Below are 55,471 nucleotides of genomic sequence, written 5' to 3'. Positions count from 1 at the left end.
CGACGGCGCGCAGATCCCGCTCGGGCGCACCAACCGCAACCCGGAGGTCGAGGAGGTGCTCGGCGCGCTTTCCCTGCTGCTCAACGGCGGCGGCGTCGAGCAGATCCAGAAGATCAGCCACGAGCTCAACGACGCGCTGTCGGGCAACGAGCCGGAGATCCGCGCGCTCCTGTCCCGTGTGGACGAACTGGCCACCCAGCTGGACGGGCACAAGACCGAGATCCTCCGCGCCATCGACGGGCTCGGCAAGCTGTCGAAGACCCTGACCGGCCAGACCCAGAACCTGACGAACGCGCTCGACAACCTCGCGCCGGGCCTGAAGATCGTCACCGACCAGCGCGACCAGCTCGTGAGCATGCTCAACGCGTTGAACACCCTGTCCGGCGTCGCGGTGGACACCGTGACGAAGAGCCGCGACCAGCTCGTCGCGAACCTCAAGGCGCTGCAGCCGACGCTGACGAAGCTCGGCGAGGCGGGGCAGAACCTGCCGAACGCGCTGCAGATCCTGCTCACCTACCCGTTCCCGGACTACGCGGGCAACGTGATCAAGGGCGACTACGCGAACGTCGAGGCGAACGTGAACCTCGACCTGGACACGCTGATCCAGAACTTCACGAACTCTTCGCAGCCGCCGATCGCGCTGCCGCAGGGCATCGGTGGCCAGCAGGCGCCCGTCGCGCCACCGCTGCCCCTGCCCGACCTCGGTTCGGTCCCGCAGGCCGCGGGCCCGAACCTGCTGGGCGGGCTGCTCGGGCTGATCGGGGGCGGCCGGTGACCCGCAAGATCCGCATCCAGCTGTTCGCCTTCGTCGTCATCGCGGTGGTTTCGGTCGTCTACGCGGGCGGCCGGTACGCCGGGCTGGACCGGCTCTTCGGCAACCGCGGCTACGTCGTCACCGCGCAGCTGACCGACTCCGGCGGCGTCTTCGTCAATTCCGAGGTCGCCTACCGCGGTGTCACGGTCGGGCGGGTGACGTCGATGACGCTCACCGAGCACGGCGTCGACGTCGCCCTCGACATCGACGCCGGCGCGCCGGACATCCCGGCCGACGCGCACGCGCAGGTGGCGAACCGCTCGGCGGTGGGGGAGCAGTTCGTCGACCTGCTCCCGCAGCACGACGGCGGCCCGTTCCTGCACGACGGGTCGGTGATCACGGCCGACAAGACGTCGCTGCCGCCGTCGCCGGACACCGTGCTCAGCCACCTCGACGACCTCGTCGCGAGCGTGCACCCGGACTCGCTGCGGACGGTCGTCGACGAGACGTACGACGCGTTCGCGGGGTCCGGCCCGGAACTGCAGCAGCTGCTCGACAGCACCGGCTCGCTGACCGCCGTCGCCGCGCAGTACGTCCCGCAGACGCAGGGGCTGCTCGCGAACTCGCGGATCGTGCTCGGCACGCAGGAGCGGCAGGCGGCGAACATCACCGACTTCGCTTCGGGGCTTCGCACGATCGCCGGTCAGCTCAAGAAGTCCGATCCGGACCTGCGGCGGGTCGTCGCGGAAGCGCCGAAGCTGAGCCGCCAGATCAGTGACGTGCTGGCCGCGTCCGGCACCGACCTCGGCGTGCTGTTCGCCAACCTGCTGACCACCGCGCAGATCACGACGTCCCGCAAGGACTCGATCGAGGAACTGCTGGTCGCGTACCCGATCATTTCGGCGTTTTCGCCGTCGACGTCCCCGGACGGCACGGGGCACCTGGGCGTGGTGTTCAACTTCTTCGACCCGGCTTCGTGCACGAAGGGCTACGAAGGCACGAAGCAGCGTCCGGCGAACGACGAGACCGAGGCGCCGGTGAACATGAACGCCTACTGCGCCGAGCCGCCGGGCAGCCCGACCGGGGTGCGGGGGGCGCAGAACGCGCCTTACGCGGGGAAGCCGCCGGCCATCCCGGCCGCGCCCCAGCAGCAGGCCGCCTCTTCTTCGCCGGTGCAGCTGCCGGGGATGCTGAGCCTGCTGACCGGGCCCTCGGCGGGCGGGCTGGGCAAGCTGCTGGGCGCGCCGTGAGGGTTCTGGTGGTGGCCGCGGTGCTTTCCGTGCTGGCGGCGGCGTTTTCCGGCTGGACGTGGTGGCGCGCGGCGGCCGACGATTCCGCGGCCCGGGGCCGCGAGCGGGACGCGGTGCTGGCGGCGGCGGGCCCGGAGCTGGTCACGCTGAACACGATCGACTACCGGTCGGCGGGCGCGGACGTGGACCGCTGGATCGCGGCGGCGACGGGCCAGTACGGAAAGGACCTCGCGGGCGACCGCCAGCTGCAGATCGACCGGGCCACCACGGCCCGCACCGTCTCGACGGCGTCCCTGGTCCAGGCGGCGGTGACGGAGATCGACGTGGACGCGGGCAAGGCCCGGCTCCTGGCGGTGCTGGACGTGCGCGTTTCGACGGGCGGCGGCGCGGTTTCGCCGCGCCTGAACCGGCTGACGGTGGACGTGTCGCGGGCCGACGGCGGGTGGAAGATCGCGGGCGTCCAGGCGGCGGGCTCATGACCCGCATCCTGGCGGCGGTGGTGGCCCTGGCCCTGGGCTGCGCGGTGTGGTTCGGCATCGAGACGGCTTCCCTTTACCCCGGCGACAACCTGGCCCTGGTGGACCCGGCCGCGACGGCGTCGGTCTCCGCGGAGGTGAGCGACGCGGTGAAGGCGGTCTTCTCGTACGACTACGCGAACCTGGCCCGCACCGAGCGAGCGGCATCGGAGGTCCTGGTGGGCGACGCGGTGCACCAGTACGAAGCCCAGTTCACCGCGGCCCGCACCCGCGCGGCGGCGGAGAAGCTGATCCGCACGACCACGGTCCGGGCGATCGGGGTCCGGACGTTGCGGGGGACGACGCTTCGCTGTTGTTGTTCTTGGACCAGCAGACGGTGGCCCAGGGCGGGGGAGCACCGTCGTCATCGGTGGCCCAGCTGGCGGTGACGGCGAAGCGAGTGGACGGCCATTGGAAACTGGCGAGCTTGACGGCCCTTTAGCCGTCCCACACCGCCGCGCCCTGGCGCAGGACCTCCACCCCGGAGGGCGACGACACCGGCCACAGCTCCACCACGTACCGGTAGTGCTCCCCGAACTCGTGCTCGTTCCACGTGGCCGCCGGCGGCCCGGCCGGCACGTACGAAACCCGAGCCCGGTACAACCCCGGCCGCACCGCAAGAAACTTTTCCTGCGACGCGTAGTCCGCAGGCCCGGAAATCACGAGTTTCCCGCTCGGAACCGGAAGATCCGCTTCCACGACGTGCTCGGCGTCGGACACCAACGCAGGCGCCGAAGGCACGACCGTCACCGAAGACTCCACCAGGTCCGACCGCGCCGTCGCGATCGCGAGACCGCCCGGCTCCACCCCGATCCGGTGAGATTCCACGGCGAGCGCCGTCCAGCCGCTGCCCGTCAGGCGGGATGCCGAGTCCCGCAGCGAGAACTGCCGCTGGTCGGCGTGGACGACGAGGTGCACACCAACCACCCTAGCCAGGACCCGCCCCGAAATGGTATCGACGCCGGGTTTAGCGTTGACGGCATGACCACTGCTTCCGTCGACGTCGACACTGCCCGCCGAGACTACGCGGCCCTGGTCGACCGAGGCCTCTCCCTCGACATCACCCGCGGCAAGCCCTCGCCCCAGCAGCTGGACCTCGCGAACGGGCTGCTGAGCCTCCCCGGCGACGGCTCCTTCAAGGCCGAGGACGGCACCGACGTCCGCAACTACGGCGGTCTCAAGGGCCTGCCGGAGCTGCGCCGCATCTTCGCCGGCGCGCTGCAGGTGCCCGTCGAGCAGTTGCTGGCCGCCGGCAACTCCAGCCTCGAGCTCATGCACGACGCCGTCGTCCAGGCGCTGCTGAGCAAGCTCCCCGGCGCCGAGCGCCGCTGGGCCGACGAGCCGCAGGTGAAGTTCCTCGCCCCCGTCCCGGGCTACGACCGGCACTTCGCGCTCACCGAGCGCTTCGGCATCGAGCTGGTCCCGGTCCCGATGACCGACGAGGGCCCGGACATGGACGTCGTCGAGACGCTCGTCGCCGAGGACACCGCCGTCAAGGGCATCTGGTGCGTGCCGAAGTACAGCAACCCCACCGGCATCACGTTCAGTGACGACGTCGTCCGGCGGCTCGCCACCATGCGCACCGCGGCGCCCGACTTCCGGATCTTCTGGGACAACGCCTACGCCGTGCACCACCTGACCGACGCCGAGCCGGAGCTCGCGGACGTCCTCGCGCTGGCCACCGAGGCCGGCAACGCCGACCGCGTGTTCGTGTTCGGCTCGACCTCGAAGATCACCCTCGCCGGCGCCGGCGTCGGCTTCTTCGGCGCGTCCGAGGCCAACATCGCCTGGTGGACCGGCCTCGTCGGCAAGCGGACCATCGGCCCGGACAAGGTCAACCAGCTCCGCCACGCCCTCTTCCTCAAGGACGAGGACGGCGTCCGCGCCCACATGCGCAGGCACGCCGAGATCATCGGCCCGAAGTTCGAGGCCGTCGACCGCATCCTCACCGAGGAGCTGTCGGACCTGGCGTCCTGGACCAAGCCGACGGGCGGGTACTTCGTGACGCTGACCGTGCCCGAGGGCACCGCGAAAGAGGTCGTGCGGCTGGCGAAGGAGGCCGGGGTCGCGCTGACCCCCGCCGGGGCGACCCACCCGCACGGCGCGGACCCGGCCGACGCGGTCATCCGCATCGCGCCGACGTTCCCGAAGCTCGCCGAGGTCGAAGAGGCCATCCGCGCGCTCGCCGTCTGCGTCCGGCTCGCCGCCGCGCAGTGCGGCTGACCTGCGGAAACGAAAACAGCAAGAACTTTTTCCCGTTTTGACCGAGCCGGGGGCCTCCTCCGTACGTATGACCGGTGGGTGAGGTGGACGAACTCGTCACGAGAGGACGTCCCCCGGTGTTCGGAAAACGCTACACACGGCAGCTGATCGAGCGCAGCGCGGAGAACGCGACCGACCGCCGCCGCTTCCTCAAGGCTGCGGGAGCGGCGGGGCTCGGCGTCGCGGGCGCCGGTGCGCTCGGTACAGCGCTGTCGCTGGGTCTCGGCTCGGCAGGTGCCACGCAGCAGTACGGCGCGCAAGGCGGTGACGCGGCGAAGGAAGCCGCCAGCGACGCCGCCGTGCTGAACTTCGCGCTGAACCTGGAGTACCTGGAGGCGAACCTCTACTCGTTCGCCGTCTACGGCTACGGGCTGAACGAGAAGTATGTCAACGGCGTCGGCAACCTCGGCAAGGTCTCCGGCGGGCACGCCGTGAAGTTCAAGAGCGAGCACACCAAGCAGATCGTCCAGGAGATCGCCGGCGACGAGGTCGCCCACGTGACCTTCCTGCGCAAGGCGCTCGACAAGGCCGCCGTCGCGCAGCCGGAGATCGACTTCCAGAACAGCTTCACCGCCGCCATGCAGGCCGCGGGGCTGATCAAGGAAGGCCAGACCTTCGACCCGTTCGCGAGCGAGAACAACTTCCTGCTCGCCGCGTACCTCTTCGAGGACGTCGGCGTGTCGGCCTACAAGGGCGCGGCGCCGCTGGTGAACAACAAGACGTTCCTCGACGCCGCGGCGGGCATCCTCGCGGTCGAGGCCTACCACGCGGGCATCGTGCGCGGACAGCTGTTCGAACGCGGTCTCGGCGACGTCACGAACAAGATCTCCGACGCCCGCGACAGCCTCGACGGCAAGGCCGACGACGACGAAGGCGTGCTCAAGGACGGCAAGGCGAACCTCGTCCCCGCGGACGCGAACGGCATCGCGTTCGGCCGCTCCGCCGACCGCGTGCTCAACATCGCCTACCTGAACCCGGACAAGGTGTCCTCGGGCGGCTTCTTCCCGCGTGGCCTCAACGGCGACATCGCGACCAGTGGCGCCAAGGAGTGACGTCCGCGTGCCGCCGCCGCGGTAGGGTCGCGGACGGCGGCACGCGGAGTGCACGGTGGAGTCTTCTGGGGGCGCGGGGTGCGGGTACTGGTCGCGGGCGGCGGGATCTCGGGCACGGTCACGGCGATGGCGCTGAAGCTCGCCGGGCACGATCCGGTCGTGTTCGAGGCGTACCCCGCCGGCGGGGACGACATCGGCGCGTTCCTCACGATCATGCACAACGGCATGGACGCCCTGCGCGCGATCGGCGCCGACCGCCCGGTGATCGAAGCGTCCTTCGCCGCGTACGGGGTCGAGCTCGTCGCGCCGACGGGGGAGACCGTCGGCCGGCGCGAGTTCGACACCGAGGACCTCGACGGGCCGCGCACCCTCACCCGCGCCACCCTCTACCGCGTCCTGCAGGACGAAGCCGCGCGCCGCGGCGTCCCGCTGGAACGCGGAAAACGGCTGGTGGGCGCGAAGTCCGGCCCGGCCGGGATCACGGCCGAGTTCGCGGACGGCACCACCGAAACGGGTGACGTCCTCGTCGGCGCCGACGGCCTGCGCTCGGTCGTCAGGGTCCTCGTCGACCCGGCCGCGGACGAACCGCGCTACACCGGGCTGACCGTCGTCTACGGGTACACGCGGGCCGGCGGGCTGCCGGCGGCGCCCGGGATCTACCGGATGGTCCGCGGCAGCCGGGCGGCCTTCGGCTTCACCACCGACCCGGACGGCGCCACGTTCTGGTTCGCCCGCATCCCGGACACCGAACGGCCCCGCGAGGAGATCGCCGCGGTCACCCCGGCCGGCTGGCGCGAGTTCGCGCACGCCGCGTTCGACGGCGATCCGCTGCCCTGCGCCGAAATCATCGCCGCCACCGGCGACGAGGTGTTCGGCGGCCACTCCTACGACGTCCCCCAGACGCGCGTCTGGTCGACGCCCGAGATGGTCCTCGTCGGCGATGCCGCCCACGCCGCGTCCCCGGCCGCGGGGCAGGGCGCGTCGATGGCCCTGGAAGACAGCGTCGTCCTCGCGCAGTGCCTGCGCGACCTGCCGGACCCGGCCTCGGCTTTCGCCGCGTACGAGGGGTTGCGGCGCGAGCGGGTCGAGAAGCTGGTGAAGGCGAGCGCGGGCGGAGACGTCGGCGAGGAACGCGGCTGGCTGTACTCGCACCACATCGACTGGACCGCGAAGATCAGCTAGCGGCGCGTGTGCCCGCCGCACGAATCGCGGACCACCAGTTTCGTCGGCAGCAGCACCGGTTCCGGTGCCGCCGCGTTCTCGATCATGCCCAGGAGCGCTCCGGCCGCCGCCGTTCCAAAGCCTGGCTTGTCCTGGGCGACCGTCGTCAGCGCGGGGTCGACCAGTGCCGCCACCTCGATGTCGTCGAAGCCGACCACGGCCAGATCGGCCGGGACGTTCAGCCCCGCCGCGCGGGCGGCGAGCAGGGCGCCGATCGCCATCTCGTCGCTGGCGGCGAACACCGCCGTCGGCGGGTCCTTGCGGGCGAGCAGCCGCCGCATCCCGACGAACCCGCTTTCGCGGTAGAAGTCCCCGGTGACCACGTAGTCGTCGCGCACCGGCAGCCCCGCCTCGGCCAGCCCGCGCAGGTAGCCGTCGGTGCGGGCCGCGGCGGGCGCGTTGCCGCGCGGGCCGGTGAGCGTGGCGATCCGCCGGTGCCCGAGGGCGGCCAGGTGCCGGACGGCGTCGGCCGCGCCCGTGGCGTTGTCCGACGTCACGTAGGTGGCCTTCGCCCCCGAAACGGCCACGTCGAGCGCGACGCACGGCAGCCCGGACTGGGCGAACGCGCCGAACGCCTCGGCGTCCGACCCGCTGTCGATCAGCACCAGCCCCGCGAGGTGGTGGCGGCGGGTCATGCCGACGTAGGCGATCGGGTCGGCCAGGGACACCCCGGGGGTGCGGTTGCGGGCGTCGTCGCTCGTGGCGAGCAGCAGCAGGTGGTAGCCGTGCGAGCTCAGCGCGGACTTGAGGCCCAGCAACAGGTCCTGCAGGAACGGGTGCCGCCAGCCGGGGCGGCGGTGGTCGGTGTCCCAGACCAGCCCGATCATCGCCGACTGCTGCCGCGAGAGCGCCCTCGCCGATTCGTTCGGCGAGAAGTCGAGTTCGCGGGCGACGCGCTCGACGCGTTCGCGGGTCGGCGCGCTGACCGAGGCGGGGCGGTTGAACACCCGGGAAACGGTGGCGACGGAGACCCCGCAGAGCTGGGCGACTTCGCGGGCGGTGACCATGCTGACCTCCTGGCTTGTAACCGGTTACATCTGTAGCACATGATCCGGTACAGCGAAAACAACGCACTGCGTTATGTTTTCGTTACTTGACGGATGGGTGTTGGGAGCGCTCTCATAGGGGCCACGTTTTCCCGCCCGGCCGGTCCCGGCCGTGGTGTCCCCGTGCGCCCGCAGAACAACGGAGATCTCATGCGCCCGAAAACGAGGAACCGCCGTATCCGCCTGCTCGCCGGGGCGTGCGCCGCCCTGGCCGCGGTCACCGCGTTGAGCGCCTGCGGCGACAGCGGGGCCGGCGGCGGCAAGGTGAAGCTCAGCCTCGGCCTGTTCGGCAACTTCGGCTACACCGATCTGATCAAGGAGTACCAGGCGGCGCACCCCGGCATCGAGATCACCGAGCGGACCGCGTCCTACTCCGACCACCACAAGAACCTCGCCGCGCACCTGGCCACCGGGGGCGGAGCCGCGGACATCGAGGCGATCGACACCGGCTACGTCGCCCAGTTCAAGGCGACGCCGGACAAGTTCGTCGACCTCAACACCGTCGGCGGCGACAAGCTCAAGGACCGCTGGCTGGGCTGGAAGTGGGCGGCGTCGCTGGCCAAGGGCGGGCAGCAGATCGGCTACGGCACCGACGTCGGCGGCCTGGCCATCTGCTACCGCCGGGACATGTTCAAGACCGCCGGGCTGCCCGAGGACCGGGAGGCCGTCTCCGCGCTGTGGCCGACCTGGCAGGCGTTCTTCGACGCGGGGAAGCGCTTCCAGGCCCAGGCGCCGAACGGCGTCAAGTGGATGGACGGCGGCCCGACCGTGCTCAACGCGATCTTCGGCCAGGCGCCCGTCGGGTACTACGACCAGAACGACCAGCTCGTCGTCGCCAGCAACCCCGCCCTGCGGACCGGCTGGGACCAGGTCGTCGACGCCGTCAAGGCGAACCTGAGCGCCGGCCTGCTCTACAGCACGCCGACCTGGAACACCGGTTTCACCCAGGGCCAGTTCGCCACCGTGACGTGCCCGGCCTGGATGATGACCAAGATCAAGGACCAGGCCCCGGACACCGCGGGCAAGTGGGACATCGCGAGCGTGCCCGGCGGGGGCGGCAACTGGGGCGGCTCGTACCTGACCGTGCCCAAGCAGGGCAAGCACACCCAGGAGGCCGCCGAGCTCGCCGCGTGGCTGACCGCGCCCGAACAGCAGGCGAAGGTCTTCACCAGCAAGGGCCTGCTGCCCTCGACGCCGTCGCTCTACGACGACCCGAAGATCACCGGCTACACGAACCCGTTCTTCAACAACGCGCCCGTCGGCAAGCTGTTCACGGACGCGGCGAAGAAGCTGAACCCGCAGTACCAGGGCCCGAAGGCCGGCGACGTCCAGACGGAGTTCGGCAACGCGATGCAGCGCGTCGAGCAGGGCAAGCAGGACGGCCCGGCGGCGTGGCAGCAGCTGGTCGGTGACGTCGCGAAGATCAAGTGATGGCGGGGAAACCGCTGAGCTTCGCCGACCGGCGGCACCACTGGGACGTCAAGCTCTCGCCGTTCGGCTTCATCAGCCCGTACTTCCTGATCTTCGGCGTCTTCGGGTTGTTCCCGTTGCTGTACACGGCTTTCGTGTCGCTGCAGAAGCGCAACCTGCTCGACGCCGAGGGCGCGACGTTCATCGGGTTCGGCAACTACGAGCAGCTGCTGTTCCACGACCCGTACTTCTGGAACGCGATGGGGAACACGGTCAGCCTGTGGCTGCTGACCACGATCCCGCAGATCCTGTTCGCGCTCGGCATCGCGCACCTGCTCAACCGCAGGCTGCGCGGCCGGACGCTGTTCCGGATGGGCATGATCCTGCCGAACATCACCTCGGTGGCGGCGGTGACGATCATCTTCGCGCAGCTGTTCGGCCGGGACTTCGGGCTGGTCAACTGGGTGCTGAGCTGGTTCGGGGCCGGCCAGGTCGACTGGCAGGCCGGCACCGCCAGCTCCCACACCGCCATCGCGGCGATGGTGGTGTGGCGCTGGACCGGCTACCACGCGCTGATCTTCCTGGCGTCGATGCAGGCGATCCCGTCGAGCATGTACGAGGCCGCCACCCTCGACGGCGCCCGCGGGTGGCAGCAGTTCTGGCGGATCACGGTGCCGCTGCTGCGGCCGCAGATCATCTTCTCGACGGTGATCGCGACGACCGGGAACATGCGGCTGCTCGCCGAGCCGCTGCTGTTCAACCCCGGCACCGCGGCCGCCACCGGCGGCTCCGACCGCCAGTTCCAGACCGCCGCGCTCTACCTCTACGAGCAGGGCTTCACCAAGTACGACTTCGGCTACAGCTCGGCGATCGCGCTCGTGCTGGCCGTGGCCACGATGCTCGTCGCGGGCGTGTCGTACCTGGTGACCCGGCGCATCCAAACGGACTGAGGAGCGGACATGACTTCCGTGCTGACCCCGGCGGCCCCGGCCCCGCCGGCCACCCCGCCGGGCCGGGTCCGGCGGCTGGGCAAGCGGATCGCGAGCCCGTGGACCTACGCCGCGCTGATCGCGATCCTGGCCGGCTCGGCGTTCCCGGTGTACTGGTCCTTCGTCGTCTCCTCGCAGACGTCGGAGGCGGTCGGCAGCGTGCCGCCGGTCCTGGTGCCCGGCGGGCACCTGTTCGAGAACATCGCCCGCGTCTTCGACGAGACGGACTTCGCCCTGGCGCTGGGGAACTCGCTGATCGTCGCGGGCACGATCACGGTGTCGGTGGTGCTGTTCTCGACGCTCGCCGGGTTCGCCTTCGCCAAGCTGCGCTTCCGCGGGCGGACCCTGCTGCTGCTCGTCGTCGTCGCCACCCAGGCGATCCCGACCGAGCTGGGCGTGGTGCCGCTGTACATGATGATGGCCGACTTCGGGTGGGCCGGGCAGCTGCAGGCGGTGATCGTGCCCGGCCTGGTCACCGCGTTCGGCGTGTTCTTCATGCGCCAGTACTTCGAGCGGGCGCTGCCGCTGGAGCTGCTGGAGGCCGGGCGGATGGACGGCTGCGGGTCGCTGCGGCTGTTCTGGCACGTGGCGCTGCCCGCCGCCCGCCCGGCCGCGGCGGTGCTCGGCCTGTTCACCTTCATGCAGGCGTGGAACGACTTCTTCTGGCCACTGGTGGTGCTGGTGCCGGAGAACCCGACCGTCCAGACCGCACTGTCCACCCTGGCCAGTGGGTACACCACCGACTACACCCTCGTGCTCACCGCCGCGACCATCGGCACCGTCCCCGTCCTCCTCGTGTTCCTGCTGTTCGGCCGCCAGATCGTCGGCGGCATCATGCAGGGCGCGCTCAAGGGCTGACCTCCCGGAGCTCATCGTGACCACCAGTTTTCCGCCCGGCTTCCGCTGGGGCGTCGCCACCTCGGCGTTCCAGATCGAGGGCGCGACCCGATCCGACGGCCGCGGACCGTCCATCTGGGACACCTTCGCGGCGGTCCCCGGCGCCGTGGCCGGGGCCGACACCGGCGAGCCGGCGGCGGACCACTACCACCGCTGGCCCCAGGACCTCGACCTGCTCGGCGACCTCGGCGTGGACTCCTACCGCTTCTCGGTGTCCTGGCCGCGGGTGCAGCCGGACGGGCGCGAGGTCGAGCGCCGGGGTCTCGGCTTCTACCGGCGGCTCGTGGAAGCGTTGCGGGAGAAGGGGATCGAGCCGTTCCTCACGCTGTACCACTGGGACCTGCCGCAGGCACTGGAGGACGCCGGCGGCTGGCGCTCGCGCGACACGGCGTCGCGGTTCGCCGACTACGCCGCGCTGGTGCACGACGAACTCGGCGACGTCGTCGACCACTGGACGACGCTGAACGAGCCGTACCCGTGCGCGGTCGCGGGCTACGGCGAAGGGCGGCACGCGCCGGGCGCGCGGGAGGGCCACGGCGCGCTCGCCGCCGCCCACCACCTGCTGCTCGGCCACGGCCTGGCGGTGCGGGCCATGCGCGAGCAGGCGCCGCCCCAGCACCAGTTCGGGATCGTGCTCAACCAGTCGCCGGTCGTGCCGGTGTCGGACTCGGCCGCGGACGCCGCCGCGGCGGCCCGGCAGGACACGCTGCTGCGCCGCCAGTTCACGGACCCGCTGTTCGGCGGCCGGTACGCGCCGGGGCTGACGGCGATGTTCGACGGCGTCTCGGACTTCTCCTTCCGCCACGAAGGCGACCTGGAGACGATCGGGCAGCCCCTCGACTACCTGGGCGTCAACTACTACTACCGGCTGCACGTCGCGGACGCGCCGCACCGCGAGCCGGACCCGGCCCGCCGCACGGTGGCCGACATCGGCGTCGACACCACGCGCCTGCCGGACGTCCCGCGCACGGGCATGGGCTGGCCGGTCGAGCCGGAAGGCCTCACCGAAGCCCTGGTGGGCCTGCACAACCGCTACCCGGGCCTGCCCCCGATGTACGTCACCGAGAACGGCTGCGTGTACGCCGACCGGAGCGACTTCGCCGACTACGAGCGCATCACGTTCCTGAGCGACCACATCGAGGCCGCCCGCACCGCCGCGGCGGCGGGGGTCGACCTGCGGGGCTACTTCTGCTGGTCGCTGCTGGACAACTTCGAGTGGGCCCACGGGTACAAGCACCGGTTCGGCCTGGTGCACGTCGACTACGCCACCCAGGAGCGCACGCCGAGGGCGAGCTACCGCTGGTACCGCGACTTCGTCGCCGCCCGGCGCACCCCGTGAAGGCCGTGAAGGGCACATCGAGGTCCGATGTGCCCTTCACGAAGCTCGGAGCTACTTCTTGTAGAGGCCTTCGATCGCGTCGGCGTAGTTCTTCGTGACGACGTTGCGCTTCAGCTTCAGGCTCGGCGTGATCTCGCCGCCCTGCTCGGTGAAGTCGTTGGCCAGCACCGTGAACTTCTTGATCGCCTCGGCCTTCGACACCTGCTTGTTCGCCTCGTCGACCGCGGCCTGGATCTCCGCGACCAGGTCCGGGTCCGAGGCCAGCTCCGCGACCGTGGCGGACGAAGGCTTGCCGTGCTGGGACTTCCACGAGGGGAAGTACTCCTCGTCCACCGTCACCAGCGCCGCGATGAACGGCCGCTGGTCGCCGACCACCATCGCCTGGCTGACCAGCGGGGCCGCCTTGATGGTGTCCTCGAGGCCGGACGGGGCGACGTTCTTGCCGCCCGCCGTGACGATGATCTCCTTCTTGCGGCCGGTGATCTTGAGGAAGCCGTCGGCGTCGAGCTCGCCGAGGTCGCCGGTGTGGAACCAGCCGTCGGTGAGCGCTTCGGCCGTCGCCTGCGGGTTGTTGTAGTAGGCCCGGAAGACGACGTCGCCCTTGAGCAGCACCTCGCCGTCGTCGGCGATGCGGACCGACGTGCCGTTGACCGGCTTGCCGACCGTCCCGACGCGGAACGCCGTCTGGGTGTTGACGTTCGCCGCCGCGGAGGTCTCGGTCAGGCCGTAGCCCTCGAACACCGGGACGCCGATGCCGCGGAAGAAGTGCGCCAGCCGCGCGCCCAGCGGGGCGCCGCCGGAGACCGCGGCCACGCAGCGGCCGCCGAGGGCCGCGCGCAGCTTGCCGTAGACGAGCTTGTCGAACGCCAGGTGCTTCAGCTTGAGCCCGACGCCGGCGCCGCCCTTGTCCTGGGCCTCGCTGTAGGCCACGGCCGTGGCCTCGGCGGCGTCGAAGATCTTGCCCTTGCCCTCGCTGTGGGCCTTCTGCTTCGCCGAGTTGTAGACCTTCTCGAACACGCGCGGCACCGCGACGACGAACGTCGGCCGGAACGTGCCGAGGTCGGCGACCAGGTTCTTGACGTCCGGGGTGTGCCCCAGGGTGACGCGGGCGGTGAGCGCGGTCACGGCGATCGCGCGGGCCAGCACGTGCGCCAGCGGCAGGAAGCACAGCAGCGAGTTGCCCTGCTCCATCAGCTGCGGGAACGCCTCGATGTCGGCGCGGATCTCGGCCAGGAGGTTGCGGTGGGTCAGCTCGACGCCCTTGGGGCGGCCGGTGGTCCCGGACGTGTAGACGATCGTGGCCAGCTCGTCCGCGGACACCTCGCGGCGCCGGTCGTGCAGCTCGTCGTCCGAGAGCGAAGCGCCCAGCGCGGCGAGTTCTTCGACGGCGGGGGAATCGCCCTCGATCTGCCACGTGTTCGCCAGCTCGGGGAGCCGGTCGCGGACCTCTTCGACGGCCTTCGCGTGCGCGGTCGTCTCGACGAACACGCCCTTCGCGGCCGAGTCGGAGAGGATCCAGGCCACCTGCTCGGGGGAGGAGGTGTCGTAGATCGGGACGGTCACCGCCCCGGCCGCCCAGATCGCGAAGTCGATGAGCGTCCACTCGTAGCGGGTCTTCGACATGATCGCGACGCGGTCGCCGCGGGCGATCCCGGCCTGGGCCATGCCCTTGGCCACGGCCAGCACCTCGCCGGCGAACTCCTTGGCGGTCACGTCCAGCCAGGTCCCGTCGACCTGGCGGCGGAAGCTCACCACGTCGGAGAACCGCTCGGCGTTCGCCCAGACGACATCGGACATGTTCTCGTCGTCGGCCACCGGCTTGCCGGCGGGAGCGCTGTATTCGCGCACGTGGACCTCCGTGTTCAACGCGTGCGGCGGGCGACACCGCTGTTACCCGCCAGTCAACTTAGCGTGGTGTGCACCTTAAGACCATGCTGATCGCCGTCGCGCGGCGAGGGCGTGACATTCTTCGCACGTGAACGCGCCACCCTCACTCGACATCGTCGACGAGACGTTCCTCGCCGTTCCGCCGGCCACCGTGGCCGCGGCCTTCGCCGATCCGGCGTCCTGGCGGCGCCACTGGCCCGACCTGGTCCTGGAGGTCTACACCGACCGGGGCGACCAGGGTCTGCGCTGGACCGTGACCGGAGCGCTCGTCGGTACGATGGAGGTCTGGCTCGAGCCGGTGCTCGACGGCACCCTGCTGCACTACTTCCTGCGGGCGACCCCCGCCGACGCGGCCGGGGCGCCCCGGGCGCTGGCGCCGCGCGACCTGCGCCGGGAGTTCGACCGGCGGGCGCGGGCGGCGAAGGCGATCGCACTCGGGCTGAAGGAGATCCTGGAGGACGGGCGCGAGCCCGGGGTGCCTCCGCGCCACGAGGGCAGCCACGTCGAGAAGTAGGGGGACCAGGGGTGCGGGTACACGTCGTCTCGGACGTGCACGGCAACGCGGACGCGCTGAAGCGGGCCGGTGACGGGGCCGACGCCCTGGTCGTGCTGGGTGACCTGCTGGACTTCGTCGACTACCGCGAGCACGACAAGGGCATCATGGGCGCCCTGTTCGGCGCCGAGAAGGTCGGCGAGTTCGCGCGGCTGCGCCGCGAGGGCACCCGTGACGAAACCGTTGCCTACTCGCGGACGCTCTGGGCGAGCCTCGACGACCCGGCCGGCGCGGTCGACGAGGCCATCCACGCCCAGTACGCGACGCTGTTCGCGGCGATGACCGCGCCCACCTACGCCACCCCCGGCAACGTCGACACCCCGGCCCTGTGGCCCGAGTTCGCCGGCGAGGGCATCCACGTCCTGGACGGCGAGGTGGCCGAGGTCGGCGGCCTGCGCTTCGGGTTCGTCGGCGGCGCGCTGCTGCCCGACGGCGTCGTCCCGCGCCGCCGCAAGGGCGCCGCCTGGCGCCCCTACCTGCGGGATCGCGAGGACTACGAGCGCAGCGTGGCCGCGCTGACCGAGGTCGACGTGCTCTGCACGCACGCCCCGCCGGCGCTGCCCGAGCTGACCTACGACGTCGTCGCCCGCCGCAGCGAGCTCGGTTCGGCGGCGCTGCTGGAGCTGATCCGGGCGCAGCGGCCGCGCTGGTCGGTGTTCGGGCACGTGCACCAGCCCCTCGCCGCCCGCGCCCGGGTCGGCCTGACCGAGTGCCGCAACGTGGGCCACTTCAAGGAGACCGGGCAGCCGTACGTGCTGCGCTGGTGACCAACCGCGGCGGCTACGCTTCGACCATGGCCGAGCAGTCCACACAGTCCATCGAGGTCGACGCCGAGCCCAGCCGGGTGATGGCCGTGATCGCCGATTTCCCCGCGTACCCGGAATGGGCCAAGGCCGTCCGGCAGGCCGAGGTCCTCGACACCGACGGTGACGGGCGCGCCAAGCAGGTCAAGCTCACCCTCGACGCGGGCCCGATCAAGGACGTCTACACCCTCGAATACGACTGGGACGACGACGGCCTCGGCGTCAGCTGGCACCTGGTCAAGGGCCAGATGCAGAAGGCGCAGAACGGCCGCTACGCGCTCGAGGACCTCGGCGGCCGCACCCGCGTCACCTACACGCTGTCGGTCGAGCTGGCGCTGCCGATGATCGGCCTGCTGCGCCGCAAGGCCGAGAAGATGGTCATGGACACCGCGTTGAAGGAGCTCAAGAAGCGGGCCGAGGGGTAGCCGCGTGCGGATCCTGCTGTTCACCGGCAAGGGGGGTGTCGGGAAGACCACGCTGGCCGCGGCCACCGGCGCCGCGCTGGCCGCCCGCGGCAGGAAGACCCTCGTCGTGTCCACCGACCCGGCGCACTCCCTCGGCGACGCCTTCGGCCGCCCGCTCGGGGCCGAGCCGTCCGAAGTGGACGCTCTGCTGTCCGGGGTGCAGATCGACTCGCGCACCCTGGTGGACACCACCTGGCACCGGCTGCGGGCCGACCTGCAGGCGGCGCTGGCCGGCGCGGGACTCGACACCTTGGACGCCGAAGAGCTCACCGTGCTGCCCGGCGTCGACGAGCTGCTCGCCCTCACCGAGGTCCGCCGGCTGGCCGAGGACGGCCCGTGGGAGACCATCGTCGTCGACTGCGGGCCGACGGCCGAGACGCTGCGGCTGCTCGCCCTCCCCGAAGCCGTCTCCGGCTACCTGACCCGCGTGTTCGGGCGGCGCGGCCGTGTCACGGAGTCGGTGCGCCGCCTCGGCACCCACCTGGACGGCCTGCGCGCGCTGCTCACCGAGCCGTCGGTCACCACCGTCCGGCTCGTCCTGACCCCCGAGCGGGTCGTCGTCGCCGAGGCGCGGCGCACGCTCAGCTCCCTGGCCCTGCGCGGCATCGCCGTCGACGGCCTGATCGCGAACCGGCTGATGCCCGCGCCCGGGTTCTGGCGCGGCGGCGCCGCGTCGTGGCTGCGCACCCGCCGCACGCAGCAGGACGCCGTGCTGGCCGAGCTCTCCGGCGCCGGGTTCGAGGCGGTGTCCCGCGTCGAGCACCGCGCCGTCGAGCCGGTCGGGCTGCCCGCGCTCCTGGAGATCGCCGCCGAGCTCTACGGCACCCGCGACCCCCTCGCCGGCAACGGCACCCCGGTCACGCCGCTGCTGCGCGTGCGGCCGGCGCCGGACGGGTACACGCTGCGCATCGCGATCCCGCTCGCGCGGGACGCCGAGGTCGATCTCGCCCGCGTCGACGACGACCTGGCGATCACCGTGGACGGCTTCCGCAGGCTCATCGCCCTGCCGGAGTCGCTGCGGCCGTGCCGGATCACCGGCGCGGAATCCGACGCCGACGGCCTGGTCGTGAGCCTGGCCGGGAACCGGGGACGCGGGTGAGCGAAGAGGAACACGGGCCGCGGCTCGCGGAGGAGATCCGCCTGCTCGCGGAAATGGTCGCCGAGAAGGCGGCGCCGTGGCTGGAGGGCGTCGTCGCCGCGGGCCACGGGACCCCTGACGAGGCGAAACCGGACACTTCGGCGTGCGGGTGGTGCCCGCTGTGTGCGATCGTCGCCGTGGTACGAGGTGAACGGCCCGAGCTGGTGGCCCGGCTGGTCGAGCAGCTCGCGCAGCTGGTCGCCCTGCTGCGCGCGGTGCTCGCGGACCGCTGGGAGCCGGACGAGGGCGTGCACATGCCCGGGTTCCGGCCCGCGCCGCGGCCCGCGGAAGACCCGGCGGGGGCGGCGTCGCCGCGGGTGCAGCACATCACCGTCCGCAGACGGGACGAGTGGCGGCCGGATCGGGAGAGCTGAGTGCGGACGATAGGGGTGGACGTCGGCGGGACGAGCGTCCGGGCCGGCGTGGTGGACGAGCGCGGCTCCCTGCTCGACACGGCGCGCGTCGCGACACCGAGCGAGGAAGGCGCCCTCGAGGACGCCATCGCGGGCGTGATCGAGGACCTGCGCAACCGGCACGAGGTGGCCGGGGTCGGGCTGGCCGTGGCCGGGTTCGTCGCGCGCGACCGCCGGTCGGTGATGTTCGCGCCGCACCTGGCGTGGCGCGGCGCGCCGGTCGCCGACCGGATCGAGAAGCGCGTCGGCCTGCCGGTGCTGCTGGAGCACGACGTCAACGCGGCGATGGTGGGCGAGCACCGCTTCGGCGCGGCCCGCGGCGCCCACGTGGCGGCGCTGGTCGCGCTCGGCACGGGCATCGGCGCGGGCCTGCTGCTGGACGGCAAGCTGTTCCGCGGTGCCTACGGCGTCGCACCGGAGCTGGGTCACCTGACAGTGGTCCGCGGCGGACGGCCCTGCCCGTGCGGCAAGTACGGCTGCTGGGAGCGCTACTGCAGCGGAACGGCCCTGGCGGCGACGGCGGTGGAGCTGCTGGCCCGCCACCCCGGCCGGTCGACGGTGCTGGCCCCGCAGGTCGCGGGCGACCCGGGTTCGGTGACGGGCCGCCGGGTAGCGGGCGCGGCCCGCGACGGCGACCCGATCGCCCAGCTGGCGATGGCGGAACTGGCCAAGTGGCTCGGCGAAGGCCTCGCCCTGGTGGCGGACGTGTTCGACCCGGAGATCATCGTGATCGGCGGCGGAGTGTCGGAGTCGGCGCCGTTGTTCTTGGACGAGGCACGGGAGCACTACGCGGGCGCGATCACGGGGGCCCGGCACCGGCCCCTGGCCCGGATCAGGACAGCCCACCTGGGCGACGACACGGCGATCGTGGGGGCGGCGGCCCTGGCCCTGGAAGCGGCGAAGACCCCGGTCTGACTCACTCCTCCGGGAAGCTCGCCGACGGAACCAGGCCTTCCAGGAACGCCCGGAACGTCGGTGCCAGGGCCAGCTCGGACTCCAGCTCCACGTCGAACCACGTCACCGACGGCTCGGCCGAGCGGCGGTAGTCCAGCGCGATCCACGTGTGGCCGTCGCCCGACAGCACCACCACCCGCTTGGGCAGGTCCCACTCGCCGCTCAGGTACGGCGAGTCCAGGATCGACAGCCGGCCGCCGACGCCGAGGAGCTGGTCGAACGGCACGTGCGTCTCGCTCCACGACGTCGGCGCGCTCGTCGGGAAGGCGTCGAACGATGCGGCCACCGTGCCGCCGTTGCGCTGGCCCAGGAGCTCGCCCAGCTCGATCGGCAGCCGGACGCCCAGCTCGCGGCCGGCGTGGGAGAACTCGCGGGCGCTCAGCGGCTCGCCGGGGCCGTCGTCCCAGAAGGCGGGCTTGAGCTGATCGAACCGGGTCACGCCGGAGAGTGTGCCAGGCTGGTCGGGTGAGCCAGCCGTCCGCGAGCGTCTTCGTCCGCTGCTCCTGCGGGCACCTGCACTGGGGCCGCTACGGCGCCGCCGGCCTCCTGCTCGTCGACCCGGCCCGCGGCGTCCTCCTCCAGCGCCGTGCCTGGTGGGTGCACCACGGCCGCACCTGGGCGTTGCCCGGCGGGGCCATCGAAGCGGGGGAGACCGCGGTCACCGCGGCCGCCCGCGAAGCGTTCGAAGAAGCCTCCGTGCCCGGCGAGGCCTTCCGCGCGGTCTCGGCGTCCGTGGTGGACCATGGGGACTGGAGCTACACCACCGTGCTCGCCCTCGCCCACGGGGCCGAGGCGCGGGTCGCGAACACCGAAAGTGCGGAGGTGCGCTGGGTGGACCCCGACGACGTCCCCGGGTACCGGCTGCACCGCGACTTCGCCGCCGCCTGGCCCGACCTGCGCGACCGCATCGGCCACGAACTGGTCCTGGTCGTCGACGGCGCCAACGTCGTCGGCTCGCGCCCGGACGGCTGGTGGCACGACCGGCACGGCGCCGCCGAGCGCCTCCGCGACCAGCTCGCCCGGCTGGCCGAGGCGGGCCTGCCGGACGCGGACGACCCGGCGATCACCTGGTGGCCGCGGGTGATCCTGGTGGTCGAAGGCAAGGCCAAGCACGTCGAGGCCGTCCCCGGCGTCGAGGTCGTCGCGGCGGACACCGACGGCGACTCGAAGATCGTCGAAGTCGTCGCGCGGCAGAACGCCAAGGTCCTGGTGGCGACGGCCGACCGCGAACTCCGCGGGCGGGTGGAGGCCCTCGGCGCGGCGACCCTCGGCCCGGGCACGCTCCGGACCCGGCTGGACAGCCTCTAGTCCTTGACGATCCCGTCGCGCATCTCGGCGACCAGCGACGCGACGACGGCCTTGAGGCTGCCCTTGTGCCGCTCGGCCACCGCGCGCTGCCGCCGGTAGCTGGGTCCGTGGCGCAGGATCGTCTCGACGTCACACAGCTCGGCCACGCAGTCCAGCCGCCGCGCCACCGGCTCGAGCCGGTCCAGCAGGTCGGTGATGTCGTCGGTGACCAGCCGTTCGCGCCCCGCCGCGTCCAGGATGACGATCGCGTCGGTGCCGTAGCGGGCCGCGCGCCACTTGTTCTCCTGGACGTGCCACGGCGGCAGCGTCGGCAGGATCTCGCCGTCGTCGAGGCGCTCGCTGAAGTCGTCGACCAGGCACTGCGTCAGCGCCGAGATCGCGCCGACCTCCTCCAGGGTGGGCAGCCCGTCGCAGACGCGCATCTCGATCGTGCCGAGCTTCGGCGACGGCCGGATGTCCCAGCGGATCTCCGAGAAGTGGTCGATCACGCCGGTGGTGAACATGTCCTCGACGTAGCTCTCCAGCTCGGCCCACTTCCGGAACTGGAACGGCAGCCCGGCCGTCGGCAGCTGCTGGAACATCAGCGCCCGGTTCGACGCGTACCCGGTGTCCTCGGCACCCCAGTACGGCGACGACGCCGACAGCGCCTGCAGGTGCGGCGCGTAGTTGAGCAGCGCGTCGAGGATCGGCAGCACCTTCTCGCGGTGGTCGACCCCGACGTGCACGTGGACGCCGTAGATCAGCATCTGGCGGCCCCACCACTGGGTCCGGTCGATCAGCTTCGCGTAGCGCTCCTTGTCGGTGACCTTCTGCTGGTACCAGTTCGAGAACGGGTGCGTCCCGGCCGAGAACATCTCGACGCCGAGCGGGTCGGCGACGCCGTGGACGACGTCGAGGGAGTCGTTCAGGTCGGCCTTGACCTCGGCGATCGTGGTGCAGACGCCGGTGATGATCTCGATGGTGTTGAGCAGCAGCTCCTGCTTGATCTTCGGGTGCTCGGCCGCGCCGTCCGGGCGGACCGCCTCGAGGATCCGCTCGGCGACCGACGACAGCTCGCCGCTGCGCCGGTCCACGAGGCCGAGCTCCCACTCCGCGCCGACGGTCGATCGCCGCGAAGGGCTGAACTCGATGTGCATCGCCGTCCGATTAGACCTGGGCGCCGTTGCTGGGGTCCGCGCCCGGCGGCGGGCCCTGGCGCACGCGGAGCAGCAGCAGGGCGATCGCCGTCGCGAGCGCGAGGATCCCCAGCGGCGTCGCCACCGTCGGGCCCACGCCGATCGCGCCGGGCAGGATCAGCAGGAACAGCCCGGCCAGGAACAGCAGCAGGATGAGGAACGCGCCCATCTTCGGCCGCGGCAGCGGCGGCGGCTCCGGCGGGACGTAGTGCTCGTCGTCGTCCGCCGGATCGTCGGAGAAGATCGTCGTGTCCCACGACGTGCCCCCGGACCGCCAGCCGGGCTCCGGCGGGGTGTCCACGGCCGGCGGCTCGGCGGGCCGGTCCGGCGTCTTCCGCGACTCGTTCTCCGCACCGGCGGCGGGCCCCGGCGCACCGGCGATGCCCGGCGGCGTTTCGGCGGTGTCGTTCTCGGGGAGCCCGAACCCGTCGGCCCGCAGGTCGGCGACGATCTCGGCGAACGTCGCGTCGACGTCCTCCGGTCCGTCCTTCCTGCTCATGCGGTCTCCTCCGGCTGAGCGGCGTGCGTCTTCGCGAACTCGACGCTACGCGAGAAAATCACCTCGGCGTCGTTGTCCTGCGTCGCGACGTGGTAGCTGTTCTCCAGCACCACCTCGGTGACGTCGGTGCTCGAAACCCCCTGCAGCACCAGCTGCGAGTTCACCGGCTCGACGACGTGGTCGACCGTCGAGTGCAGCAGCAGCACCGGCTGGGTCACCTTCGCGAGGTCGGCGCGCACGAGGGCCCAGAGCCGCGCCAGGCTCGCCGCCGCCCGGACCGGGGTCCGCGGGTAGGCCAGCTCCGTCTCGCCCGGCTTCTTGATGTCGTTCGCGATCGCCGGCACCGACGGCACCACCCGGCCGAGCACCGGCAGCAGCCGCGTGTCCCACTTCAGCCGCGTCACCGACGGGTTGACCAGCACGATCCCGGCGATCCGGTCGCCGAACTCCTCGGCCAGGCGCAGGGTGAGCGTCCCGCCCATCGACAGGCCGCCGACGAACACGGTCCGGCACGTCGCCAGCAGCGCGAGCAGGGCTTCGCGGACCGCGCCGTACCAGTCCTCCCACGTCGTGCGGTTGAGGTCCTGCCACCGGGTGCCGTGGCCGGGCAGCAGCGGGCAGCGCACCGTGAACCCGGCCGCGGCCAGGTGGTCACCCCAGGCCCGCATGCTCGCCGGGGTGCCGGTGAACCCGTGGCAGAGCAGGAACCCGGTTTCGGCCGAACCGGTGTGGCCGAACGGTTCCGCGCCGGCGAGCACGCCCATGCGATCGCCTTCCGTGTGAGCGGTGTAGGCCATCCATGCTCTCACGGCCCGAGGGCGTTGTGGGGGTCCGCCCGGGCCCGGAATTCTCTGTGAGATCGATCGCTGCGAAGTGGTAACCGGGTGGTCTCCGTTGTGCGGCGGCCCTCCGGCTTCGTAGGCTGTTCGGCGCGGGTTCCAGGGGTTGAGCTGCGATGGAGGACTGAGGCACCGGTGCTGTACTGGCTCATGAAGTGGGTGTTCCTCGGACCGCTGCTCAAGACGCTCTGGCCGACCAAGGTCGTCGGCGCCGAGAACATCCCCGAAACCGGGGGCGCGATCCTGGCCGGCAACCACCTGGCGGTCGCCGACTCGTTCTTCATGCCGCTGCGGGTCAAGCGCAAGGTGACCTTCCCGGCCAAGTCCGAGTACTTCACCGAGCCCGGGTTCAAGGGCAAGCTCAAGAAGATGTTCTTCACCGGCGTCGGGCAGTTCCCGATCGACCGCTCCGGCGGCAACGCCGCGCAGGCCGCGCTCGACACGGCGATCCGCCTGGTCAAGGCCGGCCACCTGCTGGGGATCTACCCCGAGGGCACCCGTTCCCCGGACGGCAGGCTGTACAAGGGCAAGACCGGCGTCGCCCGGATCGCCCTGGAGTCCGGCGGCGTCGTGATCCCGGTGGCGATGATCGGCACGGACAAGGTCAACCCCATCGGCTCCAAGATGTGGTGGCCGCGCCGCCTCGAGGTCCGCTTCGGCAAGCCGCTCGACTTCTCGCGGTACGAGGGACTCTCCGGCGACCGCTTCATCGAGCGGTCCATCACCGACGAGATCATGTACGCCCTGATGGAGCTGTCGGGCCAGGAGTACGTCGACATCTACGCGGCGAAGGCGAAGGAACTGCTCGCCGCGGAAGCCGCCGGAGTGAAGCCGAAGGTGCCTTCACAGCCTTCGGTGCGCGACGCGGCCCGGGTGCCCGAGTCGAAGGTCGGCTAGCCCACTAGGGTTCACCAGTGCGTTTTTTCTACGACACCGAGTTCATCGAAGACGGCGTGACGATCGATCTGGTGTCGATCGGGGTGGTCGACGAGCGGGGCCGCGAGTTCTACGCGGTCTCGACGGACTTCGACCCGGCGAAGGCCGGCCCGTGGGTCCGCGACAACGTCCTCGACAAGCTGCCCTCACCCGCCGACCCGGCGTGGCGCAGCCGCGAGAAGATCCGCACCGACCTGCTGGAGTTCTTCGGCAAGCCCCCGGGCGGCATCGAGCTGTGGGCGTGGTTCGCCGCGTACGACCACGTCGCGCTCGCCCAGCTGTGGGGCCCGATGCCGGCCCTGCCGCGCCAGCTGCCGCGCTTCACCCGCGACCTGCGCCAGCGCTGGGAGGACGCGGGCAAGCCCAAGCTCCCGGCGGCCCCCAACGACCAGCACGACGCACTGGCGGACGCGAAGCACAACCTGGCCCGCTGGGAGATCATCGAGGAGTACTTCCGGCGCCGCTGAGCCCGCGCTGAAACCGCCGGTGCCGCCGGTGCCTTCGCGCAGATGCCGCTGCCCCCGCCGCAGCCGCCGCGCTGATGCCGCCGCTGACCCCGCCGCAGCCCCCGCTCTGATGCGGCCTCGCTGCTGCCCGCGCGCTGATGCCGCCGGTGCCCCGCGCGCTGATGCCGCCGGTGCCTCCGCGCAGATGCCGCTGCTGCCCCCGCCGCAGCCCCCGCGCTGATGCCGCCGCTTCTGCCGCTGCTGATACCGCCGCTGCTGCCCGCGCGCTGATGCCGCTGCTGCCCCCGCGCCCTGATGCGGCCTCGCTGATGCCGCCGACCCCGCTTTGATGCGGCCTCGCCGATGCCGCCGCTGCTGCCCGCGCGCTGTCCCCGCGCGCTGATGCCGCTGCTGCCCCCGCCGCTGACCCCCGCGCCGGTGCCGCCACTGACCTTCCGGAACTGTCGGTGGTCCGCGGTAACGTGAAATTCGGGGATCCCCCGGGCGGGGACCTCCTGGTGGGGTGCCCGGGCGTCAGGAGTCGCCGTCGGGGGACAGGGGTGTCACGACCGTGCGGCGGAAGTGGTTGAAGATCACCGAAGTCCGGACGTCGACGATCTCCTTGCGCTGGGTCAGCCGGTCGAGGATGAACCCGCTCAGGTGATCGTTGTCGGCGACCGCGATGTGCAGCAGGAAGTCGTCGCTGCCCGACATCACGAACACCGACAGCACCTCGGGCAGGCCCGTCACGAACGCGCGGAACGATTCGATCACCGCGCGGTCCGGCGGGCGCAGCCGCACCGCGACCATCGCCTGCACCGGCCGGCCGATCTTCTTCAGGTCGACGTCCACGGTGTGGCCGCGCACGATCCCGCGCCTGGTCAGCTCCCGCACCCGTTCGAGGCAGGTCGACTGGGCGATGTGCAGGCGCCGGGCGAGTTCCTTGTTGGTCTGCTTGGCGTCCTCCTGCAGCAGGGTCAGCAGCGCCGCATCAAGTTCGTCCACCGGGACTCCGCCTTCCTTGAAAACGAGCATGATTCGAGATTTTGCCCGCCGCGCCGAATCTAGCACGGCGTCACCTGGGATATCTCCGCTCGCTGTCTACGGTGAAGCCATGATCACCGAGTCCGCCACGACCGCCTCCCGGCGCCTGTCCGTGGCCGCCGTCCTGGCCGCGGCGCTGATCTGGAGCAGCTCGTTCGCGGTCACGAAGGTGGCGCTGGCGGAAGTCCCGCCGATGACCCTCGGCGCGCTGCGGTTCGCCCTCGCCGCGGCCGTCCTCGGCGTGGTCGTGCGCACCGGCCGGCGGCGGTTGCCGTCGCTGCGGCAGCGGCTGTCCATCGGGTTCGCCGGTCTGCTCGGGATCACGGCGTACTTCGCGCTGGAGAACGTCGGCGTCGACCTGGCCGCCGCCTCCGACGCGACGCTCATCGTCGCCGCGTACCCGGTCATCACCCTGGTCCTGGCCGGCCGCGCCACGTTCTCCGCCGTCCGGCTGACGGGCATGCTGCTGGCCGTCGGCGGCGTCTGGCTGGTCGTGCGCGAGCAGGCCGGCGGTGGGGGCGAGCACCGGCTGTGGGGCGACCTCATCCTCATCGCGGGCGGCGTCGTGTGGGCGGTCTACAACCTGGTGACGCGCCGGGACGTCTCCGGCGCGTCGCCGATCGTGGTCACCTACTACCAGACGCTGGCGGGCGCGGGCGGGTTCGTGCTGTTGTCGCTGACGGAGGTGGACCGCTGGAGCGTCCCGGCCGGGGGCACCCTGCTCCGGATCGGGTTCCTCGCGGCGTTCTGCTCGGTCGCGGCGTTCCTGCTGTACAACCACGGCCTCCGCGGCCTCGATCCGAGCGTCGCGGTCAACCTGCTGAACATCGTCCCGGTGGCCGGCCTCGGCTGGGCCGTGCTGCTGGCGGGCGAGACCTCGACGCCGGGGCAGCTGGCGGGCGGCGCCGTCGTCCTCGCCGGCGTCGGCCTGGGCAGCCACCGGAAGACGAAGGACGTGTGATGGCGGACAAGTGCGCGATCGTGGTCGGCGACGAGCTGCCCGCGGGCCTGGCGGCCAACGCCGCCGGCGTCCTGTCGGTGACCCTCGGCCACCGGGTGGGCGGCCTCGTCGGCGCCGACGTCGAGGACGCCGACGGCGTCGCCCACCCCGGGATCATCCGGCTGCCGCTGCCGATCCTGAAGGCCCCGCGCGAAAAGGTCGCCGCCATCGTCCAGGCCGCCGCCGAAGACGACGAGGTCTTCTTCGTCGCCTTCAGCGCGCTCGCCCAGAGCTGCCGCACTTATGAGGAGTACACGGCCAAGCTGGCGGCGACGGCCACCGCGGACCTCGGCACCGTCGGCGTCGGCCTGCACGGCCCGCGCAAACGCGTCGACCGGCTGGTCGGCTCCCTTCCGCTGCTGCGCTGAGGGCCGCCGGAATCGACGAGCTCCGAAACTGTCGGGGGTCCCCGGTAACGTAAAAACCGGGGGACCCCCAGGCCGGGGACCTCTCAGCGCCGCGCGCGCACCGCCGAGGCCAGCTCGTCCAGCAGTGGTGCCGTGTCGTCCCACGCGAGGCACGCGTCGGTGATCGACTGGCCGTAGGTCAGCCGCTCACGGTGGCCCAGGTCGAGGTCCTGGCGCCCGGCCGCGAGGAAGCTCTCCATCATCAGCCCGACGATCCCGCGCTCACCGGAGCTGATCCGCGCGGCCAGTTCGCGGACCACCGAAGCCTGCCGCACGTGGTCCTTGCCGCTGTTCCCGTGCGAAGCGTCGATGATCACCCGCTCCGGCAGGCCCGACTTCGCCAGCCGGGCCAGGGTGTCCGCCACCGTCGCCTCGTCGTAGTTGGGGCCGCCGTTGTGGCCGCGCAGGATCACGTGGCAGTCCGGGTTGCCGGACGTCGTCAGCAGCGCCGCCAGGCCGTCGGTGTTGATGCCGGGGAACACGTGGCTCGCCGCGGCCGCGCGGGTCGCGTCGACCGCCACCTGGACGTCGCCCTCGGTCGAGTTCTTGATGCCGACCGGCATCGACAGCGCGCTGCACAGCTGGCGGTGCACCTGGCTCGCCGCGGTCCGGGCGCCGATCGACCCCCACGTGACGATGTCGGCGATGAACTGCGGCGTGATCGGGTCGAGGAACTCACAGCCCACCGGCAGGCCGAGCGCGGAGACGTCGAGCAGCAGCTTGCGCGCCATTCGCAGGCCCTTGTTGACGGCGAAGGTGCCGTCGAGGTCCGGGTCGTTGATCAGGCCCTTCCAGCCCAGCGTGGTGCGCGGCTTCTCGAAGTACACGCGCATCACGACGTGCAGCTCACCGCGCAGTTCCTCGGCCTTCTCGGCCAGGCGGCGGGCGTAGTCGAGGGCGGCTTCGGGGTCGTGCACCGAGCACGGGCCGACCACGACGAGGAGCCGGTCGTCCCGGCCTTCGAGGATGTCGACGGTCTCGGCGCGGCCGTGCCGCACGACCTTGGCGACGGCGGCGTCGACCGGATGGTCTTCGCGCAGCAGCGCGGGCGAGATGAGCGGGCTGATCGAGGTGGTGCGCGCGGCGTCGAGGTCACCGATGGTGGCGGGGCCTGCGGAGAGCGTCATCGCGGGGTGGTCCTTCCTGGTGGACACCGACCCGCGGAAGATGCGCCGAGCCGGTTCGGAAATCCGGCTCGGGTGGAGGTCAGCGCAGGTTCACGCCGCCGTGCCCACCCGGGGCCGGCTTCGTAAACCAGAAATAGCGCTGCATGGGCGTCAACGTAGCACAGCCCGGGCGCGGACCGATTCTCCAGGTGGTCCGGGCTGCACCGATCAAGACGAGAGCCGCTACGCTGGCGAGCGACGAAATGTGACTGTCATCTCCAGAGAACAGACGGAGGCTTCTCATGCGTGTCGGTGTGCTGACCGGCGGCGGCGACTGCCCGGGGCTCAACGCGGTGATCCGCGCGGTGGTGCGTAAGGGCATCGAGGTGCACGGCTGGGACTTCGTGGGCTTCCGCAACGGCTGGAACGGCCCGCTGACCGGGGACAGCCGTCCGCTCGGCCTGAACGACGTCGAAGACATCCTCACCCGCGGTGGCACCATCCTGCGGTCCTCGCGCACCAACCCGTACAAGGTCGACGGCGGCGTCGACAAGATCAAGCAGGTCCTCGCCGACCAGGGCGTCGACGCGCTGATCGCGATCGGCGGCGAGGACACCCTCGGCGTCGCGAAGCGGCTGACCGACGACGGCGTCGGCGTCGTGGGCGTGCCCAAGACGATCGACAACGACCTGGGCGCCACCGACTACACCTTCGGCTTCGACACCGCGGTCTCCATCGCGACCGAGGCGATCGACCGGCTGCACACCACGGCCGAGTCGCACCACCGGGCGCTCGTGGTCGAGGTCATGGGCCGCCACGCCGGCTGGATCGCGCTGCACTCCGGCCTCGCCGGCGGCGCGAGCGTCATCCTGGTGCCGGAGCGGCACTTCAACGTCGACCAGGTCGTCTCCTGGGTCGAGCGCCGCTTCGAGAAGGAGTTCGCGCCGATCATCGTCGTCGCCGAGGGCGCGCTGCCCGAGGGCGGCGAGGAGAAGCTGCTCACCGGCGAGAAGGACGCCTTCGGGCACGTCCGCCTCGGCGGCATCGGCACCTGGCTGGCCGACGAGATCGCCCACCGCACCGGCAAGGAGTCCCGCGCGGTGGTCCTGGGCCACGTCCAGCGCGGCGGCACCCCGACGGCCTACGACCGCGTCCTCGCGACCCGCTTCGGCCTGAACGCCGTCGACGCGGTCGCCGACGGCGACTTCGGCGTGATGGTGGCCCTCAGGGGCACGGACATCGTCCGCGTGAAGCTGTCCGAGGCCACGGCCGAGCTGAAGACGGTCCCGGTCGAGCGCTACCAGGAAGCCGAAGTCTTCTTCGGCTGATTCGCCTTTGCCGCGGTCGGCGTCAGATCCGGGCCAGCCGGTCCAGGACGCCGGCCGCGGCGGCGATGTCGGCGGTGAGCGGGCGGTCCTCGACGCTCTCGTCCAGCACCGCCGACGCCGCCTCGAACGCGTCGCGGACCGGGAGGTCCACCAGGTCGGCTTCGCGCATCCGCAACGCCCGGACCGCCGCCACCAGCTCGCACGCCAGCACCTGCGCGTACGACGTGCACGCCGCCGTCGCCGCGCGGGCCGCCTGCGTCGAGAAGCTCGCGTGGTCCTCGATGCCGCGGGAGACGACGGCCGTGCCGAGCGTCGCCGGGAGCGCCGCCTGCCGCAGCTCCGTCAGCGCGTCGTGGGCCACGTACTCGAGGATCATCACGCCCGAGCTGCCCGCCGGGCCCGCGGCGAGGAACGGCCGCAGCCCGGTGAACTCCGGCTCCACCAGGTCGCCGAGCCGCGCCACCGACAGCTCCGCCACCTGGTGCACGGTCGCGCGGGCCTGGTCCAGCGCCGTCGACACGTACGCCGTGTGGAAGTGCGCGTGGTGGTAGGCGTCCCCGTGCACGGTCGAGATCATCGGGTTCTCCGTGCTCGCGTTGATCTCCACGGCGAGGACGTCCCGCAGGTAGTGGATCGCGTCCAGCGCCGGACCCTGGACCTGCGGGAACGCCCGCAGCCCGAACGGGTCCTGGATCCGCCGTCCCGGCTTGGGCGTCTGGTGCATGCCCAGCAGCCGCCGCATCTCGGCCGCGCACGCGACCTGCCCGGCGTGGGGACGCGCTTCGTGCACCGGCGTCGCGTACGCCTCGGGGTTGCCGTCGAGCGCGACGTAGGTCAGCGCCGCGACGGCGTGGCTCGCCCGGGTCAGCGTGTCGAGCCGCATCGCCGCGAGGGTCGCTTCGGCGAGTGTCGCGGCATTGCTGCTCATGAACGCCAGCGCGTCACCCGCGTGCACCGCCACCGGCGGCACGTGCCCGGCCTCCCACGGCCGCTCGCCGGTCAGGGCCAGCGCCGTCTCGGCCAGCGGCGCGAGGTCGCCGGTGCCGATCGCGCCGAGCCGGTGCACCAGCGGCAGCGCGCCGGTGCGGACCGCCTCGGCCAGCGCGCCGATCAGCTCGGGACTGATCCCGGACCGCCCGGTCAGCAGCTGGTTGAGCCGGATCAGCAGCATCGCCCGCACCTGGCCCGGCGGCATGGGGTCGCCGCTGCCGCCCGCGTGGCTGCGCAGGAGCCGCAGCCCGTGCTCCTGCGAGCTCGCGACGGTGTCGTCCTTGTTGGCGCCGACACCGGTGGTGCGGCCGTAGACCACCCGCCGCGTGCTCAGGTCTTCCGCGAGCTTCCACGCGTGCTCGGCCGCGCGCAGCGCCGCGATCGAGACGTCGATGTCCAGCGGTCCCTCCGTGCGCGCCGCGGTCACGACGTCCGCGCACCGCAGGGTCCGGCCGTCGACCCGGATCAAGGGCGGCCTCCTTCCGACTGCCCTCACTATGCGGCTAGGGCGCCGGCGGCTGCCAGGGAGGCCTCGGCCAGTCCCAGTGCGGGACGGGTTCGTGCAGGTTGGGCTCGGCGCCGGGCGCCGAGAACACGACGGCCAGCCGGCTGCCCCACTCGACGTAGCCGGCGAACGCGGCCCGGAACTCGGGGTCGCCGGGCAGGCCGGCTTCGTCGGCGGCGTCGAGCAGCAGGCTCACCCAGCGGCGGCGCTGCTGCTCGGTGATCCCGCGGCCGAGGTGGCGGCCGATCATGTGGGCGTGCCCGCCGTGGGCGCCCGAGTAGCCGGCCGGGCCCCCGAAGACCTCGCCGAGCCAGACGGCGACGTGCTCGGCGTGGTGCGGGTCCATGTGGCGGAACACGGGTTCGAGCAGCGGGTCTTCGAGGACGTGGCCGTAGAAGATCGTCAGCAGCTTGACGAGGGCGTCGCGGCCGCCGGCCCACTCGTAGAGCGTCGGCGTGGTGGTTTCGTAGCGCTCGGGTTCGCCGTCGGGCGTGAAGCCTTCGATGCCGGCGAAGGGGGCTTCGGCCCGCACGAGGTACCGGCCCGGCGCGCGTTCGAACCGGTGGCCGGCGGCGGCCTTTTCGAAGTCACGGGCCGCGGATTCTGGCACGGTGTAGCGGAGGTATTCGACGATCACCGGTTCAGGCAACCAGCGGCGGCCCGGCCGGGCAACCACGTACTTTCCGGTGCGTAGGGAGAGCGGGATGAAGCGCTACCACTGCGCGGCCGAGCTGGCCGTCGACCTGATCGGCGGCAAGTGGAAGCCGGTGATCCTGGCCCACCTCAAGGAGGGCGCCCACCGCTACGGCGAGCTGCGGCGCCGGATGCCGGGGGTGAGCGAGAAGATGCTGACCCAGCAGCTGCGCGAGCTGGCGGCGGACGGCATCGTCCGCCGCGACGAACTCGGCGGCCGGGTCCCGCACGTCGAGTACCACCTGACGGAGGTGGGGGAGGAGCTCCGCCCGGCCCTGACGGCCCTGTACGAGTGGGGCGAGCGCCGCGCGGCCGAGAAAGGCATCGAGTTCGAACCGGCGACCGGGCGGCCCTGACGGCGGCGGCCCAGCGCCGATGGCGTTCGGGGCTGCCTCCATGCCCCGCCACCACCCTCGACGGAGGCTTCGCGCCGCAGCGGAGCGGAGGCCGCCCTCAGGCCGGGTCGGTCTCGTCCAGGCGGCGTTCCAGCGCGTCGAGCCGTTCCGACCAGAACCGGCGGTAGGGCGCCAGCCACGCGTCGACCTCGGCCAGCGGTTCCGGCCTCAGGGCGTAGCACCGGCGCTGGGCCGCCACGCGCACCGTCACGAGCCCGGCCTCCCGCAGCACCCGCAGGTGCTTCGACACCGCCGGCTGGCTCAGCTCGAGCTCGTCGACCAGCTCGCCCACCGAACGCTCGCCGTCGCGGAGGAGGTCCAGGATCGTGCGGCGGCGGGGCTCGGCGAGCACCTCGAAGGTCTGCATCACCCCCGAAATGTGCTCTGCCGGGCATATTCCTGTCAAGGCATGCACCACTCTCCGACTTGGTCTGAACCATTGACCTAGTGGTCTAGTCCACTTACGGTAGGTGTGGTCTCCACCACGTGGTCCCCGTTGGTGTCGGTAATTCTCCGAAGGGAGAACGCATGTCCCGTTTCCGCAGGAAGAGCTTCTCGGCGCTGCTGACCGTGGCGGCCGCCGCGGGCCTCGTCGCGGGTGGCGCGACGGCCCCCGCGGCCACCGCCGCGACCGAAGCCTCCGTCGGCAAGGTGGTCGGCTACTTCACCGAGTGGGGTGTCTACGACCGCAACTACCACGTCAAGAACATCGAGACGTCGGGCTCGGCGAGCAAGCTGACGCACATCAACTACGCGTTCGGCAACGTGACGAACGGCGGCTGCGCGATCGGCGACGCCTACGCCGACTACCAGAAGACCTACGACGCCGCGGGCAGCGTCGACGGCGTCGCCGACACCTGGGACCAGCCCCTCGCCGGCAGCTTCAACCAGCTCAAGAAGCTGAAGGCCAAGCACCCCGGCCTGAAGGTGCTGTGGTCGTTCGGCGGCTGGACCTGGTCGGGCGGCTTCGCGCAGGCCGCGCAGAACCCCACGGCGTTCGCGAACTCCTGCTACAACCTCGTCAACGACCCGCGCTGGGCCGGCGTCTTCGACGGCATCGACATCGACTGGGAGTACCCCAACGCCTGCGGCCTGTCCTGCGACACGAGCGGCGCGGCGGCGTTCAAGAACGTCCTGGCGGCCCTGCGCGCCAAGTTCGGCTCGAAGCTGGTCACCGCGGCGATCACCGCCGACGGCACGAACGGTGGCAAGATCGACGCGGCCGACTACGGCGGCGCCGCCCAGTACGCCGACTGGTACAACGTGATGACGTACGACTACTTCGGCGCGTGGGCCGCGCAGGGCCCGACGGCCCCGCACTCGCCGCTGACGTCCTACTCGGGCATCCCGACCGCCGGCTTCTACTCCGACGCCGCGATCCAGAAGCTCAAGAGCAAGGGCGTCCCGTCGAGCAAGCTGCTGCTGGGCATCGGCTTCTACGGCCGCGGCTGGACCGGCGTCACGCAGAGCGCCCCGGGCGGCACCGCGACCGGCCCGGCGCCGGGCAAGTACGAGCAGGGCATCGAGGACTACAAGGTGCTCAAGACGTCGTGCCCCTCGACCGGCACGGTCGCCGGCACCGCGTACGCCAAGTGCGGCAGCAACTGGTGGAGCTACGACACCCCGTCGACCATCGCCGGCAAGATCTCCTACGCCAGGACCCAAGGGCTCGGCGGCGCGATGTTCTGGGAACTGTCGGGTGACACCACCAACGGCGAGCTGATCACGGCCGTCGCCAAGTAGGCCCGCGGGGGCACCGGCGGAAACCGTCGGTGCCCCCGTTTATCGTCCACGCCGTGACGTTCAGCGGATTCGGCGAGTACGCCATCGACTTCTTCGACGGGCTGGTGGAGGACAACTCCAAGCCGTACTGGGACGACAACGTCGAGACCTACAAGAACGACGTCCGTGCCCCGATGGAGGCCCTGCTCGCCGAGCTCGCGCCCGAGTTCTCCGACGGCTTCGGCGAGCCCAAGGTGTTCCGCCCCTACCGCGACGTCCGGTTCGCCAAGGACAAGACGCCGTACAAGACCCACTGCGGCGCGGTCATCGAGCAGGGCCGCGGCGCCGGCGCCTACTACGTCGAGGTGGGCCCCGAGGGCCTGCGCGTCGGCGGCGGCTGCTTCCACCTGGCGTCCGACCAGCTCGCGCGGTTCCGCCAGGCCGTCGACACCGAGCTGCACGGCGAGGCGCTGCGGAAGATCCTCGCGAAGCTCGAGCGCACGGGCTGGGAGGTCCGGGGCGACCGGCTGAAGTCGAAGCCGCGCGGGTTCGACGCCGATCACCCCCGCCTCGACCTGCTGCGCTACCGCTCGGTGTACGCGGTCCGGGCGTGGGAGCCGGACGACGTCCTGCACGAGCGAGGGGCCCTCGACCGGGTGAAAAAGGCCTGGCGGCAGGTGCGCGAGTTCAACGAGTGGGCCCGCGACCGGGTCGGTCCGAGTGAGCAGCCGCGTCGCTAGCGTGACCTGACCAAGCAGGTTTTCTGAACACTTTTCTTGAACATTCGGTATCGGTACAGACGAACGCGCGGAGAGGGACTACGCTGTGCGAACGTGAGCCGACGCGCGAAGATCGTTTGTACCCTGGGCCCCGCCACTGCCACGCCGGAGAAGATGCGGGCTCTCGTCGACGCCGGAATGGACGTCGCGAGAATGAACTTCAGCCACGGGAGCCACAGCGACCACAAGCAGGTCTACGACCTGATCCGGGCCGCGGCCGCCGAGGGCGGCCGGGCGGTCGGCATCCTCGCCGACCTGCAGGGCCCGAAGATCCGCCTGGGCACCTTCGCCGGCGGCCCGGTCGAGTGGCACAACGGCGACATCGTCCGGATCACGGTCGAGGACGTCGCCGGCACCCACGACCGGGTCTCGACGACCTACAAGGGCCTGGCGAAGGACGCCAAGCCCGGTGACCGCCTGCTCGTCGACGACGGCAAGGTCGGCCTGGTCGTGCAGAAGGTCGAAGGCCAGGACGTGGTCTGCGAGGTCACCGAAGGCGGCCCGGTCAGCAACAACAAGGGCGTCTCGCTGCCCGGCATGGACGTCTCCGTGCCGGCGCTGTCCGACAAGGACATCGAGGACCTCGAGTTCGCCCTCGAGCTGGGAGTGGACTTCATCGCCCTGTCGTTCGTCCGGTCGCCGGCCGACATCGACCTGGTCCACCAGGTGATGGACCGCATGGGCAAGGGCCGGCTGCCGGTCGTGGCGAAGATCGAGAAGCCCGAGGCCGTCTACAACCTCGAGGCCATCGTGCTGGCCTTCGACGCCGTGATGGTCGCCCGCGGCGACCTCGGCGTCGAGCTGCCGCTGGAGCAGGTTCCCCTGGTGCAGAAGCGCGCCATCCAGATCTGCCGCGAGAACGCGAAGCCGGTCATCGTCGCGACGCAGATGCTCGAGTCGATGATCAACAACTCCCGGCCGACCCGCGCCGAGGCCTCCGACGTCGCGAACGCCGTCCTCGACGGTGCCGACGCGCTGATGCTCTCCGGCGAGACCAGCGTCGGCCGGTACGCGATCGAGGTCGTCGAGACGATGGGCCGGATCATCGAGGCGGTCGAGACCGACTCGCCGATCGTGCCGCCGCTCTCGCACGTCCCGCGCACCAAGCGCGGCGTGATCTCCTACGCCGCCCGCGACATCGGCGAGCGGCTGAACGCGAAGGCCCTGGTCGCCTTCACGCAGTCCGGTGACACCGTGCGCCGCCTGGCCCGGCTGCACACCCGGCTGCCGCTGCTGGCCTTCACGCCCGAAGAGTGCGTGCGCAGCCAGCTGTCGATGACGTGGGGCACCAACACCCACATCGTCCCGCAGGTCAGCTCCACCGACCAGATGATTCAGCAGGTCGACCACGCGATGCTGGAGATGGGCAAGTACCAGAAGGGCGACCTGGTCGTCATCGTGGCCGGTTCGCCGCCGGGGACCGTCGGGTCGACCAACCTGATCCGGGTGCACCGCCTCGGTGAAGACGACCACGCTTGAGAGACCGACCGCTCAGTATGGGCCTAAGGTCCAAGCATGACTGAATTGGCCAGGACGGCCGCCACCGAACTGGAGATCCCGGGTGGCGGCCAGCCCGTGCTGGACCGCCTGATCGCGCTGCTCGACCTGGAGAAGATCGAAGAGAACATCTTCCGCGGCGTCTCGCCCGCCCACTCGCCCGTGCGGGTGTTCGGCGGGCAGGTCGCCGGCCAGGCGCTGGTCGCGGCCGGGCGCACGGTCCCCGCGGAACGCCGGGTCCACTCGCTGCACGCGTACTTCATCCGCGGCGGCGACCCCAGCGTGCCGATCGTCTACGAGGTCGACCGGATCCGCGACGGCCGGTCGTTCACCACCCGCCGGGTCGTCGCGATCCAGCACGGCAAGGCGATCTTCTCGCTCTCGGCGTCGTTCCAGAAGGACGAACCGGGCATCGAGCACGCCGAAGCGATGCCGGAGGGCGTGCCGGCGCCGGAGACGCTGCCGACGCTGATGGAGCGCGCCGAGGGCTACGCGATCGGCGCGCACAGCCGGCCGCGGCCGATCGACCTGCGGTACGTCAACGACCCGCCGTGGGTCACCCGCCAGACCGGCGAGCCGCCCGCGCGCAACCAGGTGTGGATGCGCGCCGACGGCAAACTGGGCGACAACCAGCTGCTGCACGTCTGCGTGCTGACCTACGCCTCGGACATGACCCTGCTGGACTCGGTGCTCGCGCGCCACGGCGTCTACTGGGACACCGACAAGGTGCTCGGCGCCAGCCTGGACCACGCGCTCTGGTTCCACCGGCCGTTCCGCGCCGACGAGTGGTTCCTCTACGACAGCGCCTCGCCGACGGCGTCGGGCGCCCGTGGCCTGGCCACGGGCCGGTTCTTCGCCGCGGACGGGACCCTCATCGCGACGGTCGTCCAAGAAGGACTCCTGCGCGTCCTCTGAAGTCCGTCGGGAAATCACCCTTACGGGCGACGAATAGTCAGAATATTCGTCGCCGGAATAGGGCATTCGGGCCGGGGAAGGGGCCCGGGACCGATCGGGGGGCAGCCCCGGACCCCTTCGTCAAATGACCGGGCGGCACTTCGCGCGATCATCGTCTACCCTGCTCAGAGGCCGGTCGTGGCCACATCGGGCGGACCACCCGGTGTGGTGGCACCAGCTCTGGCAGTGCAGGGTGCGAGGATACAAGAGCATTCTGCAAATTGCAGATCGGCGCCGGGAAATCGGGCCCGCGTTAATGCCCCACCAGGTCCACGCCCGGCTGGTTAGATACACAGGAAGCACGCGAACGGCCACGACGCCGTCGACATCCGGAGGTGCCGCGATGGCAAGGGGACAGAGCCCCACGGTTCGCCGCCGGAGGCTCGCGGGAGAGCTGCGCCGGCTCCGCGAAGCCGCGGACCTCACCATCGACGAGGTCGGCGAGAAGCTCGAGTGCTCCGCCTCGAAGATCAGCCGCATCGAAACCGGGCACGTCGGGGTCACCCCGCGCGATGCCCGGGACATGCTGGCCCTCTACGGCATCGTCGGCGACGAGCAGGAGGCGCTCGTCCAGCTGGCCAGGGAGGCCCGCAAGCGCGGCTGGTGGCACGCTTACAACGAGGTCTTCACCGGCACGTTCGTCGGGCTCGAAGCCGACGCCAGCTCCCTGCGCGCGTTCCAGGCCCTGCTCGTGCCGGGGCTGCTGCAGACCGAGCGGTACGCCCGCGCGGTGATCCGGGCCCTGCGGCCGGACGCCGACGAGGCCGAGATCCGCCGCCGCGTCGCCGCCCGGATGGCGCGCCAGGAGCTCCTGTCCGACACACCGCCACCGGAGTACTGGGCGGTGATGGACGAAGCCGTGCTGCGCCGCGTGGTCGACGGCCCCGAGGTGATGGCCGAGCAGTTGTACCGCATGATCGCGGTCGCCGAGAAGCCGAACGTGACCGTCCAGGTCGTGCCGTTCGGCGCCGGCGCCCACCCCGGTATGGAGGGCCCCTTCCTGATCATGGGCTTCCCCGAGCAGGCCGACCCGGACGTCGTCTACGTCGACGACAGCACGTCCAGCGGCCTCTACCTGGAGGAACCCACAGACGTCCGGCGCTACGGGCTGATGTTCGACCATCTGCGCGCGGCCGCACTGAAGCCGGACGACTCGGTGAACTTGATCGCCGAGGCGGCCGGACGGTTCGCCGAACAGGCGGCCGTACCGGCTCCGGTGCACCATCTGGAACCGAGGACACAGTAAGGAGTGGTGGGGACCATGGAAGACGGATTGTCCGGGGCGCGCTGGCGCAAGAGCAGCCACAGCGGTGGCGGGAACGACTGCGTCGAGGTCGCCTTCGTCGCCGGTGGCGCCGCTGTCCGCGACTCGAAGGACCCCGAAGGTGGTGCGTTCCGCCTGCCCGCGTCCGGCTGGCGGGGGCTGCTGGCCGCGGTGCGGACCGGCGGCCCGGCGCGCGACTGAGGCGCGTTTCGAAGACCCCTTACCCCCGCCGAGCTGGGCTCGGCCGGGAGTAAGGGGTCTTTTCGCGGTCAGGGCTGCGTGATCACCCGATGCCTGAGGTGCCCCCTCAGGACGAACCTGAGTGCTACCAACCGGTGAACTCAGGAACAGGGGAACACGATGCACAGCGATCTCATGCTCGACGCCGTCCGGGCCGAAGCCGCCTACCGGGCCGAGGAACTGCGGAAGGCCGGGCGCAGCGCCTGGGCCGCCCGCGCCCGCCGCGCCGTCCGCCACATGCGGGCCGCGCACACCGACGTCGAGGTACCGGCGCAGGAGCGCCGCGAGGCCGCGCGGGCGACCGCCGACGCCGGCAAGACCGCCCGGTAAGGGGCGGGTGATGGTGTCGAAGGCGATAAGCGGTCGGAAACTGTCGGTGGGGTGAGCAACAATGCTCCTCGTGCCCCGACTCGGCTCCGGAATCCCGCTCGTCGCCCGTACCCACGAGATGCGGCGGCTCCGCGCCGCCTTCGCCCGGGCCGAACGGGGCGAAGCCGGCGCGGTGCTGCTCTCGGGGGACGCCGGGGTCGGCAAGACCCGGCTGCTGACCGCGCTCGGCGAGCACGTCGAGGCGTGCGGTGCGCTGGTGCTCACCGGCCGCTGCATCGACGTCCGCGAGGGCGGTCTTCCTTATCTTCCGTTCGCCGAGGCGCTCGCCCCGCTGGGCAGCGCGACGGACCCGGCGGTCGCCGCCGCGGTGCGGGCCCGGCCCGCCCTGGGGCGGCTGCTGCCGCAGGGGCAGGGCGTCGAGGAGCCCCGGGCGGCCGAACACCCGCCGATGACCTCGAACGACCGGGAAACCATGGTGCGTCCCCGGCCGGAGCAGGATCTCGGTCAGCTGCAGTTGTTCGACGCGGTACTGGGGGTGCTGACCGAGATCGCCGAGTCGCGGCCCGTGGTGATCCTCCTGGAGGACCTCCACTGGGCCGACGCCTCGACCCGCAACCTGCTGTCCTTCCTGCTCAGCAGGCTGCGGGCGCAGCGGCTCCTGGTCGTGGGCAGCTACCGCGAGGAGGACGTGCACCGGCGCCACCCGCTGCGCGCCCTCCTCTCGGAGCTGGTCCGGCTCGCCACCGTCGAGCGGGTTGACCTGCACCCGTTCGGCACCGCCGACGCCCGCAGGTTCGTCGAAGCGCTCGCCGACGCGCCCCTGCCGTCGGACGTCGTGGCCGACATCGTCACCCGCTCCCAGGGCAACCCGTTCTTCGCCGAAGAGCTGCTCGCCACCAAGACCGAGTGCAACGACCTGCCCGCCGGGCTGGCCGAGGTGCTGCTGTCCCGGCTCGAGCGGCTCTCGCCGGACGCCCGCCGCGTGGTCCGCGTGCTCTCGGTGGCCACCGAACCGGTGATGCACGCCGCGCTCGCCGCCGTCTGCGGGCTGGGGGAGCTCGAACTCGACGAAGCGCTGCGCGAGGCCGTCCAGCACCACGTGCTGGTGGTGCTCTCGGACGGTTCCTACATCTTCCGGCACGCGTTGCTGCAGGAAGCGGTGTACGGCGACCTGCTGCCGGGGGAGCGGTCGCGCACGCACGCGGGGTACGCGGCGCGGATCAAGGCGCGGCCGCAGGGCCGCGGGCACGACGCGAAGCTGGCCTACCACTCGATGCAGAGCAGCGACCTCGTCACGGCGCTGCCGGCGTTGCTGCGCGCGATGGACGAGGCCGAGAAGCTCGGCGCGCCCGGGTCGGCGCTGCAGCACGTCGAGCAGGCACTGTCCATCTGGGACGCCGTCGCCCCGGAGGACCGGCCCGAAGGGGTCGACGAGCTGAAGCTGCTGTACGAAGCCTCGTACTTCGCCGGGACGTCCGGCGAGCCCGAGCGGGCCGCGGCCTTCGCCCGCTCCGCCACCCAGGCGCTGACCCCGGACATCCCGAACGACCGCGCCGCGAAGGTGTGGCGGCGGCTGGCGGACGCGCTGCTCGCGCTGGAGGGCACCCTGGACGAGGCGGTCGCCGCCATCGACCGGGCCTGGGACCTGGTGAAGGACACCGAACCCAGCTCGGCGCGCGCCTGGGTGCTGGCCAGCCGGGCCGGGTTCCTGCGGATCCTCGACCAGCCCGAGGCAGCGCTGGAAAGCGCGCTCACCGCGGTCGCCGACGCGCAGGCCGTGGGCGCGACGGGGGCGGAGGCGTCCGCCCTGGTCACCCTGGGCACGCTGGCCGATTCCCGGGGCGACGCCGCCGAGGCCCGGGAGCGGCTGCGGCAGGCCGAACGCAAGGCGCGGGACGTGGGCGCGTACAACACCGAGATCCGGGCGACCTACTTCCTCGCGTTGAGCCATGACGACCACGGCGAGTTCGCCGAAGCCCTGGAGCACGCCGCGCGGGGTGTCGCCCGGGCCGAGGAAGCCGGGCTGAGCTGGAGTGTCTACGGGCTGGAGCTGCGGGCGCGGCAGCTGATGCTGCGGTACCTGATGGGCGACTGGCCGGACGAGAGCGCCGGCCGCGCCGGGCGCGGGGTGTCCAGCGCGGTCGCCGCGCGGATCCTGGCCATCTGGTCGCTGTTCGTCGTCGCCCGCGGCCGGTTCGACGAGGCCGCGAAACTGGTCGCCGGGCTGCGGCAGCACTGGACCGCGGACATGCAGATCCCGCTGTCCGCGGGGAGCTCGGGCATCGAGCTGGCGTACTGGCGGGGTGAGCACGCCGAGGCGGTGCGCCGGGCCGAAGACCTCGTCGGCTGGCTGGAGCGCATCGAGCCCGGCCTGCTGGCCGGCATCCGGGTGGCCGCGCTCGGCGTGACCGCCGCGGCCGCGGCGGCCGCCGGTGCCCGGGTCCACGGCGACCAGGCCGCGGCCGACGCCGCGGTGGCGGCGGGCGAGCGGTTGGTGGCGCACGGCCGGATGTGCTCGGTCGTCGGGCAGCCGCGGTCGGGGACGCTCGGGCCGGAAGGCCGGGCGTGGCTGGCCCGCCTGGAGGCCGCGGCGTCCTGCCTGATCGGCAAGGGCGACGCGGAGAAGTGGGCGGCCGCAGCGGAGGCGTTCGGCTACGGCGCCGTGTACGAGCAGGCGATCTGCCGCTGGCACGAAGCCGAAGCCCTGCTGGCGGCGGACGGCGATGCCCGTGCGTCCCTCGAAGCGGCCCACGCGGTGGCGGTCCGCCTCGGCGCGATCCCGCTGCGCGACGCCGTCCGGGATCTGGCGCACCGCGCCCGCGTCGAGCTGGCGGGCGCGGAACCGGCGGCCCCGGCCCGGTCGGTCACCGACCCGCTGACCGACCGCGAGCGCGACGTCCTCGAGCGCGTCGCCCTCGGCCGCACGAACCGCCAGGTCGGCGAAGAGCTGTACATCAGCGAGAAGACGGTGAGCGTCCACCTGTCCCGCGTGATGGCGAAACTCGGCGCGAGCCGCCGCGCGGAAGCGGTGGCGATCGCCTACGACCGCGGCCTGTTGACGGCCCCCACCGCCGAACACGCGTGACGGGAGGGGTATCCCGGGGTAACAGCGGGGCATCATTCGTGATGGGCGAGGCATCGGGCTGATGCCCCGCCAATCACGCGAGATGCCCGTCCAATCACGCGTGATGCCCGCTGGATCACGCGAGTTCCGGGTCAGCGGGGGAGGCGGCGGAGGGCCTTGAGGCCGAACGTCATGCCGCGGGACCACAGCGAGCCCGGGATCCCGCGCGGCGGGCGCAGGGCCAGGCCGCGCTGCAGCGCGATCGACTGGGACTCCGTGTACTTCAGCAGGCCTTCGGCGCCGTTGCGGCGGCCGACGCCGGACTCCTTCATCCCGCCCATCGGGACGCCGACGCTGCCGAACGTCGCCGCGTAGCCCTCGTTCACGTTGACCGTCCCGGCCTTCAGGCGCGCCGCGACCTCCCAGCCCGCGCGGCCGTTGCGGGACCAGACGCTGGCGTTGAGCCCGAACGGCGTGTCGTTGGCCCGGTCGATGGCCTCGGTGACGTCGGTGTAGCCGTAGATCGACACGACCGGCCCGAACGTCTCCTCGGCGAACGGCACCATGTCCGGGGTGACGCCGGAGAGGACCGTCGGTTCGTAGAACAGCGGGCCGAGGTCGGGCCTCGGCCGTCCGCCGGTGAGCACCGAAGCACCCTTCGCGCGGGCGTCCTCGACGTGCGCCGACACCGTCGCGAGCTGGTCTTCCGAGGTCAGCGACCCCATCTGGGCCTGGTAGTCCAGGGCGCCGCCGAGTTTCAGCGCGGCGGTGCGGGCCACGAACGCCCGGGTGAACTCCTCGCGGATGTCTTCGTGGACGTAGATCCGCTCGACCGACACGCACAGCTGCCCGGCCGAGGAGAAGCACGCCGTCACCGCGCCGGTCGCGGCCTTCGCGATGTCGGCGTCGGGCAGCACGATCATCGGGTTCTTGCCGCCGAGCTCGAGCGAGTACGACGTCAGCCGCTTCGCCACCTGCCCGGCCAGTTCCTTGCCGGTCGGCGTGGACCCGGTGAAGCACAGGTAGTCCGACTCCTCGACCAGGGCGGTGCCGATCTTCGAGCCGCGGCCGAGCACGATCTGCCAGGTCCCGGCCGGCAGCCCGGCCTCCTCGGCGAGCTCGTGCAGCCAGAGCGCCGACAGCGCGGTCTGGTTGTCCGGCTTCTGCACCACGGCGTTGCCGGCGGCCAGCGCCGGGAAGACGTCCATCGCGGTGAGCGCCAGGGGGTAGTTCCACGGCGAGATGATGCCGACGACGCCCTTGGGGTGCCGGAGCTCGCCGGCGCGGGTCAGGCCCGGGATGACGCCGGCGACGCGCCGCGGGGCGAGGAGCTTCGCCGCGTGCTTGCCGTAGTAGGCCGCGACCAGGGCCGTCGCGCTGACCTCGTCGAACGCGTCGAGCCGCGCCTTGCCCGCTTCGATCTGCACGAGGTCGAGCACCTCGTCCTGCCGGGCGAGCACCAGGTCGTGCAGGCGGGTGAGGACGCGGGCGCGCTCGGCGGGGGAGCGGTCCGCCCACGCCCGCTGGGCCGTCCGCGCGCTCGCGAACACCGAGCGGACGTCGGCGTCGGTGGCCTGGGGCAGGGTCGCGATCGGCTGCCCGGTGAAGGGCGCGCGCATCCGGATCGGCGCCGAGTCCGCGCCGCCCGTCACGCGGGCGACGAGCTCGGCCGCCCGCGCCGAGCCGGGCGCCCCGGCGACACCGCCGACGGTCGGCGGCAGGGGGGTGGCTTCGACCGTGTTCGCGGGGGTGGTGCTGGTCATGACGTCTCCGTTCCGCGGCGTCCGGAGTCCGCGCGACGCCGCGCAGGGGTTACCGACGAGTACACCATACCGTCGGTACGTCAGATGTCCAGTCTGATGTGAAAAAGATTCACGTTTTGGGTGGGTTGAGGGGCGGGAGCTGGTAGTTCGGCTCGGTCGGCGACGCCGGTTCCTGCCCCGGGTGCTGCTGCGCCTGCGTCGCGCCGCCGTAGGGATCGTCGAGCCGCGCCGAAACCCCGCCCGGGTGCGCGGGGAACGGCTCGGAGGGCGCCGCTCCGGGCTGGGCCGGGAACGGCTGCGACGAGGGGTCACCGGCCTGGCCGGGGAACGGCTGTGGCGACAGGTCGCTGACCTGCGGCGGGAAGGGCTGTGACGACGGGTCAGCGGCCTGGCCGGGGAACGGCTGTGGCGACGGGTCACCGGCCTGCGCCGGGAACGGCTGTGACGGCGGTCCGGCCTGCGCGGGGAACGGCTGCGACCCCGGATACTGCGCCGAACCCGGGTGCTGCGCCGACCCGGGATACTGCGCCGCACCCGGATAGGGCGCCTGGCCCGGGTACTGCGGCGAGCCGGGGCCCGGATACGGCTGCCCGCCCGCGAACTGCTGCGGCGGCACCGGGTACGGCCGCGACTGCTGCTGGTACGGCCCGGGAGGCGGCCCGGCCGGAGCCGCCGCAGCAGTTCGCCGTCCGGAGAGCACGGCGAACACCAGTGCCGCCAGCGCGACGACCCCGCCGCCGAGCAGCACCCAGAACCCCGTCCCCGTCGCGTAGTGCGACCGGTACGCACCCTCGTCGGACTCGTAGCTCAACGTCGCCGAGACGTCCATGCCGAGCATCCACACCGCCGCGGCCACTCCGGCGCCGCCGGCCACCAGCGCCGTCCGGGCGCCCGAGCGGACCCCGGGGCGTGCCGAGCGCCGCGTGCCCGCGAACGCCAGCCCGGCCCCGGCCAGCAGCACGACCGCGCCGGCGGTGAGCGGGATGCCGTAGCGCGCGACGTGGGCGTTCTCGTAGAACTTCTTCGTTTCGTCGCCGGGTTCGACGTCGAAGGAGCGGGTCCAGGCGCTGATCGTCTGGCTGCTCGCGGTCTTGCCGTCCGAGATCTGCTCGAACGACGTCTGCGGCAGGAACGAGCCGGCCACGACGAGGACGGCGGCGAGGGCGCCGAGCATCCCGGCGAGCAGCCGGAAGAGCGCGCCCGGGTCGGCGGGCGGCTGGGCGGGTGGCGGCCCGTAGGGGTACTGCGCGTACGGGGTGGCGGTCATCGAAGCTCCCCTCTTTCCGGGGGATTGGACCACGAATCCCGCTGGGCGATAAGGGGTAGCGCTGCGCTGGTGCGTGCGACGCCCGCCGTGCTAGTCAGCTCGGCGCAGTGGCGGCGTCCTGGTAGAGCAGGACGGCGATCCGCTTCCACTCCTCCAGGAGCTGGCGGCGCCGGTTCGGGTCACCGCCGAGCTCGGCGTCCAGTGCCAGTCCGCGCGTGAGGTTCACGGTGAGCCAGAACAGCATCTCGGCGCGTTCGGGCGGGAGTTCGCCGGCGACCTGGGTGACGTGCTCGAGCGTGGCGCGGCCGAGCGCGCGGTCGACCGGGCGGATGGCCGCGCGCAGCTCGGGGTCGGTGCGGGCGGCGACCCACAGCTCGGTGACGGCGGTCGAGAGCGTCCCGGAGTAGCCGGTCCACAGCAGGTCGATGGCCGCGGCGACACCCGTGCCGCCGCTGGGCAGCTCGTCCAGCGACTTCGCGAGCTGGCGCCGCAGCTTCGTCGTCAGGTGCTCGACGGCGGCCGCCATCAGCTCGGCCTTCGCGGTGAAGTGGTGCTGCACCGCGCCCTTCGACACGCCCGCCCGGGCGCAGATCTCCTGCACCGAGGTGCGCGCGTAGCCGACGTCCACCAGGCAGTCGATGGTGGCGTCGAGCAGCGCCGTGCGGGTCTGTTCGCGCCGCTGCGCCTGGGTCCGGTGCGCCGTCTCGGTCACTTCGGCCTCCCCTTTACCTACAGGCCGGTACGGATGTACATTCCGGAGAGAACTTACATGCTGAACGTCATGTTTTCCAGCACTGCCCAGCAGGAGGGGTACCCGTGCCGCTGCAACTGCCGAAGAGCTCGTGGAGCACGACCGAGCTCGAAGACCTCCGCGAGCTGTCGCGGTCGTTCCTGCAGAAGGAGGCCGTCCCGCACCAGGAACGCTGGGCGGCGGAGAAGAAGGTCGACCGCGAGCTGTGGACGAAGGCCGGCGACGTCGGCCTGCTGTGCCTGTCCATCCCCGAGGAGTACGGCGGGGGCGGCGGCACCTTCGCCCACGAAGCCGTGCTCTACGAAGAGCAGGCCCGGTCCGGCGACAGCGCGTGGGGCGTCACCGTCCACAACGGAATCGTCGCGCACTACATCCTCGCGTACGCCGCGGAGGAGAAGAAGCGGGAGTGGCTGCCGAAGCTGGCCAGCGGCGAGATGGTCGGCGCGATCGCGATGACCGAGCCCGGCACCGGCTCCGATCTGCAGGGCATCAAGACTCGCGCAGTCCGCGACGGCGACCACTACGTCCTCAACGGCGCGAAGACCTTCATCACCAACGGGTTCCACGCCGACCTCGTCGTCGTCGCCTGCAAGACCGACCCCGACGCGGGCGCGCAGGGCGTCTCGCTGATCGTGGTCGAGACCGACACGCCGGGCTTCCGGCGCGGCCGCGTCCTCGACAAGGTCGGGATGAAGGGCCAGGACACCGCCGAGCTGTTCTTCGACGACGTCCGCGTGCCCGCCGCCAACCTCCTCGGCGACGCCGAGGGCCAGGGCTTCATCCAGCTGATGCTGCAGCTGCCCCAGGAACGGCTGATCATCGCCGTCACCGCGGTGGCCGGGCTGGAGGCGGCGGTCGACCTCACGCTCGAGTACACCAAGGAGCGCACGGCGTTCGGCCGTCCCATCTTCTCCTTCCAGAACACCAAGTTCACCCTCGCCGAGGCGGCCACGGAAGCGGCCGTCGCGCGGGCGTTCCTCGACCAGTGCATCGAACGGCACCTCAAGGGCGAGCTCGACGTCCAGGGCGCGGCGATGGCGAAGCTGTGGACCACCGAGCGGGTCAACAAGGTGATCGACGACTGCGTGCAGCTCTTCGGCGGCTACGGCTACATGACCGAGTACCCGATCGCGCGGGCCTGGGCCGACGTCCGGATTTCCCGGATCTTCGGTGGCACCAGCGAGATCATGAAGGAAATCATCTCCCGCTCGCTCTGAAAGGACCTCGGTCATGAAAGCAGGTCCGCTCAGCGGCCTGAAGGTGGTCGAACTCGCCGGGCTCGCCCCGGGGCCGTTCGCCACGATGATCCTCGCCGACCTCGGCGCCGACGTCGTCCGCGTCGACCGCGCGCAGCCGGGGGAGGACGTGCTCGGCATCCAGACCGACCCCCTCGCGCGCGGCCGCCGGTCCGTCGGCATCAACACCAAGACACCCGAAGGCGTCGAACTGGTGCTGAAGCTGTGCGACACCGCCGACGTGCTCATCGAGGGCTTCCGCCCGGGCGTCGCCGAGCGGATCGGGCTCGGCCCGGACGTCGTGCACGCCCGCAACCCCCGCCTGGTCTACGGCCGGATGACCGGCTGGGGCCAGGACGGCCCGCTCGCTTCGGCCGCCGGGCACGACATCAACTACATCGGCATCGCCGGCGCGCTCGAACCGATCGGGCGCGCGGGCGAGCGGCCCGTGCCGCCGCTCAACCTCATCGGCGACTTCGGCGGCGGCGGGCTGCTGCTCGCGATGGGCGTCCTGGCCGCGCTGTACGAACGGAACACCTCGGGCCGGGGCCAGGTCGTCGACGCGTCGATGGTCGACGGCGCCGCGCTGCTCACCACGAGCCTGCACGGCATCAAGGCGGCCGGCCTGTGGTCCGACGAGCGCGGCGAGAACATGCTTGACGGCGGCGCGCCGTTCTACGACACCTACGAGACCGCGGACGGCAAGTACGTCGCCGTCGGCGCGATCGAGATGCGGTTCTGGGGCGAACTCGTCAAGGTCCTCGAGCTGGATCCGGCGGAGCTGCCGCTGCACATCGACAAGTCGCAGTGGCCGCGCCTTCGCGAGATCGTGGCGGGGGCGATCGCGAAGCACACGCGGGACGAGCTCGTCGCGCGCGCCGAAGGCACCGACGCGTGCCTGACGCCGGTGCTGTCGCCGGAGGAAGCCGCGTCGCACCCGCACAACGCGGCGCGCGGCACCTTCGTCGACATCGGCGGCATGGTCCAGCCGGCCCCGGCGCCGCGGTTCGACCGGACTCCGCCGGAGACGCCGGAAGCCCCGCACGCCAAGGGATCCGACACCGAAGCCGTGCTGGCCGAACTGGGCGTCACGGACCTCGGCGCCCTGCGTTCGGCGGGCGTGATCGCCTAGCTCTTCGCCAGGTCGGAGCGCACGACCGAGTAGATGACGTGGTCGCGCCACTCGCCGTCTCGGAAGTCGTACCCGCGAAGGACGCCTTCGCGGGTGAAGCCGGCTTTCTCGAGCGAGCGCTGTTCGGCGCGGTTGCCCACCTCGGTCGTCGCTTCGACCCGGTTGAGCTGCGTGTGCGCGAAGAGGTATTCGACGAGCCGGCGCTGGGCTTCGGTGCCGTAGCCGTGGCCACGGGCTTCCGGCGCCAGCACCAGGCCCATGTTCCAGCAGAAGGAGGCCGGCCCGGTGCGGCTGCGGTGCCAGGAGACGAGGCCGAGCACGCGGCCGCCGAGCGTCGGCACCAGCATGCCGCTGTCGGTGGTGAGCATCCCGGTCTCGTGCCAGCGGCGGCGCAGGTAACCAGGGTCGTGCCAGCCGAACCACTGGTGCTCGCCCGCCGCGACGGGATCGTTGGTCAGCTCCTCCAGCAGCTCGAGATCGGTCTCGGCCACCGGGCGGAGCGTGACTCTGGAGACGTCGTCGTCCATCCGGCGACCTTATCGGCCGCTTGACCGGAATCGCGCCGGCCATCCGGGATCCAGCCGAACGGGCGGCGGCCGGGCACGGAGAGGAATCACGCGTGATCGGGCGGGCCGCACGCGTGATCGGGCGGGCATCGCGGGTGACTGGGCAGGCATCGCGCGTGACTGGGCGGGCGTCGGCGTGATGCGCCTCCAGTCACGCATGATGCCCCGCCGATCACGGGTGATGCCGCTCCGGTCACGCGTGAAGCCCCTCGGGTCACGCGAAACTGCCGTGGCGGCCTTCGCCGCCCGCGAACCTGGCCGCGCCGTCGACCGCTTCCGCGGCCAGGGTTCCCGCCCCCATCGCCGCGGCGAACTCCGCCGTCAGCGCGTCCTCTTCGGACTTCCCCCACTGCCCGAGCGCCGAAAGCCGGTCACCCCGCAGGCACGTCTGCGGGAACGCCGCGAGCTCCCGCGCCAGCTGCTGCGCCGCGGACACCGCTTCGCCCGCCGGGACCAGGCGGTTCGCCAGACCGATCTCCATCGCCTCGGCCGCCTCGACCGGTCGTCCGGTGAGGATCAGGTCCATCGCCCGCGACTGGCCGATCAGCCGGGGCAGCCGCACGGTGCCGCCGTCGATCAGCGGCACGCCCCAGCGGCGGCAGAACACCCCGAACACCGCCGTGGCGTCGGCGACCCGCAGGTCGCACCACAGCGCCAGCTCGAGCCCGCCCGCGACGGCGGGTCCGTGCACCGCCGCGATCACCGGCTTGCCGAGCGCCATCCGGGTCGGTCCCATCGGGCCGTCCCCGTCCGGGTGAGTCCGGTTCATCCGGTCGGTGCCGATCGCCTTGAGATCGGCCCCCGCGCAGAACGCGCCACCGGCGCCAGTGAGCACGGCGACGGCGGCGTCCGGGTCGGCGTCGAAGGCGCGGAAGGCGTCGGCCAGCTCCGCGGCGGTCGGCCCGTCGACGGCGTTGCGGGCGGCCGGGCGGTCGATGGTGATCGTCGTCACCGCGCCGTCCCGCTCGACCAGCACGTTTCGGGTCATCGCCGCTCCTAGGGGTTGGTGAGGGTGTCTTCCGGGCAAGCGTTCCCTAGAGTATTGGCGTGGCCACTCCCAGGACGGGGACGGCGAGCCGGGGAGGAAGCACATGTCGAGCGGCGTGAAGAAAGTGCTCATCGTGGGCGTGGTCGCGCTCGTGCTGTTCTTCCTGATCACCCAGCCCACCCAGTCCGCCGAGTTCGTGCACCGCGTCCTCGGGTGGCTCAAGGACGGCGCCGAAGCGATCGTCACGTTCTTCCGGACGCTCTTCTCCTGACCTCTTGCCCCGGGCACCGGCACCGCTTCGGCGGCGCCGGTGGCTACCGTCCGTGTTAGCGGACGGTAAATCACCCAGCGTCACCAATCCCGGATTTCGGACCCCGGCACTCGACCATCCGGGTGGATTGCGGCTCAAAACACGCAGGTCGGCGAATTCATGGCACCCGGGGTCTGGCGAAGGAGACCACCCCGGCCCTACGGTGCTCACATTGCGTGATCGGGTGGTTCGCCATCCCCCCGGAGAACCCCGGTACGCAGGCAGTTTCCACTCAGCAAGGTGCAGGTTGGTGCGTGCGGCACCACCGCGTGGGACAGGCGTCAGGGCCTGTCCGTCGGGGACCTACAAGGAGGCAGGGATGACCGGAGATCCCGGAGTGGACGCGCTGATCCGGCAATGGGCCGCGGAGCGCGAGCAGACCCCCGAGGAGCAGGAGGTCGACCGCATCGCGTCCGCGTGGCTGGCCGACGCGCCGGCGCAGGCACCGGGCATCCCCGGCCAGCGCGCCCGATCCGGGCAGCAGCGGTTCGTCCCGGTCGAATCGGCCGATCCCGGCTACCTCGACGCCATGCGCCGCCGGCTGCCGGAGGTGCCCGAAGAGCTTCTCACCGCCGCCGCGGGCTGGTGGCAGATGGTCGGCGGCGTCGCCGAGGCCGAGGAGTGGTGGGACGCCGGTCTCAGCCCGCTCGACCAGCGGGCCCTCGACTACCGGGCGGCCGGGCTCGCGCCGTCCGACCTGAGCCGGCGGCTCGGGCCGATGACCGTCCTGCAGCACCTGCGCCGCGGCAGTGCCCCGGCCTGGTGCGTGGCGCGGCTCGCGCGTCAGCAGAAGTCCGCCTGACGTTTCACACGGCCGGGTGAACCGGCGTGGTGAGAGGATTTCGGCGACCCGCGTAACGATAACCTGCGCGGGCTCGTTGAGCAGTCGTCGACATCACGCCGGAGGACCGGAGTTTCGTGCGCAGGAGTACCGGAAAGACCGAGGACGACCGGATCGACGACGTCGATGAAGCCGCCCCCGCCGCACCGGCACCGGCGCCGCGCTCCGCGGGCGTGGCCGTGCTCACCCGGCTGATCGTGGTCCTCGCCGTGCTGGCCGTGGCCGGTGGCGGGATCTGGCTCGTCACCCGGGTGGCGACGCCCGAGGCGAGCCCGCTCACCACCGAAATCCCCGCCCTGCAGGTCAAGGCCGCCGACGTCCGGCCGGGTTCGGTCGCCCCCGCCGGGGGCGCCGTGGCGGGCGGGGCCGAGCAGCAGACCGCTCCGCAGGCGGCGCGCCCGCGCAACACCGGCCCGGCAACCCTTTCGCAGTGGGCGAGCCAGGTCGCCGCGGTCAGCGGCGTCCCGGCGCGAGCGCTGGCGGCGTACGGCAACGCCGAGCTGGCGATGCGCGCGGACCAGCCGAAGTGCCAGATCTCCTGGGCGACGCTCGCCGGCATCGGCCGGATCGAGTCCAACCACGGCCAGTACGCCGGCGCGGTCCTCGGCGCGGACGGGCGGCCGTCGAAGCCGATCGTCGGCGTCCCGCTCGACGGTTCCGCCGGGGTTCAGGCCATCGGCGACACCGACGGAGGCCGCTACGACGGCGACGCGGGCGTCGACCGGGCGGTCGGCCCGATGCAGTTCATCCCGGGCACGTGGCGCAAGTGGGCCTCCGACGGCAACGGCGACGGCCTCGGCGACCCCCAGCAGATCGACGACGCAGCCCTGGCGGCGGCCCGCTACCTGTGCGCGGGCGGCCGCGACATGGCGAGCCCCTCGGGCTGGTGGGCGGGGATCTTGTCGTACAACAACTCGACGGAGTACGCCCAGAAGGTGTTCGGCCTGGCGGACGGCTACGCGAAGGCGGCCCAGTCGGTGCGGAAGCAGGGCTGAGAATCCTCCACCGCAGTCCCCTCCCATCCCAGGGGGCTGACCCCGGATCCAGTCTATCGGCCCCCACCGACCAACAGCCCGATCGCAGCCGGGACGTTCGAAGCCCGCGGCAACGATCGGGGCCGGGGACGATCGAAGTCCCCGGCAACGACCGAAGCCGGGTACGTTCGAAGCCTCCAGCAGAGATCGAAGCCGAGACGACCGAGACCCCGGCCACACACCTGGGGCAGCGTCGCTTCTCAGCCGCCCAGTGCTAGCGTCGGAGCGTGCCAGCTTCCCCTCCACCGGCCGCGTCCCCCTGGGGGCGGCGGATCGCGATCGTCGCGACTTGCCTGGTGAGCCTGCTCGTCTGCTGCGGGCTCGCCTGGTGGCAGTGGGACCGCTTCACCTCGGCGAACGGCACCTTCCAGAACCTCGGCTACGTCCTGCAGTGGCCGCTGTTCGGGCTCTTCCCCGCCTTCATGTTCTACCGGATCCGCAAACTCCGGCAAAAAGCCGAAGCAGAAGGAACCGACGCAGGAGCCGGAGCACAAGAGCCCGTCGCCGAGGTGCCCGCTCCCCGTCCCCGTCCCGATGTTCAACCCACGGACGAGGACGAGGAGCTGGCCGCGTACAACCGTTACCTGCGCGAGCTGAACGCCCGCGACCAGCAGGCCGCAGAGTGAGGACGACCGAATGAGCACCAGCACCGAAGGCGCCGCGCGGACCGCGGTGCCGCTCGCCGGCCCCCTGGTCCGGTTCCGCACCGCCGCCTACGTCACCGGTGTCGGCCTGCTCGGCCTGTGCTTCGTGATGGTGCTGCGGTACGGCTTCGACAACCCGACGCCGTCGGCCGTGTACTCGCCGATCCACGGTGTGCTGTACATGATCTACCTGGTGCTCACCATCGACCTGGCCATCAAGGCCCGCTGGTCGATCAAGGGCACCGTGCTCGTGCTGCTGGCCGGCTGCGTCCCGTTCGTCTCGTTCCTCGTCGAGCGCCGGGTGACGCACAAGGTCAAGGCCGGGCAGAAGCTGTAGAGCGGAACGTCAGCGCCACCAGGAACGTGCCCGCCGCGAACACCGCGGCCGTCGCGAACGCCGCCGTCATGCCGTCGACGACGAGCTGAGCTCCCGCCGCGCCCGACGAGCGCGTCACCGAGCCGAACACCGTGACCAGCACGGCCAGCCCCAGTGTGCTGCCGACCTGCTGCATCGTCTGCAGCACACCGCCCGCCGCGCCCGCGTCCTCGTTCGGCACCGTGGCCATCACGATCACGTTGAGCGGCGCGAACGCCAGCCCGCCGCCGAGGCCCATCAGCACCAGGGGCCCCAGCAGTGCGGGGAAGTAGGCGCTGGTGGTCGTCAGCATCGCCAGCCAGCCGACGCCCGCGAGCATCAGCAGCGTGCCGGTGACCGCCAGCGGCTTCGGGCCGTAGCGGGGGAGCAGCCGCGGCACGAGCCGGCTCATGGTGAAGATCAGCGCCGCCATCGGGAGGAAGGCGAACCCGGTGGCCAGCGCGGCGAAGTGCCGGATGTCCTGCATGAACTGCGTCAGGAAGAAGAACATCGACATCATCGCCATCGGGCCGAGGAAGAAGTTGACGTAGGCCGCGCTGCGGTTGCGGTCGGCGAACAGCCGCAGCGGGACCAGCGGCAGAGCCGTGCGGGCTTCGATGGCGACGAACCCGGTCAGCAGGACCAGGCCGGCGGCGAGCGAGCCGAGCGTCACCGGGTTGCCCCAGCCGTCGGACGCGGCGTGCGTGAAGGCGAACACGAGCGCCCCGACGCCGAGGGTGCCGGTGACCGCGCCGGGCAGGTCGAGGTGCGCGCGACGGCGTGGCGGCTCGGGCACGAAGCGCGGGGCGAGCAGGACGATCGCCAGGCCGAACGGGACGTTGATGAACAGCGCGGCGCGCCACGAGATCCATTCGGTGAGCAGGCCGCCGACGATCAGGCCGATCGCGAAGCCGCCGCTGGACATCGCCGAGAACAGCGACAGCGCCCGGACGCGGGCCTTGGCCTCGGTGAACGTCGTCGTGACCAGCGCCAGCGTGCTCGGACCCGCCATGGCGGCGCCGACGCCCTGCAGGACGCGGGCGGTGATGAGCAGGGCGGCCGAGTCGGCGAGGCCGCCGGCCAGCGACGCGATGGTGAACACGGCGGTGCCCACGACGAACATGCGGCGCCGCCCGAACAGGTCGCCTGCCCGGCCGCCGAGCAGCAGCAGGCCGCCGAAGACGAGGCTGTACGCCGTCATCACCCAGGACAGGCCGGTGGCGGAAAACCCCAGGTCGGACTGGATCCGGGGGAGCGCGACGTTCATCACGGTCGCGTCGAGGATGAGCATGAGCTGGCAGGTCAGGATGATCGCGAGGACCAGCCCGCTGCGGCGGGGTGGCGCCGGCGCGAGCGCGCGGTCGACCGTTTGTTGCGACAAGGGATACTCCCCCATGGAGTAAGAGAAGAAGCGGAGATGTTCTCCGCTTGGGTGCGATCCGATAATATGGAGAGCGTCTCCGGATGCGCAAGTGAATTCGGAGAGTTTCTCCGGTTAAGTGGCGAGGAGGCCGGGATGCCGGGTGCGGACTCGGAGCGTCCGATGCGCGCGGACGCGAGGCGCAACTACGAACGCATCGTCGAGACGGCGAAGGACCTCTTCACCACGCAGGGCGCCGACGTGCCGCTGGACGACATCGCCAAGACGGCCGGGGTCGGCGCCGGCACCCTGTACCGGCACTTCCCGACCCGCGAGAAGCTCTTCGAAGCGGTCTACCGCGACGAGATCGCGGTGCTCGCCGACCGCGCGTTCGTGCTGCACGACGAACTGCCGCCGTGGGAAGCGCTCGAGGCGTGGCTGCGTGCGCAGGTCACCTGGGTCGTCGAGCGGCACAAGCTAGCGACGATCCTCAAGGAGTCCATCGACTCCGGCTCGGAGACGTTCCAGTACTGCCAGAAACGGCTCCGCGAAGCGACGGGACTGCTCGTCGAGACGGCGCAGGAAGCCGGGCTGGTCCGGCCGGACGTCGTCGGCGCGGACGTGCTGCGCCTCGGCCACGGTGCCGGGATGGCGGTGCGCAACTGCAGCCCGGAGGACGGCAGGCGGGTGTTCACCGTGATCCTGGACGGCCTGCGCGCGTGACGCAGGCCGTCCGGGAGCTCAGCTGCCGATGCCGGTCAGCGACCGGACCTCCATCTCGGCCTGCTTCTCGGCGTCGGCCTTCGGCCGGCCCACGAGGGTTCCGACGAACCCGCACAGGAACGAGAACGGGATCGACACCAGGCCCGGGTTCTTCAGCGGGAACCAGGCGAAGTCGACGCCCTTGAAGATCGCGTCCGGCGCACCCGAGACGACCGGCGAGAAGAGCACGAGCAGCAGGCACGCGATCAGGCCGCCGTAGATGCCCCACAGCGTGCCCGTCGTGTTGAACCGCTTCCAGAACAGCGAGTACAGCAGCGTCGACAGGTTCGCCGACGCCGCCACCGCGAACGCCAGTGCCACCAGGAACGCGATGTTCTGCCCGTTCGCCAGCACGCCACCGACGATCGCCAGCGCCCCGACCGCGATCGCGGTCAGCCGCGCCACCCGGACCTCGTCCGCCGGCTCCGCCTTGCCGTGCTTGAAGATGTTCGCGTACACGTCGTGAGCGAACGAGGCCGACGCGGTGATCGTCAACCCCGCCACCACCGCGAGGATCGTCGCGAACGCCACCGCCGCGACGATGCCGAGCAGCAGCGTCCCGCCGACGTGCAGGGCCAGCAGCGGCGCCGCCGAGTTCTCCCCGCCCGGCGCGGCCTTGATCTCGTCCGCACCGACCAGCGCGGCCGCGCCGAAGCCGATGACCAGGGTGCACAGGTAGAACACGAACATGCACGCCGTCGCCCAGACGACCGAGCGGCGGGCTTCCCGCGAGTTCGGCACCGTGTAGAAGCGCATCAGCACGTGCGGCAGCGCCGCCGCGCCGAGCACCAGCGCCAAGGCCAGCGACACGAAGTCGAGCTTGGTCGTGTCGTCCTTGCCGTACGAGCCGCCCGGTTCCAGGAGCTTGTCGCCGAGCGGGCTGTTCTCGGCCGCCGAGGAGAGCAGGTTCGAGAAGGAGAAGCCGAACTTGCCGAAGAGGAACACGGTGAGCAGCGCGCCGCACAGCAGCAGGATCGTCGCCTTGATGATCTGCA

At 71.8% G+C, this 55,471-nt stretch carries 58 protein-coding genes and 1 pseudogene (2 of these 59 cut by a window edge); 40 read left to right on the top strand and 19 right to left on the bottom strand.

The features are described 5' to 3' along the window. From ACH54P_RS16345 to ACH54P_RS16330, 4 genes and pseudogenes are all read left to right on the top strand, one after another. A protein-coding gene (locus ACH54P_RS16345) for an MCE family protein (RefSeq protein ID WP_489913561.1) crosses the window boundary here: on the top strand, window positions 1-775 show its 3' portion. Its footprint begins 389 nt before the window's first position; only the last 775 of its 1,164 coding nucleotides appear in the window; the start codon falls outside the window, past its left edge; the stop codon is at window positions 773-775. After that, window positions 772-2,004: an MCE family protein gene (locus tag ACH54P_RS16340; protein WP_489913559.1), complete on the top strand. Its 1,233-nt coding sequence runs from the start codon at window positions 772-774 to the stop codon at window positions 2,002-2,004. Before ACH54P_RS16345 ends, ACH54P_RS16340 begins: the two co-directional genes overlap by 4 nt. Continuing rightward, window positions 2,001-2,483, top strand: coding sequence for an Rv1363c family protein (locus tag ACH54P_RS16335; protein ID WP_489913557.1), 483 nt, complete (start codon window positions 2,001-2,003; stop codon window positions 2,481-2,483). The genes ACH54P_RS16340 and ACH54P_RS16335 overlap by 4 nt, the downstream gene beginning before the upstream one ends. Further along, window positions 2,480-2,961, top strand: a pseudogene (locus ACH54P_RS16330) (hypothetical protein). The gene ACH54P_RS16335 and the pseudogene ACH54P_RS16330 overlap by 4 nt, the downstream one beginning before the upstream one ends. On the opposite strand, the gene ACH54P_RS16325 reads toward ACH54P_RS16330, so the two are convergent. Further along, window positions 2,958-3,437: a hypothetical protein gene (locus ACH54P_RS16325; RefSeq protein ID WP_489913555.1), complete on the bottom strand. Its 480-nt coding sequence runs from the start codon at window positions 3,435-3,437 to the stop codon at window positions 2,958-2,960. The pseudogene ACH54P_RS16330 and the gene ACH54P_RS16325 sit on opposite strands and share 4 nt — an antisense overlap. Window positions 3,438-3,500: 63 nt before the next feature. Between ACH54P_RS16325 and ACH54P_RS16320 the strand changes: the two genes are divergently transcribed. The 3 genes from ACH54P_RS16320 (at window position 3,501) to ACH54P_RS16310 (ending at window position 7,015) form a co-directional block, all read left to right on the top strand. After that, window positions 3,501-4,742 (top strand): aspartate aminotransferase type Ic, encoded by a 1,242-nt coding sequence (locus ACH54P_RS16320; RefSeq protein ID WP_489913553.1) that lies wholly within the window; start codon window positions 3,501-3,503, stop codon window positions 4,740-4,742. 116 nt (window positions 4,743-4,858) lie between these two features. Continuing rightward, a complete protein-coding gene (locus ACH54P_RS16315) occupies window positions 4,859-5,833 on the top strand; it encodes a ferritin-like domain-containing protein (protein ID WP_489913551.1) in 975 nt (324 codons plus the stop codon). A 78-nt stretch (window positions 5,834-5,911) separates the two neighbouring features. Then, window positions 5,912-7,015, top strand: coding sequence for an FAD-dependent oxidoreductase (locus ACH54P_RS16310; RefSeq protein ID WP_489913549.1), 1,104 nt, complete (start codon window positions 5,912-5,914; stop codon window positions 7,013-7,015). Here ACH54P_RS16310 and ACH54P_RS16305 read toward each other — a convergent pair. Next, window positions 7,012-8,061: a LacI family DNA-binding transcriptional regulator gene (locus tag ACH54P_RS16305; RefSeq protein WP_489913547.1), complete on the bottom strand. Its 1,050-nt coding sequence runs from the start codon at window positions 8,059-8,061 to the stop codon at window positions 7,012-7,014. The two genes, ACH54P_RS16310 and ACH54P_RS16305, sit on opposite strands and share 4 nt — an antisense overlap. Before the next feature lie 189 nt (window positions 8,062-8,250). Here ACH54P_RS16305 and ACH54P_RS16300 point away from each other — a divergent pair, with 189 nt between their 5' ends. Genes ACH54P_RS16300 through ACH54P_RS16285 form a run of 4 tightly spaced genes read left to right on the top strand, consistent with a single transcriptional unit; the run spans window position 8,251 to window position 12,735 of the window. After that, window positions 8,251-9,531 carry an extracellular solute-binding protein gene (locus tag ACH54P_RS16300; protein WP_489913545.1) on the top strand — a complete coding sequence of 427 codons (1,281 nt, stop codon included), beginning with the start codon at window positions 8,251-8,253 and terminating at the stop codon, window positions 9,529-9,531. Beyond that, the gene (locus ACH54P_RS16295; RefSeq protein WP_489913543.1) at window positions 9,531-10,460 is read left to right on the top strand and encodes a carbohydrate ABC transporter permease; all 930 of its coding nucleotides are present in this window, start codon (window positions 9,531-9,533) and stop codon (window positions 10,458-10,460) included. Before ACH54P_RS16300 ends, ACH54P_RS16295 begins: the two co-directional genes overlap by 1 nt. A 9-nt stretch (window positions 10,461-10,469) precedes the next feature. Next, the gene (locus ACH54P_RS16290; RefSeq protein WP_489913541.1) at window positions 10,470-11,357 is read left to right on the top strand and encodes a carbohydrate ABC transporter permease; all 888 of its coding nucleotides are present in this window, start codon (window positions 10,470-10,472) and stop codon (window positions 11,355-11,357) included. Window positions 11,358-11,373: 16 nt separating this feature from the next. Continuing rightward, window positions 11,374-12,735, top strand: coding sequence for a GH1 family beta-glucosidase (locus tag ACH54P_RS16285; RefSeq protein WP_489913539.1), 1,362 nt, complete (start codon window positions 11,374-11,376; stop codon window positions 12,733-12,735). 51 nt (window positions 12,736-12,786) lie between these two features. Here the strand turns inward: ACH54P_RS16285 and ACH54P_RS16280 are convergent, their stop codons facing one another. Continuing rightward, window positions 12,787-14,583 carry an AMP-dependent synthetase/ligase gene (locus ACH54P_RS16280; RefSeq protein ID WP_489913537.1) on the bottom strand — a complete coding sequence of 599 codons (1,797 nt, stop codon included), beginning with the start codon at window positions 14,581-14,583 and terminating at the stop codon, window positions 12,787-12,789. Between the two features lie 127 nt (window positions 14,584-14,710). Here ACH54P_RS16280 and ACH54P_RS16275 point away from each other — a divergent pair, with 127 nt between their 5' ends. The 6 genes from ACH54P_RS16275 to ACH54P_RS16250 are packed head-to-tail and all read left to right on the top strand — an operon-like array spanning window position 14,711 to window position 18,908. After that, on the top strand, window positions 14,711-15,136 hold the full coding sequence (locus tag ACH54P_RS16275; RefSeq protein WP_489913535.1) for a polyketide cyclase / dehydrase and lipid transport: 426 nt from the start codon (window positions 14,711-14,713) through the stop codon (window positions 15,134-15,136). A gap of 11 nt (window positions 15,137-15,147) precedes the next feature. Continuing rightward, on the top strand, window positions 15,148-15,942 hold the full coding sequence (locus tag ACH54P_RS16270; RefSeq protein WP_489913533.1) for a metallophosphoesterase family protein: 795 nt from the start codon (window positions 15,148-15,150) through the stop codon (window positions 15,940-15,942). 26 nt (window positions 15,943-15,968) lie between these two features. Further along, entirely contained in the window at window positions 15,969-16,403 is a 435-nt protein-coding gene (locus ACH54P_RS16265; protein WP_489913531.1) for an SRPBCC family protein, read from the top strand. Window positions 16,404-16,407: 4 nt separating this feature from the next. Continuing rightward, a complete protein-coding gene (locus ACH54P_RS16260) occupies window positions 16,408-17,541 on the top strand; it encodes an ArsA family ATPase (protein WP_489913529.1) in 1,134 nt (377 codons plus the stop codon). Further along, window positions 17,538-17,954: a hypothetical protein gene (locus ACH54P_RS16255; RefSeq protein ID WP_489913527.1), complete on the top strand. Its 417-nt coding sequence runs from the start codon at window positions 17,538-17,540 to the stop codon at window positions 17,952-17,954. The genes ACH54P_RS16260 and ACH54P_RS16255 overlap by 4 nt, the downstream gene beginning before the upstream one ends. 15 nt (window positions 17,955-17,969) lie before the next feature. After that, window positions 17,970-18,908 carry an ROK family protein gene (locus ACH54P_RS16250; protein WP_489916464.1) on the top strand — a complete coding sequence of 313 codons (939 nt, stop codon included), beginning with the start codon at window positions 17,970-17,972 and terminating at the stop codon, window positions 18,906-18,908. Window position 18,909: 1 nt separating this feature from the next. Here the strand turns inward: ACH54P_RS16250 and ACH54P_RS16245 are convergent, their stop codons facing one another. Beyond that, window positions 18,910-19,386 (bottom strand): SMI1/KNR4 family protein, encoded by a 477-nt coding sequence (locus ACH54P_RS16245; RefSeq protein WP_489913525.1) that lies wholly within the window; start codon window positions 19,384-19,386, stop codon window positions 18,910-18,912. Window positions 19,387-19,412: 26 nt separating this feature from the next. Here ACH54P_RS16245 and ACH54P_RS16240 point away from each other — a divergent pair, with 26 nt between their 5' ends. Continuing rightward, a complete protein-coding gene (locus ACH54P_RS16240) occupies window positions 19,413-20,255 on the top strand; it encodes an NUDIX domain-containing protein (protein ID WP_489913523.1) in 843 nt (280 codons plus the stop codon). Here ACH54P_RS16240 and ACH54P_RS16235 read toward each other — a convergent pair. The 3 genes from ACH54P_RS16235 to ACH54P_RS16225 are packed head-to-tail and all read right to left on the bottom strand — an operon-like array spanning window position 20,252 to window position 22,693. Continuing rightward, window positions 20,252-21,391 (bottom strand): glutamate--cysteine ligase, encoded by a 1,140-nt coding sequence (locus ACH54P_RS16235; RefSeq protein ID WP_489913521.1) that lies wholly within the window; start codon window positions 21,389-21,391, stop codon window positions 20,252-20,254. The two genes, ACH54P_RS16240 and ACH54P_RS16235, sit on opposite strands and share 4 nt — an antisense overlap. A gap of 10 nt (window positions 21,392-21,401) precedes the next feature. Then, window positions 21,402-21,929 (bottom strand): hypothetical protein, encoded by a 528-nt coding sequence (locus tag ACH54P_RS16230; RefSeq protein ID WP_489913519.1) that lies wholly within the window; start codon window positions 21,927-21,929, stop codon window positions 21,402-21,404. Further along, window positions 21,926-22,693, bottom strand: coding sequence for an alpha/beta hydrolase (locus ACH54P_RS16225; protein WP_489913517.1), 768 nt, complete (start codon window positions 22,691-22,693; stop codon window positions 21,926-21,928). The genes ACH54P_RS16230 and ACH54P_RS16225 overlap by 4 nt, the downstream gene beginning before the upstream one ends. A gap of 210 nt (window positions 22,694-22,903) precedes the next feature. Here ACH54P_RS16225 and ACH54P_RS16220 point away from each other — a divergent pair, with 210 nt between their 5' ends. Beyond that, a complete protein-coding gene (locus tag ACH54P_RS16220) occupies window positions 22,904-23,665 on the top strand; it encodes a lysophospholipid acyltransferase family protein (protein ID WP_489913515.1) in 762 nt (253 codons plus the stop codon). A gap of 17 nt (window positions 23,666-23,682) precedes the next feature. Next, a complete protein-coding gene (locus ACH54P_RS16215) occupies window positions 23,683-24,171 on the top strand; it encodes a polyadenylate-specific 3'-exoribonuclease AS (protein ID WP_489913513.1) in 489 nt (162 codons plus the stop codon). 513 nt (window positions 24,172-24,684) lie between these two features. Here the strand turns inward: ACH54P_RS16215 and ACH54P_RS16210 are convergent. Further along, window positions 24,685-25,155: an Lrp/AsnC family transcriptional regulator gene (locus ACH54P_RS16210; protein WP_489916462.1), complete on the bottom strand. Its 471-nt coding sequence runs from the start codon at window positions 25,153-25,155 to the stop codon at window positions 24,685-24,687. A 109-nt stretch (window positions 25,156-25,264) separates the two neighbouring features. On the opposite strand from ACH54P_RS16210, the gene ACH54P_RS16205 reads away from it, so the two are divergent. Together ACH54P_RS16205 and ACH54P_RS16200 are read left to right on the top strand one after the other, a co-directional pair. Beyond that, the gene (locus tag ACH54P_RS16205; RefSeq protein ID WP_489913511.1) at window positions 25,265-26,155 is read left to right on the top strand and encodes a DMT family transporter; all 891 of its coding nucleotides are present in this window, start codon (window positions 25,265-25,267) and stop codon (window positions 26,153-26,155) included. Continuing rightward, window positions 26,155-26,562, top strand: a complete 408-nt coding sequence (locus tag ACH54P_RS16200) for a DUF2000 domain-containing protein (RefSeq protein WP_489913510.1) — start codon at window positions 26,155-26,157, stop codon at window positions 26,560-26,562. Before ACH54P_RS16205 ends, ACH54P_RS16200 begins: the two co-directional genes overlap by 1 nt. 83 nt (window positions 26,563-26,645) lie before the next feature. On the opposite strand, the gene ACH54P_RS16195 is transcribed toward ACH54P_RS16200, so the two are convergent. Then, window positions 26,646-27,728 carry a 3-deoxy-7-phosphoheptulonate synthase gene (locus tag ACH54P_RS16195; protein ID WP_489913505.1) on the bottom strand — a complete coding sequence of 361 codons (1,083 nt, stop codon included), beginning with the start codon at window positions 27,726-27,728 and terminating at the stop codon, window positions 26,646-26,648. A 281-nt stretch (window positions 27,729-28,009) separates the two neighbouring features. Between ACH54P_RS16195 and ACH54P_RS16190 the strand changes: the two genes are divergently transcribed. Continuing rightward, the gene (locus ACH54P_RS16190; RefSeq protein WP_489913503.1) at window positions 28,010-29,035 is read left to right on the top strand and encodes a 6-phosphofructokinase; all 1,026 of its coding nucleotides are present in this window, start codon (window positions 28,010-28,012) and stop codon (window positions 29,033-29,035) included. A 22-nt stretch (window positions 29,036-29,057) separates the two neighbouring features. On the opposite strand, the gene ACH54P_RS16185 is transcribed toward ACH54P_RS16190, so the two are convergent. Together ACH54P_RS16185 and ACH54P_RS16180 are read right to left on the bottom strand one after the other, a co-directional pair. Further along, window positions 29,058-30,494 carry an aromatic amino acid ammonia-lyase gene (locus ACH54P_RS16185; protein WP_489913501.1) on the bottom strand — a complete coding sequence of 479 codons (1,437 nt, stop codon included), beginning with the start codon at window positions 30,492-30,494 and terminating at the stop codon, window positions 29,058-29,060. A gap of 34 nt (window positions 30,495-30,528) precedes the next feature. After that, window positions 30,529-31,167 carry a group II truncated hemoglobin gene (locus tag ACH54P_RS16180; protein ID WP_489913499.1) on the bottom strand — a complete coding sequence of 213 codons (639 nt, stop codon included), beginning with the start codon at window positions 31,165-31,167 and terminating at the stop codon, window positions 30,529-30,531. 67 nt (window positions 31,168-31,234) lie between these two features. On the opposite strand from ACH54P_RS16180, the gene ACH54P_RS16175 reads away from it, so the two are divergent. After that, a complete protein-coding gene (locus tag ACH54P_RS16175; RefSeq protein WP_489913497.1) occupies window positions 31,235-31,579 on the top strand; it encodes a winged helix-turn-helix transcriptional regulator in 345 nt (114 codons plus the stop codon). A 97-nt stretch (window positions 31,580-31,676) separates the two neighbouring features. On the opposite strand, the gene ACH54P_RS16170 is transcribed toward ACH54P_RS16175, so the two are convergent. Then, window positions 31,677-31,985: an ArsR/SmtB family transcription factor gene (locus ACH54P_RS16170; RefSeq protein WP_489913495.1), complete on the bottom strand. Its 309-nt coding sequence runs from the start codon at window positions 31,983-31,985 to the stop codon at window positions 31,677-31,679. Between the two features lie 161 nt (window positions 31,986-32,146). Between ACH54P_RS16170 and ACH54P_RS16165 the strand changes: the two genes are divergently transcribed. The 8 genes from ACH54P_RS16165 (at window position 32,147) to ACH54P_RS16130 (ending at window position 41,489) form a co-directional block, all read left to right on the top strand. Next, entirely contained in the window at window positions 32,147-33,361 is a 1,215-nt protein-coding gene (locus tag ACH54P_RS16165; RefSeq protein WP_489913493.1) for a glycoside hydrolase family 18 protein, read from the top strand. Window positions 33,362-33,414: 53 nt separating this feature from the next. Beyond that, a complete protein-coding gene (locus ACH54P_RS16160) occupies window positions 33,415-34,080 on the top strand; it encodes a DUF2461 domain-containing protein (protein ID WP_489913491.1) in 666 nt (221 codons plus the stop codon). A gap of 93 nt (window positions 34,081-34,173) precedes the next feature. Beyond that, complete coding sequence (gene pyk, locus ACH54P_RS16155; RefSeq protein WP_489913489.1) at window positions 34,174-35,598, top strand: pyruvate kinase; 1,425 nt, start codon at window positions 34,174-34,176, stop codon at window positions 35,596-35,598. Between the two features lie 36 nt (window positions 35,599-35,634). Beyond that, entirely contained in the window at window positions 35,635-36,531 is an 897-nt protein-coding gene (locus ACH54P_RS16150; RefSeq protein ID WP_489913487.1) for an acyl-CoA thioesterase, read from the top strand. A 382-nt stretch (window positions 36,532-36,913) separates the two neighbouring features. After that, on the top strand, window positions 36,914-37,816 hold the full coding sequence (locus tag ACH54P_RS16145) for a helix-turn-helix domain-containing protein (RefSeq protein WP_489913485.1): 903 nt from the start codon (window positions 36,914-36,916) through the stop codon (window positions 37,814-37,816). A 15-nt stretch (window positions 37,817-37,831) separates the two neighbouring features. Continuing rightward, entirely contained in the window at window positions 37,832-38,035 is a 204-nt protein-coding gene (locus ACH54P_RS16140; RefSeq protein ID WP_489913483.1) for a DUF397 domain-containing protein, read from the top strand. Window positions 38,036-38,194: 159 nt separating this feature from the next. After that, window positions 38,195-38,404 (top strand): hypothetical protein, encoded by a 210-nt coding sequence (locus tag ACH54P_RS16135; protein WP_489913481.1) that lies wholly within the window; start codon window positions 38,195-38,197, stop codon window positions 38,402-38,404. A gap of 61 nt (window positions 38,405-38,465) precedes the next feature. After that, entirely contained in the window at window positions 38,466-41,489 is a 3,024-nt protein-coding gene (locus ACH54P_RS16130) for a helix-turn-helix transcriptional regulator (RefSeq protein ID WP_489913479.1), read from the top strand. A 131-nt stretch (window positions 41,490-41,620) separates the two neighbouring features. Here the strand turns inward: ACH54P_RS16130 and ACH54P_RS16125 are convergent, their stop codons facing one another. From ACH54P_RS16125 to ACH54P_RS16115, 3 genes are all read right to left on the bottom strand, one after another. Further along, entirely contained in the window at window positions 41,621-43,231 is a 1,611-nt protein-coding gene (locus ACH54P_RS16125; RefSeq protein ID WP_489913477.1) for a succinic semialdehyde dehydrogenase, read from the bottom strand. A gap of 109 nt (window positions 43,232-43,340) precedes the next feature. Next, window positions 43,341-44,498: a hypothetical protein gene (locus ACH54P_RS16120; RefSeq protein WP_489913475.1), complete on the bottom strand. Its 1,158-nt coding sequence runs from the start codon at window positions 44,496-44,498 to the stop codon at window positions 43,341-43,343. A gap of 94 nt (window positions 44,499-44,592) precedes the next feature. Further along, complete coding sequence (locus ACH54P_RS16115) at window positions 44,593-45,210, bottom strand: TetR/AcrR family transcriptional regulator (protein ID WP_489913473.1); 618 nt, start codon at window positions 45,208-45,210, stop codon at window positions 44,593-44,595. A gap of 104 nt (window positions 45,211-45,314) precedes the next feature. Here ACH54P_RS16115 and ACH54P_RS16110 point away from each other — a divergent pair, with 104 nt between their 5' ends. Together ACH54P_RS16110 and ACH54P_RS16105 are read left to right on the top strand one after the other, a co-directional pair. Further along, a complete protein-coding gene (locus tag ACH54P_RS16110) occupies window positions 45,315-46,466 on the top strand; it encodes an acyl-CoA dehydrogenase family protein (protein ID WP_489913471.1) in 1,152 nt (383 codons plus the stop codon). A 13-nt stretch (window positions 46,467-46,479) separates the two neighbouring features. Further along, window positions 46,480-47,616, top strand: a complete 1,137-nt coding sequence (locus ACH54P_RS16105; protein WP_489913469.1) for a CaiB/BaiF CoA transferase family protein — start codon at window positions 46,480-46,482, stop codon at window positions 47,614-47,616. Here the strand turns inward: ACH54P_RS16105 and ACH54P_RS16100 are convergent. Continuing rightward, entirely contained in the window at window positions 47,613-48,143 is a 531-nt protein-coding gene (locus ACH54P_RS16100; protein WP_489913467.1) for a GNAT family N-acetyltransferase, read from the bottom strand. The genes ACH54P_RS16105 and ACH54P_RS16100 overlap by 4 nt on opposite strands. A 253-nt stretch (window positions 48,144-48,396) precedes the next feature. Beyond that, window positions 48,397-49,170 (bottom strand): crotonase/enoyl-CoA hydratase family protein, encoded by a 774-nt coding sequence (locus tag ACH54P_RS16095; protein WP_489913465.1) that lies wholly within the window; start codon window positions 49,168-49,170, stop codon window positions 48,397-48,399. A 103-nt stretch (window positions 49,171-49,273) separates the two neighbouring features. Between ACH54P_RS16095 and ACH54P_RS16090 the strand changes: the two genes are divergently transcribed. The 5 genes from ACH54P_RS16090 to ACH54P_RS16070 all read left to right on the top strand — a co-directional run bounded on the left by ACH54P_RS16090 (window position 49,274) and on the right by ACH54P_RS16070 (window position 52,336). After that, window positions 49,274-49,441, top strand: a complete 168-nt coding sequence (locus ACH54P_RS16090) for a hypothetical protein (protein WP_489913463.1) — start codon at window positions 49,274-49,276, stop codon at window positions 49,439-49,441. A gap of 358 nt (window positions 49,442-49,799) precedes the next feature. Beyond that, window positions 49,800-50,282 carry a helix-turn-helix transcriptional regulator gene (locus tag ACH54P_RS16085; RefSeq protein ID WP_285483327.1) on the top strand — a complete coding sequence of 161 codons (483 nt, stop codon included), beginning with the start codon at window positions 49,800-49,802 and terminating at the stop codon, window positions 50,280-50,282. A 116-nt stretch (window positions 50,283-50,398) separates the two neighbouring features. Continuing rightward, a complete protein-coding gene (locus ACH54P_RS16080) occupies window positions 50,399-51,316 on the top strand; it encodes a lytic transglycosylase domain-containing protein (RefSeq protein WP_489913461.1) in 918 nt (305 codons plus the stop codon). 266 nt (window positions 51,317-51,582) lie between these two features. Beyond that, entirely contained in the window at window positions 51,583-51,981 is a 399-nt protein-coding gene (locus tag ACH54P_RS16075; RefSeq protein ID WP_489913459.1) for a hypothetical protein, read from the top strand. 10 nt (window positions 51,982-51,991) lie between these two features. Further along, entirely contained in the window at window positions 51,992-52,336 is a 345-nt protein-coding gene (locus tag ACH54P_RS16070) for a DUF3817 domain-containing protein (protein ID WP_489913457.1), read from the top strand. On the opposite strand, the gene ACH54P_RS16065 is transcribed toward ACH54P_RS16070, so the two are convergent. Then, a complete protein-coding gene (locus ACH54P_RS16065; protein ID WP_489913455.1) occupies window positions 52,314-53,735 on the bottom strand; it encodes an MFS transporter in 1,422 nt (473 codons plus the stop codon). The genes ACH54P_RS16070 and ACH54P_RS16065 overlap by 23 nt on opposite strands. Before the next feature lie 135 nt (window positions 53,736-53,870). On the opposite strand from ACH54P_RS16065, the gene ACH54P_RS16060 reads away from it, so the two are divergent. Then, entirely contained in the window at window positions 53,871-54,437 is a 567-nt protein-coding gene (locus ACH54P_RS16060; protein ID WP_489913453.1) for a TetR/AcrR family transcriptional regulator, read from the top strand. Window positions 54,438-54,455: 18 nt separating this feature from the next. On the opposite strand, the gene ACH54P_RS16055 is transcribed toward ACH54P_RS16060, so the two are convergent. Then, window positions 54,456-55,471, bottom strand: the 3' portion of a protein-coding gene (locus ACH54P_RS16055; protein WP_489913451.1) for a solute symporter family protein. The gene runs 574 nt beyond the window's last position; the window shows 1,016 of its 1,590 coding nt (coding positions 575-1,590); the start codon falls outside the window, past its right edge; it ends in the stop codon at window positions 54,456-54,458.

The sequence above is a fragment of the Amycolatopsis sp. N2S4-7 genome, assembly GCF_058119595.1.
The sequence above is the reverse complement of the archived record's forward strand: the minus strand, read 5'-3'. Positions and strand labels throughout refer to the sequence as shown.

Coding starts and splice junctions, on each gene's coding strand:
- ACH54P_RS16320 (WP_489913553.1), top strand. CDS start 3,501: ATGACCACTGCTTCCGTCGACGTCGACACTGCCCGCCGAGACTACGCG.
- ACH54P_RS16305 (WP_489913547.1), bottom strand. CDS start 8,061: ATGGTCACCGCCCGCGAAGTCGCCCAGCTCTGCGGGGTCTCCGTCGCC.
- ACH54P_RS16300 (WP_489913545.1), top strand. CDS start 8,251: ATGCGCCCGAAAACGAGGAACCGCCGTATCCGCCTGCTCGCCGGGGCG.
- ACH54P_RS16295 (WP_489913543.1), top strand. CDS start 9,531: ATGGCGGGGAAACCGCTGAGCTTCGCCGACCGGCGGCACCACTGGGAC.
- ACH54P_RS16290 (WP_489913541.1), top strand. CDS start 10,470: ATGACTTCCGTGCTGACCCCGGCGGCCCCGGCCCCGCCGGCCACCCCG.
- ACH54P_RS16265 (WP_489913531.1), top strand. CDS start 15,969: ATGGCCGAGCAGTCCACACAGTCCATCGAGGTCGACGCCGAGCCCAGC.
- ACH54P_RS16235 (WP_489913521.1), bottom strand. CDS start 21,391: ATGCACATCGAGTTCAGCCCTTCGCGGCGATCGACCGTCGGCGCGGAG.
- ACH54P_RS16230 (WP_489913519.1), bottom strand. CDS start 21,929: ATGAGCAGGAAGGACGGACCGGAGGACGTCGACGCGACGTTCGCCGAG.
- ACH54P_RS16225 (WP_489913517.1), bottom strand. CDS start 22,693: ATGGGCGTGCTCGCCGGCGCGGAACCGTTCGGCCACACCGGTTCGGCC.
- ACH54P_RS16205 (WP_489913511.1), top strand. CDS start 25,265: ATGATCACCGAGTCCGCCACGACCGCCTCCCGGCGCCTGTCCGTGGCC.
- ACH54P_RS16200 (WP_489913510.1), top strand. CDS start 26,155: ATGGCGGACAAGTGCGCGATCGTGGTCGGCGACGAGCTGCCCGCGGGC.
- ACH54P_RS16195 (WP_489913505.1), bottom strand. CDS start 27,728: ATGACGCTCTCCGCAGGCCCCGCCACCATCGGTGACCTCGACGCCGCG.
- ACH54P_RS16190 (WP_489913503.1), top strand. CDS start 28,010: ATGCGTGTCGGTGTGCTGACCGGCGGCGGCGACTGCCCGGGGCTCAAC.
- ACH54P_RS16175 (WP_489913497.1), top strand. CDS start 31,235: ATGAAGCGCTACCACTGCGCGGCCGAGCTGGCCGTCGACCTGATCGGC.
- ACH54P_RS16170 (WP_489913495.1), bottom strand. CDS start 31,985: ATGCAGACCTTCGAGGTGCTCGCCGAGCCCCGCCGCCGCACGATCCTG.
- ACH54P_RS16165 (WP_489913493.1), top strand. CDS start 32,147: ATGTCCCGTTTCCGCAGGAAGAGCTTCTCGGCGCTGCTGACCGTGGCG.
- ACH54P_RS16150 (WP_489913487.1), top strand. CDS start 35,635: ATGACTGAATTGGCCAGGACGGCCGCCACCGAACTGGAGATCCCGGGT.
- ACH54P_RS16145 (WP_489913485.1), top strand. CDS start 36,914: ATGGCAAGGGGACAGAGCCCCACGGTTCGCCGCCGGAGGCTCGCGGGA.
- ACH54P_RS16140 (WP_489913483.1), top strand. CDS start 37,832: ATGGAAGACGGATTGTCCGGGGCGCGCTGGCGCAAGAGCAGCCACAGC.
- ACH54P_RS16135 (WP_489913481.1), top strand. CDS start 38,195: ATGCACAGCGATCTCATGCTCGACGCCGTCCGGGCCGAAGCCGCCTAC.
- ACH54P_RS16130 (WP_489913479.1), top strand. CDS start 38,466: ATGCTCCTCGTGCCCCGACTCGGCTCCGGAATCCCGCTCGTCGCCCGT.
- ACH54P_RS16125 (WP_489913477.1), bottom strand. CDS start 43,231: ATGACCAGCACCACCCCCGCGAACACGGTCGAAGCCACCCCCCTGCCG.
- ACH54P_RS16120 (WP_489913475.1), bottom strand. CDS start 44,498: ATGACCGCCACCCCGTACGCGCAGTACCCCTACGGGCCGCCACCCGCC.
- ACH54P_RS16105 (WP_489913469.1), top strand. CDS start 46,480: ATGAAAGCAGGTCCGCTCAGCGGCCTGAAGGTGGTCGAACTCGCCGGG.
- ACH54P_RS16100 (WP_489913467.1), bottom strand. CDS start 48,143: ATGGACGACGACGTCTCCAGAGTCACGCTCCGCCCGGTGGCCGAGACC.
- ACH54P_RS16095 (WP_489913465.1), bottom strand. CDS start 49,170: ATGACCCGAAACGTGCTGGTCGAGCGGGACGGCGCGGTGACGACGATC.
- ACH54P_RS16090 (WP_489913463.1), top strand. CDS start 49,274: ATGTCGAGCGGCGTGAAGAAAGTGCTCATCGTGGGCGTGGTCGCGCTC.
- ACH54P_RS16085 (WP_285483327.1), top strand. CDS start 49,800: ATGACCGGAGATCCCGGAGTGGACGCGCTGATCCGGCAATGGGCCGCG.
- ACH54P_RS16070 (WP_489913457.1), top strand. CDS start 51,992: ATGAGCACCAGCACCGAAGGCGCCGCGCGGACCGCGGTGCCGCTCGCC.
- ACH54P_RS16060 (WP_489913453.1), top strand. CDS start 53,871: ATGCCGGGTGCGGACTCGGAGCGTCCGATGCGCGCGGACGCGAGGCGC.